The 56463-nt window shown below is 68.8% G+C and carries 54 protein-coding genes, 2 pseudogenes and 1 riboswitch (1 of these 57 only partly in view); of the genes and pseudogenes, 30 read left to right on the top strand and 26 right to left on the bottom strand.

Going from position 1 to position 56463, the window contains the following annotated elements; all coding sequences use genetic code 11:
• A protein-coding gene (gene dnaB, locus JFB92_RS11155) for a replicative DNA helicase (protein ID WP_199038122.1) crosses the window boundary here: on the bottom strand, positions 1-1292 show its 5' portion. 130 nt of this gene lie to the left of the window's left edge; the window shows 1292 of its 1422 coding nt (coding positions 1-1292); it begins with the start codon at positions 1290-1292; its stop codon lies beyond the left edge, outside the window.
• A gap of 323 nt (positions 1293-1615) precedes the next feature.
• Between dnaB and JFB92_RS11150 the strand changes: the two genes are divergently transcribed.
• Complete coding sequence (locus JFB92_RS11150; RefSeq protein ID WP_199038120.1) at positions 1616-2005, top strand: hypothetical protein; 390 nt, start codon at positions 1616-1618, stop codon at positions 2003-2005.
• A 57-nt stretch (positions 2006-2062) separates the two neighbouring features.
• Here JFB92_RS11150 and rplI read toward each other — a convergent pair whose 3' ends face one another.
• Genes rplI through rpsF form a run of 4 tightly spaced genes read right to left on the bottom strand, consistent with a single transcriptional unit; the run spans position 2063 to position 3665 of the window.
• On the bottom strand, positions 2063-2524 hold the full coding sequence (gene rplI, locus JFB92_RS11145; protein ID WP_199038118.1) for a 50S ribosomal protein L9: 462 nt from the start codon (positions 2522-2524) through the stop codon (positions 2063-2065).
• Positions 2525-2538: 14 nt separating this feature from the next.
• Positions 2539-2784 carry a 30S ribosomal protein S18 gene (gene rpsR, locus JFB92_RS11140; protein WP_199038116.1) on the bottom strand — a complete coding sequence of 82 codons (246 nt, stop codon included), beginning with the start codon at positions 2782-2784 and terminating at the stop codon, positions 2539-2541.
• A 47-nt stretch (positions 2785-2831) separates the two neighbouring features.
• A complete protein-coding gene (locus JFB92_RS11135; RefSeq protein ID WP_199038114.1) occupies positions 2832-3335 on the bottom strand; it encodes a single-stranded DNA-binding protein in 504 nt (167 codons plus the stop codon).
• A gap of 39 nt (positions 3336-3374) precedes the next feature.
• Positions 3375-3665: a 30S ribosomal protein S6 gene (gene rpsF / locus JFB92_RS11130; protein WP_199038112.1), complete on the bottom strand. Its 291-nt coding sequence runs from the start codon at positions 3663-3665 to the stop codon at positions 3375-3377.
• A 152-nt stretch (positions 3666-3817) separates the two neighbouring features.
• Between rpsF and JFB92_RS11125 the strand changes: the two genes are divergently transcribed.
• The 3 genes from JFB92_RS11125 to JFB92_RS11115 all read left to right on the top strand — a co-directional run bounded on the left by JFB92_RS11125 (position 3818) and on the right by JFB92_RS11115 (position 8634).
• Positions 3818-5572 carry a fumarate hydratase gene (locus JFB92_RS11125; RefSeq protein ID WP_199038189.1) on the top strand — a complete coding sequence of 585 codons (1755 nt, stop codon included), beginning with the start codon at positions 3818-3820 and terminating at the stop codon, positions 5570-5572.
• Between the two features lie 80 nt (positions 5573-5652).
• Positions 5653-7362, top strand: coding sequence for a DUF262 domain-containing protein (locus JFB92_RS11120; protein WP_199038110.1), 1710 nt, complete (start codon positions 5653-5655; stop codon positions 7360-7362).
• Between the two features lie 6 nt (positions 7363-7368).
• A complete protein-coding gene (locus JFB92_RS11115) occupies positions 7369-8634 on the top strand; it encodes a type II toxin-antitoxin system HipA family toxin (RefSeq protein WP_233162941.1) in 1266 nt (421 codons plus the stop codon).
• 145 nt (positions 8635-8779) lie between these two features.
• On the opposite strand, the gene JFB92_RS11110 is transcribed toward JFB92_RS11115, so the two are convergent.
• Positions 8780-9982, bottom strand: a complete 1203-nt coding sequence (locus JFB92_RS11110; RefSeq protein ID WP_199038106.1) for a DUF418 domain-containing protein — start codon at positions 9980-9982, stop codon at positions 8780-8782.
• A gap of 119 nt (positions 9983-10101) precedes the next feature.
• On the opposite strand from JFB92_RS11110, the gene JFB92_RS11105 reads away from it, so the two are divergent.
• Positions 10102-10866 carry a TetR/AcrR family transcriptional regulator gene (locus JFB92_RS11105; RefSeq protein WP_233162939.1) on the top strand — a complete coding sequence of 255 codons (765 nt, stop codon included), beginning with the start codon at positions 10102-10104 and terminating at the stop codon, positions 10864-10866.
• Positions 10867-10922: 56 nt separating this feature from the next.
• Here JFB92_RS11105 and JFB92_RS11100 read toward each other — a convergent pair whose 3' ends face one another.
• Complete coding sequence (locus JFB92_RS11100; protein WP_307789113.1) at positions 10923-12149, bottom strand: chitinase; 1227 nt, start codon at positions 12147-12149, stop codon at positions 10923-10925.
• A 123-nt stretch (positions 12150-12272) separates the two neighbouring features.
• Positions 12273-13640 (bottom strand): cystathionine beta-synthase, encoded by a 1368-nt coding sequence (locus JFB92_RS11095; protein WP_199038104.1) that lies wholly within the window; start codon positions 13638-13640, stop codon positions 12273-12275.
• Positions 13641-13812: 172 nt separating this feature from the next.
• Here JFB92_RS11095 and gnd point away from each other — a divergent pair, with 172 nt between their 5' ends.
• On the top strand, positions 13813-15243 hold the full coding sequence (gene gnd, locus JFB92_RS11090; RefSeq protein WP_199038102.1) for an NADP-dependent phosphogluconate dehydrogenase: 1431 nt from the start codon (positions 13813-13815) through the stop codon (positions 15241-15243).
• A 58-nt stretch (positions 15244-15301) separates the two neighbouring features.
• Here the strand turns inward: gnd and JFB92_RS11085 are convergent, their stop codons facing one another.
• From JFB92_RS11085 to JFB92_RS11065, 5 genes are all read right to left on the bottom strand, one after another.
• Complete coding sequence (locus JFB92_RS11085; RefSeq protein WP_199038100.1) at positions 15302-16183, bottom strand: hypothetical protein; 882 nt, start codon at positions 16181-16183, stop codon at positions 15302-15304.
• A gap of 65 nt (positions 16184-16248) precedes the next feature.
• Positions 16249-16767 (bottom strand): NUDIX domain-containing protein, encoded by a 519-nt coding sequence (locus JFB92_RS11080; protein WP_199038098.1) that lies wholly within the window; start codon positions 16765-16767, stop codon positions 16249-16251.
• Positions 16764-17330 (bottom strand): NUDIX hydrolase, encoded by a 567-nt coding sequence (locus tag JFB92_RS11075; protein ID WP_307789112.1) that lies wholly within the window; start codon positions 17328-17330, stop codon positions 16764-16766. Before JFB92_RS11075 ends, JFB92_RS11080 begins: the two co-directional genes overlap by 4 nt.
• The gene (locus tag JFB92_RS11070) at positions 17320-17841 is read right to left on the bottom strand and encodes an NUDIX hydrolase (RefSeq protein WP_199038094.1); all 522 of its coding nucleotides are present in this window, start codon (positions 17839-17841) and stop codon (positions 17320-17322) included. Before JFB92_RS11070 ends, JFB92_RS11075 begins: the two co-directional genes overlap by 11 nt.
• A gap of 211 nt (positions 17842-18052) precedes the next feature.
• Positions 18053-20836 (bottom strand): AfsR/SARP family transcriptional regulator, encoded by a 2784-nt coding sequence (locus tag JFB92_RS11065; protein WP_199038092.1) that lies wholly within the window; start codon positions 20834-20836, stop codon positions 18053-18055.
• A gap of 176 nt (positions 20837-21012) precedes the next feature.
• Here JFB92_RS11065 and JFB92_RS11060 point away from each other — a divergent pair, with 176 nt between their 5' ends.
• From JFB92_RS11060 to JFB92_RS11050, 3 genes are all read left to right on the top strand, one after another.
• Positions 21013-21390: a hypothetical protein gene (locus JFB92_RS11060; RefSeq protein WP_199038090.1), complete on the top strand. Its 378-nt coding sequence runs from the start codon at positions 21013-21015 to the stop codon at positions 21388-21390.
• Positions 21380-22291: a hypothetical protein gene (locus tag JFB92_RS11055; protein ID WP_199038088.1), complete on the top strand. Its 912-nt coding sequence runs from the start codon at positions 21380-21382 to the stop codon at positions 22289-22291. The genes JFB92_RS11060 and JFB92_RS11055 overlap by 11 nt, the downstream gene beginning before the upstream one ends.
• 156 nt (positions 22292-22447) lie before the next feature.
• On the top strand, positions 22448-23182 hold the full coding sequence (locus JFB92_RS11050; protein ID WP_199038086.1) for a hypothetical protein: 735 nt from the start codon (positions 22448-22450) through the stop codon (positions 23180-23182).
• 1 nt (position 23183) lies between these two features.
• On the opposite strand, the gene tsaD is transcribed toward JFB92_RS11050, so the two are convergent.
• The 7 genes from tsaD to metE all read right to left on the bottom strand — a co-directional run bounded on the left by tsaD (position 23184) and on the right by metE (position 30492).
• Positions 23184-24245: a tRNA (adenosine(37)-N6)-threonylcarbamoyltransferase complex transferase subunit TsaD gene (gene tsaD, locus JFB92_RS11045; protein WP_372451623.1), complete on the bottom strand. Its 1062-nt coding sequence runs from the start codon at positions 24243-24245 to the stop codon at positions 23184-23186.
• Entirely contained in the window at positions 24242-24691 is a 450-nt protein-coding gene (gene rimI, locus JFB92_RS11040) for a ribosomal protein S18-alanine N-acetyltransferase (protein WP_199038082.1), read from the bottom strand. The genes tsaD and rimI overlap by 4 nt, the downstream gene beginning before the upstream one ends.
• 10 nt (positions 24692-24701) lie before the next feature.
• The gene (gene tsaB, locus JFB92_RS11035; protein WP_199038080.1) at positions 24702-25334 is read right to left on the bottom strand and encodes a tRNA (adenosine(37)-N6)-threonylcarbamoyltransferase complex dimerization subunit type 1 TsaB; all 633 of its coding nucleotides are present in this window, start codon (positions 25332-25334) and stop codon (positions 24702-24704) included.
• Complete coding sequence (tsaE, locus tag JFB92_RS11030; protein WP_199038078.1) at positions 25331-25819, bottom strand: tRNA (adenosine(37)-N6)-threonylcarbamoyltransferase complex ATPase subunit type 1 TsaE; 489 nt, start codon at positions 25817-25819, stop codon at positions 25331-25333. Before tsaE ends, tsaB begins: the two co-directional genes overlap by 4 nt.
• Before the next feature lie 4 nt (positions 25820-25823).
• A complete protein-coding gene (locus JFB92_RS11025; protein ID WP_233162951.1) occupies positions 25824-26978 on the bottom strand; it encodes an alpha/beta fold hydrolase in 1155 nt (384 codons plus the stop codon).
• A 5-nt stretch (positions 26979-26983) separates the two neighbouring features.
• Positions 26984-28111 carry an alanine racemase gene (alr, locus tag JFB92_RS11020; protein ID WP_199038183.1) on the bottom strand — a complete coding sequence of 376 codons (1128 nt, stop codon included), beginning with the start codon at positions 28109-28111 and terminating at the stop codon, positions 26984-26986.
• 152 nt (positions 28112-28263) lie between these two features.
• Positions 28264-30492 (bottom strand): 5-methyltetrahydropteroyltriglutamate--homocysteine S-methyltransferase, encoded by a 2229-nt coding sequence (gene metE / locus JFB92_RS11015; RefSeq protein ID WP_199038069.1) that lies wholly within the window; start codon positions 30490-30492, stop codon positions 28264-28266.
• Positions 30493-30530: 38 nt separating this feature from the next.
• Positions 30531-30767, bottom strand: a riboswitch (cobalamin riboswitch).
• A 39-nt stretch (positions 30768-30806) separates the two neighbouring features.
• On the opposite strand from metE, the gene JFB92_RS11010 reads away from it, so the two are divergent.
• Complete coding sequence (locus tag JFB92_RS11010; protein ID WP_199038067.1) at positions 30807-31652, top strand: SDR family NAD(P)-dependent oxidoreductase; 846 nt, start codon at positions 30807-30809, stop codon at positions 31650-31652.
• A gap of 745 nt (positions 31653-32397) precedes the next feature.
• Here the strand turns inward: JFB92_RS11010 and JFB92_RS27225 are convergent.
• A pseudogene (locus JFB92_RS27225) lies at positions 32398-33720 on the bottom strand (S8 family serine peptidase); the annotation flags it as partial.
• A gap of 524 nt (positions 33721-34244) precedes the next feature.
• Here JFB92_RS27225 and JFB92_RS11005 point away from each other — a divergent pair.
• From JFB92_RS11005 to JFB92_RS10995, 3 genes are read left to right on the top strand one after another with little or no spacing between them, the layout of a single operon-like run.
• A complete protein-coding gene (locus JFB92_RS11005) occupies positions 34245-35429 on the top strand; it encodes an LLM class flavin-dependent oxidoreductase (RefSeq protein WP_199038065.1) in 1185 nt (394 codons plus the stop codon).
• A gap of 9 nt (positions 35430-35438) precedes the next feature.
• Positions 35439-35900, top strand: coding sequence for a MarR family winged helix-turn-helix transcriptional regulator (locus JFB92_RS11000; protein ID WP_199038063.1), 462 nt, complete (start codon positions 35439-35441; stop codon positions 35898-35900).
• Complete coding sequence (locus tag JFB92_RS10995; RefSeq protein WP_199038061.1) at positions 35897-36592, top strand: CE1759 family FMN reductase; 696 nt, start codon at positions 35897-35899, stop codon at positions 36590-36592. Before JFB92_RS11000 ends, JFB92_RS10995 begins: the two co-directional genes overlap by 4 nt.
• A gap of 3 nt (positions 36593-36595) precedes the next feature.
• Here the strand turns inward: JFB92_RS10995 and JFB92_RS10990 are convergent, their stop codons facing one another.
• Positions 36596-38677, bottom strand: a complete 2082-nt coding sequence (locus tag JFB92_RS10990; RefSeq protein ID WP_199038059.1) for a serine/threonine protein kinase — start codon at positions 38675-38677, stop codon at positions 36596-36598.
• 166 nt (positions 38678-38843) lie between these two features.
• Here JFB92_RS10990 and JFB92_RS10985 point away from each other — a divergent pair, with 166 nt between their 5' ends.
• The gene (locus tag JFB92_RS10985) at positions 38844-41444 is read left to right on the top strand and encodes a hypothetical protein (RefSeq protein WP_199038057.1); all 2601 of its coding nucleotides are present in this window, start codon (positions 38844-38846) and stop codon (positions 41442-41444) included.
• 49 nt (positions 41445-41493) lie between these two features.
• Here the strand turns inward: JFB92_RS10985 and JFB92_RS10980 are convergent, their stop codons facing one another.
• Positions 41494-41991: a hypothetical protein gene (locus JFB92_RS10980; RefSeq protein WP_199038055.1), complete on the bottom strand. Its 498-nt coding sequence runs from the start codon at positions 41989-41991 to the stop codon at positions 41494-41496.
• 230 nt (positions 41992-42221) lie between these two features.
• Here JFB92_RS10980 and JFB92_RS10975 point away from each other — a divergent pair, with 230 nt between their 5' ends.
• Positions 42222-42680 (top strand): hypothetical protein, encoded by a 459-nt coding sequence (locus JFB92_RS10975; RefSeq protein WP_199038053.1) that lies wholly within the window; start codon positions 42222-42224, stop codon positions 42678-42680.
• 33 nt (positions 42681-42713) lie between these two features.
• On the opposite strand, the gene JFB92_RS10970 is transcribed toward JFB92_RS10975, so the two are convergent.
• Complete coding sequence (locus JFB92_RS10970) at positions 42714-43325, bottom strand: hypothetical protein (RefSeq protein WP_199038051.1); 612 nt, start codon at positions 43323-43325, stop codon at positions 42714-42716.
• Between the two features lie 308 nt (positions 43326-43633).
• Complete coding sequence (locus JFB92_RS10965; protein WP_199038049.1) at positions 43634-43909, bottom strand: hypothetical protein; 276 nt, start codon at positions 43907-43909, stop codon at positions 43634-43636.
• Between the two features lie 167 nt (positions 43910-44076).
• On the opposite strand from JFB92_RS10965, the gene JFB92_RS10960 reads away from it, so the two are divergent.
• On the top strand, positions 44077-47085 hold the full coding sequence (locus JFB92_RS10960) for an AfsR/SARP family transcriptional regulator (protein ID WP_199038047.1): 3009 nt from the start codon (positions 44077-44079) through the stop codon (positions 47083-47085).
• A 4-nt stretch (positions 47086-47089) separates the two neighbouring features.
• Here the strand turns inward: JFB92_RS10960 and JFB92_RS10955 are convergent, their stop codons facing one another.
• Positions 47090-47455 carry a hypothetical protein gene (locus tag JFB92_RS10955; RefSeq protein ID WP_199038039.1) on the bottom strand — a complete coding sequence of 122 codons (366 nt, stop codon included), beginning with the start codon at positions 47453-47455 and terminating at the stop codon, positions 47090-47092.
• 254 nt (positions 47456-47709) lie between these two features.
• Here JFB92_RS10955 and JFB92_RS10950 point away from each other — a divergent pair, with 254 nt between their 5' ends.
• From JFB92_RS10950 to JFB92_RS10885, 14 genes and pseudogenes are all read left to right on the top strand, one after another.
• Positions 47710-48129, top strand: a complete 420-nt coding sequence (locus tag JFB92_RS10950; RefSeq protein ID WP_199038037.1) for a hypothetical protein — start codon at positions 47710-47712, stop codon at positions 48127-48129.
• A 187-nt stretch (positions 48130-48316) separates the two neighbouring features.
• Positions 48317-48625, top strand: coding sequence for a type VII secretion target (locus JFB92_RS10945; RefSeq protein ID WP_199038035.1), 309 nt, complete (start codon positions 48317-48319; stop codon positions 48623-48625).
• Position 48626: 1 nt separating this feature from the next.
• Complete coding sequence (locus tag JFB92_RS10940) at positions 48627-49346, top strand: hypothetical protein (protein ID WP_199038033.1); 720 nt, start codon at positions 48627-48629, stop codon at positions 49344-49346.
• A gap of 5 nt (positions 49347-49351) precedes the next feature.
• Complete coding sequence (locus JFB92_RS10935) at positions 49352-49960, top strand: hypothetical protein (RefSeq protein WP_199038031.1); 609 nt, start codon at positions 49352-49354, stop codon at positions 49958-49960.
• A 10-nt stretch (positions 49961-49970) separates the two neighbouring features.
• Positions 49971-50417: a hypothetical protein gene (locus JFB92_RS10930; protein ID WP_199038029.1), complete on the top strand. Its 447-nt coding sequence runs from the start codon at positions 49971-49973 to the stop codon at positions 50415-50417.
• Positions 50418-50437: 20 nt separating this feature from the next.
• A complete protein-coding gene (locus JFB92_RS10925; protein WP_199038027.1) occupies positions 50438-51535 on the top strand; it encodes a hypothetical protein in 1098 nt (365 codons plus the stop codon).
• Between the two features lie 120 nt (positions 51536-51655).
• Positions 51656-52105: an SRPBCC domain-containing protein gene (locus JFB92_RS10920; protein WP_199038025.1), complete on the top strand. Its 450-nt coding sequence runs from the start codon at positions 51656-51658 to the stop codon at positions 52103-52105.
• Positions 52102-52434, top strand: coding sequence for an ArsR/SmtB family transcription factor (locus tag JFB92_RS10915; protein ID WP_199038017.1), 333 nt, complete (start codon positions 52102-52104; stop codon positions 52432-52434). Before JFB92_RS10920 ends, JFB92_RS10915 begins: the two co-directional genes overlap by 4 nt.
• A gap of 113 nt (positions 52435-52547) precedes the next feature.
• Positions 52548-53000, top strand: coding sequence for an SRPBCC family protein (locus JFB92_RS10910; RefSeq protein WP_199038015.1), 453 nt, complete (start codon positions 52548-52550; stop codon positions 52998-53000).
• 347 nt (positions 53001-53347) lie between these two features.
• Positions 53348-53704, top strand: a complete 357-nt coding sequence (locus tag JFB92_RS10905; protein ID WP_199038013.1) for a hypothetical protein — start codon at positions 53348-53350, stop codon at positions 53702-53704.
• Between the two features lie 120 nt (positions 53705-53824).
• The gene (locus JFB92_RS10900) at positions 53825-54172 is read left to right on the top strand and encodes a hypothetical protein (RefSeq protein WP_199038011.1); all 348 of its coding nucleotides are present in this window, start codon (positions 53825-53827) and stop codon (positions 54170-54172) included.
• Entirely contained in the window at positions 54169-54723 is a 555-nt protein-coding gene (locus tag JFB92_RS10895; RefSeq protein ID WP_199038009.1) for a hypothetical protein, read from the top strand. Before JFB92_RS10900 ends, JFB92_RS10895 begins: the two co-directional genes overlap by 4 nt.
• 112 nt (positions 54724-54835) lie before the next feature.
• Positions 54836-55417 carry a GNAT family N-acetyltransferase gene (locus JFB92_RS10890; RefSeq protein ID WP_307789110.1) on the top strand — a complete coding sequence of 194 codons (582 nt, stop codon included), beginning with the start codon at positions 54836-54838 and terminating at the stop codon, positions 55415-55417.
• A gap of 351 nt (positions 55418-55768) precedes the next feature.
• Positions 55769-56463, top strand: a pseudogene (locus JFB92_RS10885) (hypothetical protein); the annotation flags it as partial.

Genomic DNA, 56463 nt, shown 5'->3' with positions numbered 1-56463 from the left:
TAGTCGTCGCGGTGCAGCAACAGCACCACGTCCGCATCCTGCTCGAGACTGCCGCTTTCGCGCAGGTCAGAGAGCTGCGGGCGCTTGTCGGTGCGCTGCTCGGGTCCGCGGTTGAGCTGGGCGACCGCGATCACCGGGCACTCGATCTCCTTGGCCAGCAGCTTGAGTCCGCGGCTGATCTCGGAGACCTCCTGCTGCCGCGACTCGACCTTCTTCGGGGAGGTCATCAGCTGGAGGTAGTCGACCACGACCAGTTTGAGGTCGTGGCGCTGCTTCAGCCGCCGGGCCTTGGCGCGGATCTCCATCATCGTCATCGACGCGGTGTCGTCGACGAACAGCGGCGCCTCGGAGATGTCGCCCATGCGCTTGGCCAGGCGGGTCCAGTCGTCGTCGGACAGGTCGCCCGAGCGCAGGACGTGCATCGGCACGCGGGTCTCGGCGCTCAGCAGGCGCATCACGATCTCGAGCTTGCTCATCTCGAGGCTGAACAGCGCCGAGGGGTGCCGGTGGTGCAGGCTCGCGTGCCGCATGAAGTCCATCGCGGCGGTCGACTTGCCCAGGCCGGGGCGGCCGGCGACGATGATCAGCTGCCCGGCCTGGAGTCCCGACAGGAGCCGGTCGAGGTCGGCGAAGCCGGTGGGTATCCCGGTGAGCACGCCCTGGTTGGCGCCGATGGCCTCGATCTCGTCCATGGCCGGCTGGAGCAGGTCGGACAGGATCGCGAAGTCCTCGCTCTGGCGCTTGTCGGTGACCTCGTAGACCGCCTGCTGGGACAGGTCGACCAGGTCGTCGATGTCGCGGCCGCCGTGGCCGCCGCCGTAGCCGTATTGGACGACCTTGGTGCCGGCCTCGATCAGGCGGCGCAGGATCGCCTTGTCCTTGACGATCTTGGCGTAGTAGCCGGCGTTGGCGGCCGTCGGCACCGCGTCGAGCAGGTCGTGCAGGTAGGGGCCGCCGCCGACCTTGGCGAGGTCGCCCGCGTCGGCCAGGGCGGCGGCGACGGTGATCGCGTCGGCCGGCTCGCCATTGGCGAACTTGTCGCAGATGACGTCGAAGACGATGCCGTGGCTGGGCCGGTAGAAGTCGGCCGCGGTGAGGATCTCGATGACGTCGGCGATGGCGTCCTTGCTCATGAGCATGCCGCCCAGGACCGACTTCTCGGCGTCGTTGTCCTGCGGCGGGGTGCGCTCGTAGGTGCGGGCCCCGCCGAACGGGTCTTCGGGGGGAGCCTCCGCGAAGGACGACCCGTTCGGGCCGCGCGAGTAGGCGTTCCCGGCGGACACGTCGGTCATGACACCCACCCCCCTCGGTCACCGTGCGTTCACAGAGAATGTACCGCCCGGGTACGACGTCCCGCGGCCCCAACGACGCTATGTCGCCGGCGCGTCCGAAGCAAACCGCCCTGTGGACAACCTGTGTACAAGCCTGTGGATAACCTGTGGATAAGTGCGGCGATCCTGTGGACAACTTGTGGACAGTGATGAGAGTGGCGCTCATTTCGCGGGTCTGACCTGGTAGGACTTTATCCACCGGCTGTGGACGAGAATTTCTTCGTGCCATCTTTGACGGTAAGGTGAGGACGCCTGGCAACTCACTCCCGGCAGAGGTGGGATCCATGACGTCGAACCAGCGGCCCGAGCGGCGACCGCGCCTGGACCCCGAGGCCGACGACCGGCCCGGCGAGCGCGCGTTCACGCCGACGTTGCTCGTGGCGCTGGCCTGGTACGTGGTGCCGGCGATCGTCTACCTGGCGTGGGTGGTGTGGCAGCCCGCGGTCGAGGGCAAGTGCGCCGACACCGGTTGCGGAGCGGCGGCGCGCATCTCGGAGACGGTCTCGGGCGGCTGGGCGTGGACGGCATCGTCGCTGACCGCGAGCCTGCTGGTGGCGGTACTGCTGCGCCTGCCGCGCGCCGGATGGCGCGCCGGGGTGGCCGGGACGGCCGCGGCGATCCTGGGCGCGGGCCTGGTGACGGTCATACTGCGCACCGCCGGCTGGACTTACTGAGGACGAACAGAGGCCCGCGACCGCCGTGCGGTCGCGGGCCCTCGGTCCTGCCGGGCGCTACTTCTTGCGGCGCCGGGCCGGGGTGACCTGAAGCTTGAACTTCGCGGTCACCTCCTGGTGCAGCTTCACGCTGACGTCGTAGGTGCCGGTCGCCTTGATCGTGCCCGGCAGCTCCACGCGGCGCCGGTCGAGCTTGGGCCCGCCGGCCTCCTCGACCGCCTTGACCACGTCGGCCGGGGTGATCGAGCCGAACAGGCGCCCGGCGTCGCCCACGCGGGCGACGATGTGGGCGTCGGTCTGCTTGAGCTGGTCGGCCACCTGGCGGGCGTGCTCGAAGGTGTGGATCTGGTGCGCCTTGCGGGCGCGCTGGATCGCGTCCACCTCCTTCTGGCCGCCCTTGGTCCAGGCGATCGCCAGGCCCTGGGGCACGAGGTAGTTGCGGCCGTAGCCGGGCTTGACCTCCACCACGTCACCGGCCGAGCCCAGGTTGGGGACCTCATGAGTCAGGATGATCTTCATAAGTCCGCTCCTTCCTATCGGCTCTGGCTGGTGTACGGGAGCAGCGCCATCTCGCGGGCGTTCTTGACCGCCGCCGCGATCTGCCGCTGCTGCTGCGAGGTGACACCGGTGACACGGCGGGCACGGATCTTGCCGCGGTCGGAGATGAACTTCCGCAGCAGCGCGGTGTCCTTGTAGTCGACGTAAGCGATACCCTCCTTCTCCAGAGGGTTGGGCTTCTTCTTCGGCTTCCGCAGGGGAGCCGACTTCGAGTTGGCCATGGTCCTTCTTATGCCTTACTTGAGAACGATCCGGGCGTTCGGCCCGGTCAGAACGGGGGGTCCTCGTCGAAGCCCTGACCGGACGGCGCACCGCCGCCGGCAGGGGCCGCCGAGGCCCAAGGGTCGTCCGGCACGGCTCCACCGCCGCCGCCGCTCCCGAACTGGGAACGGCCGCCGCCTCCGCCGCCGCCGGACTTGTTGATCTTCGCCGTGGCGAACCGCAGCGCGGGGCCGACCTCTTCGACGTCGAGCTCGTACACAGTGCGCTTCTCGCCCTCGCGGGTCTCGAAGCTGCGCTGCTTGAGCTTGCCCTGCACGATCACGCGGGAGCCCCTGGAGAGGGACTCGGCCACGTTCTCGGCGTACTGCCGCCACACGCTGCATGTCAGGAACATCGCCTCGCCGTCCTTCCACTGACCGGACTCCCGGTCGAAGGTTCGGGGCGTGGAGGCGATCCGGAACTTCGCGACGGCGGCACCGGACGGCGTGTAACGCAGTTCGGGGTCGTCGACGAGGTTGCCGATAACCGTGATGACTGTCTCTCCTGCCATGACCTCTTCTCCCTAAGGTCTCGCAGTTGCAATGTCGGGTTACCGAAGCTCCGGCCGCAGCACCTTGGTCCGCAGCACCGACTCGTTGAGCCGCAGCTGCCGGTCCATCTCCGCCACGGGAGCGGGCTCGGACTGCAGGTCGATGACGGCGTAGATGCCTTCGCTGTTCTTCTCGATCTCGTAGGCCAGACGGCGGCGGCCCCAGACGTCGATCTTGTCGACGGCGCCTCCGGCGTCCTTGATGCCCTTCAGGAACTTATCCAGTGTCGGGCTGACCTGGCTCTCCTCGAGATTGGGTTCGAAGATCACCATGATTTCGTAGTGCCGCAAGATCGCTCCACCTCCTTCGGTCTCAACGGCCACGGTCCTTCCGTGGCAGGAGGATCACTTGCGCGTCGCCCGCTCACCGGCGGACAACCTGGCAATCGTACCTGCGATTACGCGGCCCGGCCGAACCGCACCGCGCATCTGTGACGCTACCAATGGCCCCCGACAACCCCGGGCCGCGGACCGGACGCCGTGGCACCGGTGTGCCCGATGTCTCCCGCGCTAAGTTGGATGGCGTGACGGCTGAGTTCCAATACACCGACCTGCTTCCCACCGGGCCCGACGAGACCGAGTACCGGCTGCTCACCGAGGACGGGGTGAACACCGTCGAGGCCGCCGGCCGGCGGTTCCTCACCATCGAGCCCCGGGTGCTCACCGAGCTCGCCGCCGAGGCCATCCACGACATCTCCCACTACCTGCGCCCGGCCCACCTGGCCCAGCTGCGCGGCATCCTCGACGACCCCGAGGCCAGCGGCAACGACCGCTTCGTGGCCATGGACCTGCTCAAGAACGCCAATATCGCCTCCGGCGGGGTCCTGCCGATGTGCCAGGACACCGGCACCGCCATCGTCATGGGCAAGCGCGGCCAGCACGTCCTCACCGACATGCGCGACGCCGAGCACCTCTCCCGCGGCGTGTGGCGGGCCTACCGCGACCTGAACCTGCGCTACAGCCAGATGGCGCCGCTGTCGATGTGGGAGGAGAAGAACACCGGCTCCAACCTGCCGGCCCAGATCGAGCTCTACGCTGAGGGCGACGACGCCTACAAGCTGCTGTTCATGGCCAAGGGCGGCGGCAGCGCCAACAAGTCCTTCCTGTTCCAGGAGACCAAGGCCATCCTCAACCCCGAGGCGATGACGGCCTTCCTCGACGAGAAGCTGCGCCAGATCGGCACCGCCGCCTGCCCGCCGTACCACCTGGCGATCGTCATCGGCGGCACCAGCGCCGAGTACGCGCTCAAGACCGCCAAGTACGCCTCCGCCAAGTACCTGGACGGTATGCCCGCCGAGGGCTCGGCCTCCGGCCACGGCTTCCGCGACGTCGAGCTCGAGCAGCAGGTCCTGGAGCTCACCCGCGGCTTCGGGATCGGCGCCCAGTTCGGCGGCAAGTACTTCTGCCACGACGTGCGCGTCATCCGCCTGCCCCGCCACGGCGCCTCGCTGCCGGTCGCGCTCGCCGTCTCCTGCTCGGCCGACCGCCAGGCCAAGGCCAAGATCACCTCCGAGGGCGTGTTCCTCGAGCGGCTCGAGACCGACCCGGGCAAGTATCTGCCCGAGGCCACCGGGGAGCAGCTCGACGGCGAGGTCGTGCGCATCGACCTCAACCGCCCGATGAGCGAGATCCGCGCCGAGCTGTCCAAGCACCCGTTCAAGACGCGCGTGGCCCTCACCGGGCCGCTCGTGGTCGCCCGCGACATCGCCCACGCCAAGATCCGCGAGCGCCTCGACGCCGGCGAGCCGATGCCCGACTACCTGCGGGACCACGCGGTCTACTACGCCGGTCCGGCCAAGACCCCCGAGGGCTACGCCTCGGGCTCGTTCGGGCCGACCACGGCCGGGCGCATGGACAGCTACGTCGACAGGTTCCAGGAAGCCGGCGGCTCGTTCGTGATGCTGGCCAAGGGGAACCGCTCGCAGCAGGTCACCGACGCCTGCAAGAAGCACGGCGGGTTCTACCTGGGTTCGATCGGCGGCCCGGCCGCCAAGCTCGCCCAGGACAACATCAAGTCCATGGAGGTCCTGGAGTACCCCGAGCTGGGCATGGAGGCGGTCTGGAAGATCGAGGTCGAGGACTTCCCGGCCTTCATCGTCGTCGACGACAAGGGCAACGACTTCTACGAGGAGACCCGCAAGCCGACCCTGTCGATCGGCCGCAAGCCCAAGATCACCGTCGGCCCCACATCTTCATGAGGGTGATGCGATCACTGTCAACGATGATTCGAACGTACCCTCGTTATCAGAGCTAAGAACGATTCGTCCTAGAGGATCCCATGTCGATTAACAGCGGTCTCGAGACTCAACCTAGCGCAGATACCTACTTTCTGGTGGATCTGGTCACGGCCGCCTGGGAGGGAAAGATTCGAGTCCCACATTTCCAGCGGGACTTCCGGTGGACGAACAAGGATGTATCGAGGCTCTTCGATAGCATTGTCAAGGGTTATCCGATCGGCAGTCTCCTCCTGTGGCTTCGGGATTCACCTGCACAGGGCCTCAAACTCGGTGATCTGCACATCGATGCGCCAGCGGGTTCGGAGACGCAATGGGTGGTCGACGGTCAGCAGCGCATCACCAGCCTGGCAAATGCGCTCAAGGACATTGATCACCGCACCGGGCCGTTCGCGCACTACTACGACCTGCGGAAGAATGAGTTCGTCTACGACCCCCAGCAGTGGCAATCCGCTAACCTCATACCGCTTCCCGTGCTTTTCGATCTTGAAGCTATGATCTCGTGGTTTGCCGAGAAAGCCGGGCATGATCCGGCCGACTTCAAGACGGCCCAACGCATCGCCAGGAAGCTGCGTGAATACCGGATCCCCGTCTATCTGGTGAAGCAGGACGACGAGAAGATCCTCACCGACATCTTCGACCGAATGAATAACTCGGGCAAACGACTCAGGCGCTCGGAGATATTTGAGGCGCTGTTCGCATCGGGGGATCACAGCCAAGGTGAGGCACTGACCTTCGGCGGCATCGCCGATCGCATCGATGCGGCGACCGGCTTCGGTCGAATCGAGGACCGGACAGTACTCTCTTCCTTGCTCGCACGACGAGGTCCCGACCCTTCACGGGATATCAGAATAGAGTTCGACGCCGAAGCTAAACGCCAACCGGGCGACTTCCCGAACGAGGATCAGGATGACGCCTACCGAAATGGCGAATCTGCATTGCTCAGAGCAGTCGAATTCCTGCAGGATCGAGCAGGAGTTCCGCACAAGGCATTCCTGGCCTACGAAGCGACGCTAGTGGTGTTGACACGGTTCTTCGCGCATTTCCCCGATCCTTCCGAAAGGACCTTGGACCTGCTGGTCCGCTGGTATTGGAGGACGGCCGCCTCCGGCCCTGTGATCTTCAAAGGGAATTTCACCCTGCTTGGCCGCTCGCTCTCGGCCAAGATCAAGGCCAACGACCTGGACCTGTCGATCCAGCAGCTTGTCTCCTCTGTACGAACATCCTCTCGCGAGATCCCATTTCCAAATCGGTTCCGCACCAATGAAGCTGCCACCAAGATCACGCTCTGTGCCTGGTGGTCGCTGGGTCCGCGATCTTTCGAGCATGGAGAACCATTTACTGCCGATGAACTGAGCTCCGCCATCAATGACCAGAAGACCGCTTACGAAGTGGTAGAACGGCTGTTGAACAAGCGCCTGGCGGTCGAACGCTATCTCTCCCCGGCAAATCATCTGCTGCTGCCTTCCGCAATGGAACCAACCGAAGAAATTAGGTCCCTGGTCGGTCAGTCCAGAACGATGCTCGGGTCCGACTCGGATGCAGATCGGTTTGGCGGTCACGAGGTCTTGCGATCTCATCTCATAAATGAGGAGGCGTTTGCCGCACTCACCGAAGGTGCTGTAACAGAATTTCTTCGCATTCGTGAGCAGTCAATCCGGGAACAACTGCGCAACTTCCTAGAGCGCAAGGCACAGTGGGAACACGAGGATACTCCTCCTCTTGACTCGCTCGATTTGGATACGGTCGAGTAGGCTGAGATGGTGTCAGAGCTCGAGGAATATTACTTTGCAGTACTGCTGTACGGAGACCGTATTGGCACCCTGTGCCAACGAGGAGATTACACCCAGTTCTGGTTCAACGATTCCTATCTGGATGATCCGGATCGGCCTATACTGGGATTGCGATTTGAAGAATCTCTGCGTGGACGATATGCGAAATCACTTCGTCTTCCGCAATGGTTCTCTAATCTTCTTCCAGAGGGTCCGTTGCGGGAATGGGTTGCCCAAGCGCGCGGTGTCTCCCTCGACCGCGAAATGGAGTTGCTTGCTCAAGTCGGGCACGATCTCCCGGGGGCCGTGCAGGTTGTACGCACCGAATATCCGGACGGTGAACTGCATTGGCCAGACACCAATGATGCCGAATCCGGCAAGCCGACATCCGATAGCGGACCATGGCGTTTCTCTCTGGCCGGAGTCGCACTAAAATTTTCGATGCTGCAAGACGGTGACCGTCTCACAGTACCAACGGCACACGAGCGCGGAGATTGGTTGGTGAAATTTCCGGATTATCGGCACAAGGATGTGCCGCGAAATGAATTCGCCATTATGAGCCTCGCGAAAGCAGTTGGTATCGACACTCCTGAAACTCGAATGCTGCACCGCGATCAGCTTCCGGGCCTCCCATCGCGAATGTGGCCGAATGAAGAGGAATGGGCCTATGCTGTTCGAAGATTCGACCGAAGCAGCAAGCGGGGCCTTATTCATGCCGAAGACTTCGCGCAGGTCAGGGACAAGTACCCGCACCAGAAATATGAAGGTACGTTCGAAACTGTGGCAGCCTTGTCTTACCGCGGACATGACGAGCGTGCCTTGGTCGAGGCTATTCGACGTATCTCGTTCAATGTGGTGATCGGTAATGGTGACGCCCACCTGAAGAACTGGACTTTGCTGTACCAGGATCGACACCGCCCTACACTTTCACCTGCGTATGACTTGGTAGCAACCACACCGTATGTTCCCTTCGACAGCGAAGGAGAAGACCTCGGGCTCAAGCTCGACGGTAGCCGTCGCTTCGAATCAGTTACTCTCAACAGCTTTGAACGTTTGGAGCGGCGATTGAGGACTCGTTTTGGTGCGATAGATGCCGATCTGGCGGCTGTCGCTGCGGCGACAGCCGAACAGACGAGGACCCAATGGCCGGATCACCAGGACATATTGGTTGACAACCCCGAGTTGCTATCATGGATCACCTCCTGGATCGATAGGACCACAAACGCTGTATTGGGCCGAGTGTCAAGATCCTAAGTTCAGGAGCATCGAGTCGGTGTCGTGGTAATCGCCTCCACGACCACTTGTGACTCTCCTAGCGACTCGCACGCACAGAGACACACGATGCCACGATCGAGCGGGTGCTACGCCCGAAATGAAACACGACACCCGCCGACCAGCCTCAGCGCCTCCCGTACGTGAGGCGTCGCAGCAGGACCTCGGCGGGGCCGCGGTAGACGCAGCGCCACATGAGGTAGGCGGCGGCGACCGTGGCCAGCCAGACCGCGACCGCGCACAGCAGCGACGTCAGCAGCGGGCTGGCGGTATTCGCCGCGAGGTTCAGCGCGAACGGCGCGGCCAGGACCATCCAGGCGACCGATTGACACAGGTAGCCGGTGAGCGAGCGCCGCCCGAGAGCGGTGATGGCATCGACCGCGAGGTTCGACGTTCCTTGTCGGGTCAGTGCGTGCGCCAGCAGGCCGAACAGGGCCGCGTAGCCGATGCCGCCGAAGAAGCCGGAGGTCTCGTAGAGCATCCGGATCGGCCCGGCGGTTTCGGCGTCGAGAAAGCCCCCGCTGGCCAGGGCCATCGGCATTCCCGCCGCGACGGCGACGGCGATGCCGCCCGCGGCGGTCCAGGCCAGCAGCCGCAGGTGCCGTGCGGGCTCTTCGAGGATGCGGTGCCGTGCGGCCCCGACCCAGACCATGAGGATCATCGGCAGCAGTGTGGCGGTGTGGACGGGCCATTCGGCGGCGCGTTCGACGAGGGACGCGGCGTAGCTGTCCGATTCGGCCGACGGGAACGGCGAGGTCGACACAGTGGCCGAGCCTCCGTAGCCGCCGGCGAGTCCGATTCCGACTATGAGGCCGAGAACGAGCATATAGGCGCCGGCAAGGGCCAGGTACCAGGTCGCGAATCGGTGGACGCGATCGGAGCGCTGGAGCAGCAGCAGCGTGAAGGCGATGCCGATGAGGCCGTAGGCGCCGAGGAAGTCGCCGGAGTAGAGCAGGATGCCGTGGGCGACGCCGAAGGCGAGCAGCCAGACGTTGCGTCGCAGCAGGACGCTCCTGACCTGGGCGGGCGTGGCCCCGGCCCGCTCCTGGCGGGTGGCGAGTTGGACGAGGCCGTAGCCGAACATGATCGCGAACAGCGGGAACGCCCTGGCGTGTACGAATTCGACCATGAAGAGGTTGACGATCCGCTCGGCTCCCCTGGGGTCGGGTTCGATGCCGGGGGCGCTGGCGAGGAAGTAGCCGGCGGCGTTGGCCAGCGCGATGAAGAGCAGCATCGCGCCGCGGGCGAGGTCGGGTGCGAGCGCGCGCTCGGAGGCGAGCACCAGCCCGCGTCTGAGGCGGGGATCGGGGGTGTGCAGTCGGGTGGTCATTGCGCTTCCTTGTCTCGATCCGATTTAGTATCCGATAGATAGTATCCTAGAGACACTAATAGTGTGTGCGATGATGGCCTCCAGCGGATCGATCCGGGGCGCGGAGGTGAGGGGACCTGATGGACGGGGATCGCATGCCCGCCGAGCTGGCGCGGCTGTGGCGGATCCCGGCCGATTCGCGTCGCGGGCGACCGGCCAGGCTCGACGTCGGACGCGTGGTGGACGCGGCGGTGGCACTGGCCGACCGGCAGGGCCTGGCGGCGGTGACGCTGCCGAAGGTCGCCGAGTCCCTCGGGACGACCAAGATGGCCCTATACCGCTACGTCGGTTCCAAGGACGAGCTGCTGACGCTGATGCACGACGCCGCGAACGGCCCGGTCCCGGCCTCGCTGGAGGGCACCGGCCCCTGGCGCGAGCGCCTGCGGCGGTGGTCGGAAGAGCAGGCCGCGGTCTTCGAGCGCCACCCGTGGCTGGCCGACCTCCGCCCATCGGGACCGCCGAGCGGCCCGAACGGGATCGCGTGGTTCGACGCCGGGCTGCGCGCGATGCGCTCGACGCCGCTGGACTGGCAGGCGCGGGTCGGGGTCATCATGCTGGTCAGCGGCTACGTCAAGAGCGCCGCGCAGTTGGCGCGGGGGCTGGCCGCGGGCCGCGAGGGCACCGGCATGGACCAGGCCGCGGCCGAGCGAGAATACGGCATGGCGATGGCGCGGCTGGTCGAGCCCGAGCGGTTCCCGGACGCGGCGGCGCTGTTCGCCTCGGGAGCGCTGGAGGACACCGGTAAGCAGACCGGCGAGGAGGACTTTCGCTTCGGCTTGGAGCTGGTGCTCGACGGAGTGGCCGCGCGGATCGGGGCGGAGGGCGGGCCCGAGCCGGCCTCATGAGTCGGCCCGGGCCCGCCGTTGTCGTTCCGTATCGGCGGATACAGGACAGCGGGAGGTCAGGGCAGTTCGGCGAAGTGTCCGGAGACGGTGCTCGCGAAGTCGTAGCCGTTGGTGGCGTCCCAGTTGATCGACCAGGTCATGGCGCCGCCGATGCCCGGGTATGCCTGGTCGGGGGTGAAGTCGCCGCAGTTGACGAGCTTGGACAGGCAGTCGAGGGCATCGTTGACCATGCCCGGGTCGACGTAGCCGCTGCCGGCCGCGCTTGGGACGGCGGGCAGGCCGAGGCCGACCTGGCTCGGGTCCAGTCCGGCCTCGAGCTGGATGCACGCCTGGGCGGTCAGGAAGTCCACGTCCCCGTGCCCGTATACCTGGTCGTCGCAGCCGAGCATGGTGCCGGAGTTGTAGTACTGCATGTTGACGATGGTCAGGATGTCCCGGGTGTTGACCGCGAGCTGGTAGTACCCGGCGCCTTCGTGCTGGAAGTCGATGGTCTGGGGGGCCATCGTGTAGACCAGGTCCGATCCGGCCCCGGCGTGAATGGCGCGCATGGCCGCCTCCAGGGCGGCGGCGTCGATGCCGTGCTCGAGGTCGATGTCGACGCCGTCGAAGCCGTACTCGTCCATCAGCGACAGCACGGACTGCGCGAAGGCGTTCGCGGTGGCGTCGTCGTTGACGGTGACGTTGCCCTTCTCGCCGCCGACGGAGACGACGACCGATCGGCCCTCCGCCTGGAGGGCGGCGATGTCGTCCTTGAACTCCTGGTCCGTGTAGCCGGTGCCGGTGAGGCTGGAGTCGAGGGCGAAGTCGACCTGGCCGGGAGTGGCGGTCGACTCGGCGAAGGCGATGGCGACGATGTCGTACGCGGCCGGGACCTCGTTCAGCTCCAGGACGGTCGAGCCGTTGTCGAAGTTGTGCCAGTAGCCGGTCAGGCGGGCGTCGCCGTCACCGGCCGGCGGGCCGGTCGGGTCGTCCGTCGGCTCATCGGTGGTGGGGTCGTCGGTGGGGTCCTCTCCGGCGCCGTCGCACGGGCCGAGGGTCTCCCACACGCCCCATTGTCCGGTGGTGCCCGGCTCCTCGCCGGTGGTCCACCATTTGGCGCGGTACTCGTTGTCCTGGTGGCTGACCAGGTCGCCTCCGGTGTAGACGGCTCCGGAGTCCCAGGGGTCGCCCTCGCACTCGGCGGCCGAGGCGGTGGTGGCGAAGGCGATCGGGACGGCGAGCGCCAGCCCGGTCACGAGGGTCGCTGCGGCGATGATCGCCGTTCTTCTGCGAGTGCTTCGCACGAGACCTCCATGATCAGTAAATATTCCTAATAATTACTGTCATGGTTGTCGATACGCGAGCATCTGTCAAGAGCCCGCCGGAGAAAAATCCGACTCGTCCGATTTGCGCGACGGCGCGGCGACTCAGCGTTCGACGTAGGTCAGCAGGTCCTGGCGGGTGAGCACGCCGATCGGCTTGCCCTCGCTGAAGACCATGACCGCGTCGTGGTTCTCCAGCACCTCCACCGCCCGCTCGACCAGGTCGCCCGAGCCGATCGTCGGCAGCGCCTCGCCCACGTGCCGCTCGATCGGGTCGTGCAGGGTCGCCTGCCCCTTGAACAGGGCGTCCATGAGGTCCTTCTCGGCCACGGCACCGCTGACCTCGCCGCTCATCACCGGCGGCTCGGCCCCCAGGACCGGCATCTGGCTGACCCCGAACTGGCGCATGATGTCGATCGCCTCGCGCACGGTGTCGGTGGGATGGACGTGCACCAGCTCGGGAATGGCCCCGTCCTTGCCCGAGAGGACCTCGGCGACGGTGGTGTCCCCGGTCCCCGAGGCCATGAATCCGAACTCGGTCATCCAGCCGTCGTTGAAGATCTTGGACAGGTAGCCGCGGCCGCCGTCGGGCAGCAGCACCACGACCACGTCGTCGGGCCCGGCCCGGCGGGCGACCTCGATCGCGCCGACGACGGCCATCCCGGACGAGCCGCCCACCAGCAGCCCCTCCTCGCGGGCCAGGCGGCGCGTCATCTCGAACGCCTCGGCGTCGGTGACTTCGACGATCTCGTCGGGCAGCCCCGCGTCGTAGTTGGTCGGCCAGAAGTCCTCGCCGACGCCCTCGACCAGGTACGGCCGCCCCGACCCTCCGGAGTAGACCGAGCCCTCGGGGTCGGCGCCGACGATCCTGACCCGACCCTCGGAGACCTCCTTGAGGAACTTGCCGGTCCCGGTGATGGTCCCGCCGGTGCCGATCCCGGCCACGAAGTGGGTGATGTCCCCGCCGGTCTGCTCCCACAGCTCCGGCCCGGTCTGGGCGTAGTGCGACGCCGGGTTCGCCGGGTTGGAGTACTGGTCGGGCTTCCACGAGCCCTCGATCTCGGTCAGGAGCCGGTCGGAGACCTTGTAGTAGGAGCGCGGGTCCTCCGGGTCGACCGCGGTGGGGCACACCACGACCTCGGCGCCGTACGCCTTCAGCACGTTCCGCTTGTCCTCGGAGACCTTGTCGGGGCAGACGAACACGCACCGGTAGCCGCGCTGCTGGGCGACCATGGCCAAGCCCACGCCGGTGTTGCCGCTGGTCGGCTCGACGATGGTGCCGGCGGGCTTCAGCGCGCCCGAGACCTCGGCCTCGTCGATCATGCGCTGGGCGATGCGGTCCTTGACCGAGCCGCCGGGGTTGAGGTACTCGATCTTGGCCAGGACGGTGGCGGAGGCGCCGTCGGTGACCGAGTTGAGCTTGACCAGCGGGGTGTCGCCGATGAGGTCGAGAACGGACTCGTAGTACTGCACGCCCACAGCCTATGCCCCCGCGGGCCCCGCCGGAAGGAGTCACCGGCCGTGTCCTCGGACCCGGGCGGCGGTCCCGCTGCGTGGATACGATGGGCGGCGGCGGCACGGCCGCCGGAGAAATCCGAGAGAATCGCGGAGTACCCGCTCTATACACATGTAGGGAGACAGGTTTATGCGCACCGCCGACATCGGGGTGGTCGGGCTGGCCGTCATGGGCTCGAACCTCGCCCGCAACTTCGCCCGCCACGGCTTCACCGTCGCGGTCTACAACCGGACCTACGCCAAGACCCAGGAGCTGATCGCCGAGCACGGCGGCGACGGCGACTTCGTGCCCTCCGAGGAGCTGGCGGACTTCGTCGCCTCGCTCAAGCGCCCCCGCAAGGCCATGATCATGGTCCAGGCGGGCAAGGCCACCGACGCGGTCATCGAGTCCCTCGCCGAGCTCATGGAGCCCGGCGACATGATCATCGACGGCGGCAACGCCCACTTCGAGAACACGCGCCGCCGCGAGGCCGCCCTGCGCGAGAGGGGCATCCACTTCGTCGGCACCGGCGTCTCCGGCGGCGAGGAGGGCGCGCTCAACGGCCCCTCGATCATGCCCGGCGGCTCGGCCGAGTCCTACGAGAGCCTCGGCCCGATCCTGGAGGCCATCTCCGCCAAGGCCCCCGACGGCACCCCCTGCTGCACCCGCCTGGGCCCCGACGGCGCCGGGCACTTCGTCAAGATGGTGCACAACGGCATCGAATACTCCGACATGCAGCTCATCGGCGAGGCCTACGACCTGCTGCGCCGCGGCGCCGGGATCGAGCCGACCGAGCTGAGCAAGATCTTCTCCGAATGGAACACCGGCGACCTCGACTCCTACCTGATCGAGATCACCGCCGAGGTCCTCGGGCACACCGACGCCGCGACCGGCAAGCCGTTCGTCGACGTCGTCCTCGACCAGGCCGGGCAGAAGGGCACCGGCCGCTGGACCGTCCAGATCGCGCTCGACCTGGGCGTCCCGGTCACCGGCATCGCCGAGGCCACGTTCGCCCGCGCCCTGTCCAGCGGCACCAGGCAGCGCGAGGGCGCCGTGGGCGTCCTCTCCGGCCCCGACGGCGGCGTCGACCTGCCCGAGAGCTTCGTCGACGACGTACGCCAGGCCCTGTACGCCTCGAAGATCGTCGCCTACGCCCAGGGCTTCGACCAGATCGCCGCGGCCAACGCCGAGTTCGGCTGGGACATCGACCTCGGCTCGTGCGCGGCGCTGTGGCGGTCCGGCTGCATCATCCGGGCGGGGTTCCTCGACAAGATCACCGCCGCCTGGCGCGGCAATCCCGGCCTGCCGACCCTGCTGGCCGCACCGGAGTTCACCAAGATCGTCACCGAAGCCCAGGACGCGTGGCGGCGAGTGGTCTCCGCGGCCGTCCAGGCCGGCATCCCGACCCCGGGCTTTTCGGCGGCCCTGGCCTACTACGACGGCCTTCGCTCCAAGCGCCTCCCGGCCGCCCTGATCCAGGGGCAGCGGGACTTCTTCGGCGCCCACACCTACAAGCGGGTCGACCGCGAGGGCACCTTCCACACCGAATGGTCGGGCGACCGCTCGGAGACCGAACTCTGAGCGATGCACCGGTAACGGGGCCGGCCGGGCAAAGCCTGGCCGGCCCGACCGGTTCCGGCTATCCGAGGATGTCCGCGACCGAGGGCACCACGGCTGCCCGCTTCAGCCATGCGTTGAGGCGCACCGCGTCCTCGCAGTCTTCGATGCGGCGGCGCTGGCGCTCGGAGATCGGCAGGCCGCGTGATTCGATCACGGTCAACAGAGCTCGTGCCTCACCGCGGATCAGGCCGCGGGCCTCGCCGCGGGCCTCGCCGCGGGCCTCGCGGTCGGCGAGGAGCTTGCTCTGGTACGGGTAGGTCTCGTTCTGCATCAGGGCCTCCAGAATCCTGCGGGGCCGCTCAGTGAGCTGGCCCAACATGTATTCAGCGTAGCGTGCGGCTCGTTCCACGGGAAGCGCCGCCAGTTCGTGGTTCGCGGCCGCGAAGATCGATTCGGCATCGGGCGCGCGGCCGTGTATCAGTGCTCCGACCACCATCTGCTCGGCGAGTTCGCCGGTGCCGGAAGGTTCGGTCAGTTTCGGGTAGTTGTCCGGCCCGAGAACGAGCGGCTGGAACACGAAGCCGGGATGGCCGGTCTCGACCTCCTTCCTCGCCCAGGCCGCCGTGGCGCGGTCGGGGCAGATCACCACCAGCACTACCGGCGCATTGATCCGGTGCCTGATGTTGACCAGGTAGGCGGGCCAGGAGAACTGCTTGCGGTCGTCCTCGCCGCGCTGGACTTCGACGATGACGCCGAAGCAATTGGTCGTACCGCTGCGGCAGAGCACGACGCTGTCTGCGTTGAGGTCGCGGACCTCTACGTCGGTCGCGGACTCCGAATAGGGCAGCGCCTCGTCGTATTCGGGGATGGGGATCCCGAGGACCTTCCCGGCGAGTTCGAGTGCGAATTCCGGCCGCTCGCGACATAGTTTGAGCGGCGTGTCGTGTGCGTGAGTGGTCACGAATCCGAAGCTATTGGGGCACTACGACAGGTATTTCCTCGTAAATCCCTCGTAAGTGATTGGTCTCATATTCTCGATTCAGGGCGTCCGGTGGGTTCGAGCCGGATCGGCCGGTCGGGGACGTCGCCTCCGAGGAGCCGTTTGACCAGGCCGAGGAGCGGGTCTATGTAGTCGAAGCCCTCGGTGGTGGTGAACTCGTCGACCGGGATCCACTGGAACTCGAGGTCGAGCTCGTACGGGTCGGCGCCGCAGACGCGCGGCTCGAAGCGTTCGACCCTGGTGAAGAACAGGTAGTTCTCCCGGACGAACGGGGCGCCCCTGCGGACCGCCTGGTACCGCTGGGCCGCGACGGGCCCGATGAGCGCGTCGGGTCGGACCAGGAAGCCGGTCTCCTCCTGGAGTTCGCGGCGGGCCGCCTCGGCCGGGGTCTCGCCGGGGTCCAAGCCGCCGCCGGGCAGGAACCACCTCGCCGGGCGGTCGGCGGAGGCGTGGCCGCCGACGAACAAGACGTGGTCGCGCTCGTCGAATACGATGCAGCGGGCCCCGAGCCGGTCGATGCGAGGTGTGTCCTGGTTCGCGCTCACTGACCAAGTATCCCGAAACGGTCGATGACCGTCCAGCCCGATCCGGGGTCGAACGTCCAGGCGCGCCACGGAAGCCTCACGGGCACTTCGGGAACCGTCCCGTCCAGGAGTCCTTTGAGCAGGTCGGCTATGCGGGCGGGAAAGATCACCGGGTCGGCCTCCTCCGCCTGGTCGAGGGTGAGCCAGCGGGCCTCGGTCAGCTCCTGGAGTTCGACCTCCTCCAGGCCGTCCCGCGGCGGGTCGAAGTGCGGGGTGCGGTAGCAGAAGTAGAGGTCTTCCTGGAAGACCAGCTCGGCCGGGTTGTCGGACCACTCCCCGCTGGCGCGCGCCACGACCGGTCCGAGTTCGCCGGGATCGACGCGCAGACCGGTCTCCTCGAGCAGCTCCCGCGCGGCCGCCTCGGCGAGCGTCTCGCCGGGATCGACGCCGCCGCCGACGGTCACGTAGTACTCGACGCCGGGCGCGACGAACCCGGAACTGAAGAACAGCAGCACCCGGTCGTCCTCGTCCACGACGAGCACGCGCGCGCACTTGCGCCGGATGACTCGCCTGTCACGAGGCACCCTGGTCCACCCACTCGAGTTCGATCGGAGCTTCTGGTGTCTCACCGGACAGGAGTCGCTTGAGGACGGCGGCCAGGCCGATCGGGAAGACGATCGCGTCGGTGGCGTCCAAGTCGTCGAGGCCGAGCCATTCGTGGTGGTTGATCTCCTTCTCCTCGCCCGCTTCGAGCCCGTCGAGGCTCACTTCGAAATGCGGGACTCGCAGGAAGAAGAAGTTGTCGTCCGAGTAGAAGCGGACGCCTCCGTGGGTGGTCCAGGCGCCTTCGGTGTGGGCCACGGGCTCGCCCAGGTCCTCCGGCTCGACCCGGAGGCCGGTCTCTTCGAGCACTTCGCGGGCCGCGGCCTCGGCGAGCGTCTCGCCGTCGTCGACGCCGCCGCCGACGGTGAAGTAGTAGTCGGCGTCCTGCCGGACCAGTCCTGCGCCGAAGAACATGAGGGCCCGGTCGCGCTCGTCGACGATCAGGACGCGCGCGGACTCGCGGAAGATGAGGCCGTCGGGGGTTCGATCCATGGCTCGAGCCTAACCGGCAGGCCCGGAAACAGCACTGATGCAATGTGATCGGCGACTCACGGTGGGTGCCGGAGCATTCTCCGGCATCGCCTGGTACCGACGCGACCAGAACCAGCGACTGCTCGACCTGGTCCGCCGCTGAGACTGAACGAGTGAACCGATTAGGCCGCCGAGCCCTCTCCGGAGGGCTCGGCCTTTTCGCGCATCGGATTCACCGGTGCCTGTGAGGGGTGCCGAGTTCGTCGAGCTTGGCGCGCACCCGTGCCGCATGACGATCGCTCGCCACTTCGAAGACGGTGAGCGCTCGCTGCCAGTGGTCTCGCGCCGGACCCGGTTCGCCCATCGCGCGGTATGCGTCGCCGAGATGCTCGTGAGTATGCACCTCGGTAGAACGGAGGCCGATGCTCACGCTGAGCTCCAGCGACTGCAGGTAGTGCTCGACGGCATCGGAATGGCGCCCCTGGCGGTGCCACAGGTATCCGATGGTGTCGAGGACCGACGCTTCGATGCTCACCGCCCCGATCGCCCGGCACAGCGAGAGCGACCTTCCGCAGTATTCGAGAGCCTCCGCGTAGCGCCCCGACTTGGCGTGGAACCAGCCGATACCGTTCAACGCTCTGGCCCGGCCGTCGTCGTCCCCGGACTCGGCGAACAGCCGGAGCGCCGCCAGGCAGTGGCCCAAGGCTTCGTCGATGCGGCCGAGCTCGTCGAGGTGTGCTGCGAATCGATACTCGATCCGGGCCATCAGATTCATGTCGCGTTCGGGGTCGCACAGGTCCAGTCCCTCGACCAGGTGCCGCTCGACCAGGTCGAACTCGCTGCTCGAGAACAGGAACATCGCGATGTGGAGGTGGACAGTGGCCTCATGGCGGTGGTCACCGAGCCGCCGGGCCGCGCGCAGGGCGCAGCGCTGCGTGGCCAGTCCGATGTCCCAGTCGCCGTTGCGATGCAGCGCTCCGGCGATCGACCGGGCCAGCGACACCGCATACTCGTCGAGACCGGTGCGTTCGGCGAACTCGACCATGTTGGCGAGAACCCGCACCTCGGCGAGCACCCATTCGAGAGCCGCTTCGGCCTCGTCGAACGCCTCGACGACCGCGCCGTGCTCCGCTCCCGGGGTCGGCTCGACCTCGCGGCGAGAGTCGATCCTGGACGAGGCCTCGGACGCGGATCCCGTGTAATGGCCGAGCAGGCGGCGACGCGCCTTCGCCTGGTCGGACTCGCTCACGTCAGTGGCCAGCCGCTCTCTCGCGTAGGCCGCCAGGAGATCGTGGCTGCGGTACCGCCCCGGTTCGTTCTCGGTCAGCAGATGGACTCCGGTCAGCTCCTGCAACAGCTCCCGTGCTCGACGCGGTGTCACCCCCAGCAGGCTGGCGACCGCCGCGGCGCTGAAGTCCGGGCCGGGATGCAGGCCGGAGAGGCCGAACAGTCGCGCGGCCTCCGGGCTCAGCGCCCGGTACGACCATGAGAACACCGCACGTATGTCGCCGAGGGGGTCAACGGAGTCCAGGGCCGCCAAGGCGCTATCGGCTTCCTGCAACCGCTCGGTGATGGCCCGCAATGGAAACTCCGGCTCTGTGACCGCTCTGGCCGCAACAATCGCCAGCGCCAGCGGCAGGCCCGCGCACACGCGCAGGATGCTCTCGAGAGCCTCCGGTTCGGCCGTGGCGCGAGACTCGCCCAGCCTTCGCCCCAGCAGAGTCCGGGCTTCGAGGTTGCCGAGCACGTTGAGGCGCACGTGACTCGCGCCGTGCCGGACCGTCAGGCTCGGCATGATGCGGCGACTGGTCACCAGGACTCGACAACTCGCCGCGCCTGGAAGGAGCGGTTCCACCTGTTCAGCGTCGTGAGCGTTGTCGAGTACCACAAGCAGGCGCCGGTCGGCGGTGCAGGACCTGTACATTTCCATGCGCGCCTTCACCCCGGACGGCATTTCGGCGGAACCGACACCGAGCGCCGTCAGGAAGCCTCGCAGTGCCTCGGCGGCTCCGAGGACGGAACCGCTCGGGTCGAATCCGCGGAGATCCACGTACAGCTGGCCGTCGGGAAAGCTGTCGCGGGCCCGCTGCGCCCATTCGATCGCGAGCGCGGTCTTGCCGACCCCGCCGGGTCCGCAGACCACTGCGATGGGCAGCGTGTCCGCCGGTGGTCCGAACAGGTCGTCGAGCTTCCCGAGGTCGGTGTCGCGGCCGCAGAACCCGCTGACTCCGGCCGGGAGCTGCGCCGGAACCGGCACGCTCGGCGCGTTCGGCGCGGAAGCCGGGGAGGTCGGCTCGGCGCGCAGGACCATGCGCTGGGCCTCGCGAAGGTCGGAGTCCGGGTCGAGCCCGAGTTCGTCGGACAGTCGGGTGCGGATCTCGCTGTAGACCTCCAGGGCCTCGACCCCGCGTCCTCGGGCGCGGAGCGCGAGCATCAGTTGAGCGGCCGCGCGTTGGTGGAACGGGTCGATTTCGAGCAGCTCTCGTGCCCGGGTCGCTACCGATTCGTCGCGGGCCAAGGCGAGTTCGGCATCGTTGAGCGCCTCCATCGCCGCGATGCGCTTGCGTTCCAGTCGCGCGGCGGCGGCCTGGATCCGGTCGCCGCCCAGGTCGGCGAAGGCCGGGCCGCGCCAGAGTCCGAGCGCCGACTCCAGCAGTGCCGCGGCCTCCTCGTCGTCGCCCGCCGGCCCGGCTTCACGGGCTCGCGCGACGTCGCGTTCGAAGCGGGCCAGGTCGACCTCGTCCGAACGCAACCGGTAACCCCGACCGGAGCGCTCGACAGGGTCGCCGCCGTGCTCGGCCAAGACCCGCCGCAGCGCGGCCAGTGTGTTCTGGACCTGCCTCGTGGCGGTGGAGGGCGGCTCATCGTCCCACAGGACGTCCGCGAAGCGGTGCGCCGGAACCCAGAGTCCGCATTCGAGCAGCAGCAGTGCCAGTGCCTTCGACTTGATGCGCGACAGCGGGATTCGTTCGCCGTCGTGGAGCACTTCGAGCGGCCCCAGCACCCGAAACCGCATCGTCCCCCTCAGACGGTCGTATCGCCGTATCCCGGTACATCGTATCGATCGGGACCCGTTCGCGCCGTTCAGACGAAGTGCGTGCCGAATCTGTGCCGTTCGAGTGCAGGTGAACGGCATGATGGGCCGACGTTTCCGGGCGAGCGCCCGGCGGCGACTCATGGAGGTGAGAGCGAATGCCCGACAACGGCTTCGAGATCGACATCGACCCAGTTAGAGACGCCTGCGTCCGAATCGGTTCGCTGCGCGCCGACTTCGACGAGATCCACCGGTACGCCTCCGAGGCCGACCCGGAGCCGTGGATGTGGGGCGCTCCCGGTTTGGCGTTCGGGCTCCAATACGAGGTCTGCGCGGAGTATCTCAGAGTCCTGATGGCGATGCTCGGTTCCGCATCCGAAGGCATTGCCGCCCGAATCGTGCTCGCCTGCGACGACTACGAAGACGCAGACGAGCGCGCCGCCAAGGACATCGAGGGGAAGGCGAACGAGCTGCTCGGCGGTGGAGGCGGGGGACACGAACTGCCCGGCGGCGATTGGAGCGACGGTGTCGGATGAAGGCGTGATCGACCTGTCCGACGCCCCCCGGCACACCGGTTTCGGCGAAGACACCGGCGACGGGACCTCCGGATCGTTCACAGGCTCGCGCGGGTACGCCGCGAGCAAGGGGATGCCCGTGTCGGGGGCCGCCAACATCATCGGCGCCTACGACGAGACCGCCGCCCTTGTGGACAAGATCTTCGACGGCGAGGTCACCATCGACGACCTGCTGTCCCACGCGCAGCAGCTCGTCGCGCTGCTCAACTCGATTACCGAGTTCGGGGATTTCGTCGTCGCCGCCATCGGCGAGGACCCGTCATATGTGGCGGGGACGCTGACCAAGGCCGGACTCGACTTCCTCATCGCCTTTTTCCAGCCGCTCGAGGACTTCTTCGGCATCTTCACCGGCAACCCCGACCGCATCGGCGTCTCCGCTCAGATGTGGGGCACCGCCTCGAGTTCACTGATCACGCTGGCAGAGCACTTGGGTGCGACCACGATCGAGGGCGTGCTGCCGTCCTGGACCGGCGGGGCCTCCGCTTCGGCGGCGCTGCGCTTGGGCGAGTTCCAGCAAGCCGTCCAGTCCACGGCCATCGTCTGCGACCTCGTCAAGACGATGATGGAGCACACCTCCGGTTTCGCGGGCTCCTTGATGAACCAGTGCAACCAGATCACGGCCGACATAGTCGAGTCGGTGGCCGCTGGGGCCTGGATGTTCTTCTACCCGAACCCCGTGACCGTCGCCGACGCCGTCACCTCGCTGGTCATCAAGATCAACAAGGCCGTGTACTTCCTGGCCGATCTCGCGATCAGGGCCGCGCGCGTCTACTTGGCACTGGCACAGGCGATGGTCGCGCTCCAGAGCACATTCGAGAGCGCCTTGCCGCTGCTGACGCGGATGTCCGAAGCCCCTCGCTGAAGCCGGCACGGCAGAAAGGAACCGATTCCCTTGTCCTACCCTCCCCAGCCACCTCGGAATCCCCACGGTCCCGACGGGACGCCCCCGCACCAATACCACCACGAGCAGCAGCAGCCGTACCAGCAGTTTCCTCCTGGGAGCCCGCGAGGAGCGCCGATGCCCTCCGGCGGGTGGGGGCCGCACCCGGTCCCCGCGATGCTCCCGCCCTCTCCGCGGCCTTCGCGGGGGCCGCTCCTGTTCGGGTCGGTGGCGGGCGCCATCATGGTCGCCGTGACGGCTGCGGTGCTCATCGTGAGCACCGGGTCCGACGACGAACCGACCGCGATCGCGACCGAGTCGTCCGAGCCGTCAGAGGACCCCGAATCCGAACCGGCCTCGTCCGAGACCGGGGCCGAGCCCACTGAGGAGGCCACCGTCGAAGGAGGGACCTACACTGCGGTGCCCGACCTCTGCGCGATCATGGAACCGCTCGTGGCCGAGTACATGGAGATCGACTCAGCCCAGACCGAGGTCACTGAGATGGGCAGCGCGGTCTCCTGCTCCATGGCCGGAGAGTTCATCGACTCGTTCGAGCGCCCGTTCGTCACCGTCACACAGGACATCGATTCATCCGATCCCGAATCCGGGACGCAGCAGTACGGCTACAACGACGGCGTGCGAGAAGGCTGCACCATCGAGGAGGACGTCCTGCCGGCGTTCGCGGAGTCGGCATACTTCCACGGGGACGCCAGCACCGGCTGCGTCATCCTGGGCCAGGCGTATTCCGCGCACGCCGCCGACGGCGACATGTTCCTCTCCGCCCTCATCTCCTTCGGCGGCGAAGGAGTGCGGACCGGAGGCGAGGAGCAGCTCACGATCGACCTCATCGAGGCGGTCGCCGCGGCTTCGTGAGTCAGGCGAGCTTGTCGGCCAGGCTGACCACTTCCACGTCCATCGAGGAGTTGGCCGGGAAGGTCATCTGCGAGGGGGCGACCTTGGCCGAGACCAGGTGGGAGCCCAGGGCGGCCACCATCGCGCCGTTGTCGGTGCACAGCTTCGGCCTCGGGTAGCGCAGGATCAGGCCCGCCTTCTCGGCGCGTTCCTCCGCCAAACCGCGGAGCCTGGAGTTGGCGGCGACGCCGCCTCCCAGCAGGAGGGTCTCGACGCCGTGCTCCTTCGCGGCCAGGATCGCCTTGCGGGTCAGCACGTCGCACACCGCTTCCTGGAAGGCCGCCGCCACGTCGTCGACCGGGATGTCGCGGCCCTCGGCCTTCTGGGTCTCGATCCAGCGGGCCACTGCGGTCTTGAGCCCCGAGAAGGAGAAGTCGTAGCGGTGCCGCTCCATGTCCTTGGGCGCGGTCAGGCCGCGCGGGAACTCGACGAACGCCCGGTCGCCGTCGCGGGCGTGCCGGTCGATGTGCGGGCCGCCCGGGAACGGCAGGCCCAGCAGGCGCGCGACCTTGTCGAACGCCTCGCCCGCGGCGTCGTCGATGCTCGCGCCGAGCTGGGTCACCTTACCGGCCAGGTCCTCGACCATCATGATCGTCGAGTGGCCGCCCGAGACGAGCAGGCCGATCGCCGGCTCGGGGATCGGTCCGTTCTCCAGCGTGTCGACCGCGATGTGGGCCGAGAGGTGGTTCACCCCGTAGAGCGGGACGTCGGTCGCCAGCGAGTACGCCTTCGCGGCGGCGACGCCGACCATCAGCGCCCCGGCCAGGCCCGGTCCCGCGGTCACGGCGATGCCGTCGAGGTCGTCGAGCGCCACGCCCGCCTCGTCCAGGGCCCGCTGCACCGTCGGCACCATCGCCTCGAGGTGCGCGCGCGAGGCGACCTCGGGGACCACGCCGCCGAATCTGGCCTGCTCCTCGACCGAGGAGGCTATGGCGTCGGCCAGCAGATCGTGGCCGCGCACGATCCCCACGCCGGTTTCGTCGCACGAGGTCTCGATGCCCATCACCAACGGTTCGCTCATCACAGGTCCATCCTCATCACCGCCGCATCGGTGCCGGTGTTCTGGTAGTAGTTCTTGCGCACGCCGATACCGTAGAAGCCGTACCGGTCGTACAGTCGCTGGGCCGGTTCGTTGTCGACCGCGACCTCCAGGAACATCGCCTTCGCTCCGGCCGCTCGGGCGCGGGCGAGCAGGTCGTCCATCAGCAGCGTGGCCACGCCGCGCCGCCGCGCTCGGGGATCGACGGCGATGTTGTTGATCCACGCCTCGCCCGGTCCCAGCGCCATCCCGGCGTAGCCGAGGACGGTCTCGCCGTCGAAGGCGGCCCGGTAGTCGTGTCCGGCGGACAGCTCGGTCCACAGCAGGGCCTCGCTCCATGCCTCGGGGCCGAAGATCTCCTTCTCCATCTCGGCCACCGCCGCCAGGTGCCACCACCGCAGGCGGCCCAGCCGCACCCGTCCGTCGACCATGGCCGCCACGCTAGGCGCGCACCGGCTTCGCGTCCGGACGGCGCAGGTACAGCGGGGTCAGGTGCTCGCTCGGAGCGCCGGAGCGGATGCGCGGGGCGGCCAGCTCGGCGAGCTTGACCAGGTCCGGGTAGACCGGCGTGGTCTCGGCCTCGACCGGCAGCAGGTCGGCGTACATGGCCGCGCCCTCCCCGATCGCGTAGTCGGCGCCGGTCTCGGGCAGCTCGGCGGGCTTGCACACCTGCGGGTCGCCTTCGCGCGCGCCGCTGTCGTAGACGGCCCAGTAGATCTCCTTGCGCCGCGCGTCGGTCGCTACCAGGGCCCGGCCGAGCGTGTTGCCGCCGATGCCGTCGAGCGAGCAGACCCCGTAGACCGGGACGCCCGCGCCGTCGGCGAACGCGGCGGCGGTGACCATGCCGACCCGCAGGCCGGTGTACGGCCCCGGGCCGGTCCCGGCGACCACGGCGTCGACCTCGCCTCGGCCGGACTCGGCCAGGCACGCCTCGATGAAGGGGGTCAGGCGCTCGACGTGGCCCCTCGGGTCGATCTCGCGCCGGAACGCCTGGAGGAACAGCTCGTCCCCGTCGACCTCGACGATCGCGGCCTGGACTGCGCTGGTGGCGGTGTCAACGACGAGTACCTTCATGCGGGCGCGCCCACCGGCAGGTCGAGCTGCTCGCAGCGGGCGGCCCAGTCGCCGCCCCTCGGGTGGAGCGCGATGCGGCGGGTCTCGTCGGCGTCCCGCTCGATCGCGATCTCCAGGTGGGACTCGGCCAGGCGCTCGGCGAGGCCGGCGCCCCATTCGACGACGGTGACCGAGTCGGCCACGTCGGTGTCCAGGTCGAGGTCGTCGAGCTCGTCGAGGTTCTCGAGCCGGTAGGCGTCGACGTGGACCAGGGGGAGGCCGGCGCCGCCGGCCCGGTGGGTGCGCGCGATGACGAAGGTGGGGCTGGTGATGCGCCCTCCGACGTCGAGTCCCGCGCCGATGCCCTGGGTGAGGGCGGTCTTGCCGGCCCCGAGCGGGCCGGTGAGGATCACGAGGTCGCCCGCGCGCAGGATCGCGGCCAGGCGCGTCCCGAAGTCGTGGGTGTCCGCGGCGGTGGGCAGGGACTTTATCTGGTCCGGCCTCACGTTGTCACTCCTCTGCGTGCGTGTGACGGGAGAACGGGGACCAGCGCAGGCGGCGCTGGGGCCCGGCGGTGTTCGTCTCGCCGATCGGGTCGATGTCGACGGCGGACTTGTCGATCATCTCCAACAAAAGTTGTGAGATCTCACCAGGGTACTCGAGCTGTGGCGAGTGCGCCGCCTCGGCTATGAGCGCGAAGCGCGACCCGGGAATGGCATCGGCCAGGCGCCGCGAGTGCTGCGGCGGGGTCAGGATGTCGCTGTCGCCGACGGCTACGAGCACCGGCACACTCCCGAACTCCTTCAGCGTCGCCGTCTCCTCGTGGTCGAGGATAGCGCGCAGATAGCCGACGACGCTCTGGACGGGAGTGTGGCGGTTCATGCGCTCGACCAGCTTGACCAGCGAATGCGGCGGGTCCTCGTGGGCGAAGGCGTTGCGGCGGGTGACGAGGTAGCCGATGTCGCCCGACAGCAGCCGGGCCCGGTCGATCAGCTGCGGCGTCCACCCGGTGCCGGTGATCTGCTTGAGCAGCGGCAGCACGGTGCGCCGCAGTCGGCGCAGCGCCCGCATCGGCTTGGTCTCGACGGTGTCGAGCCCGCCGGGGCTGGTCGAGAGGAACCCCACGCCCTTGACGCGCGGGCCGAACAGGTCGGGCCGCACCCGCGGGAACGCCTGGATCGTCATGCCGCCCATCGAGTGGCCGACCAGGACGAGCGGTCCGGTCGGGACGACCGCGTCGATGACGTCGCCGAGGGTCAGGGCCAGGTCGTCGATGCCGTACTCGGCGCGCGGCAGCGGCCCGGAGCGCCCGTGGCCGGGCTGGTCGTAGAAGACCGCCCGGACCGAATAACCGCGCCCGGCGGCCTCGGCCACGGCCTTGCGCTGGAAGTAGAAGGTGGAGGCGTCGTGGAGGTAGCCGTGGGCGAACACGACGGTGAGGTCGGCGTCCTCGGGGCCGACGGTCTCGACGTGCACGTCGACGCCGTCGCCGGTGGTGACGGTGCGCATCGAGTTGGTCGGCGGCAGCTCGAACGGTTCGGTGGCGTACGGGTCGCCGGCGTCGGCGCGGGTGCGCCGGGCCAGGTAGCGCGGCACGCCGACCGCGATGGCGGCCCCGGCGGCGACGCCTCCGGCGATCCCGCCCGCGATGGCCAGGCGGCGCATTCGGCTCACTTGCGTTCCTCCAGTCCGCGGTTCCAGAGCCGCGGGACGCGGCCGCCGATGCCGGTGAGGATGTCGTTGGGGATGGTCCCGGCCCATTCGGACCAGTCGTCGGCGTCGGGATGGTGGTCGCCGGCGCCGATGAGGATCGCCGGCTCGCCGGGCCGGACGGTCTCGTCGCCGAGGTCGACGACGAACTGGTCCATGCAGATGCGGCCGAGGACCCGGCGGCGCTTCCCGGCGAGGTAGACCTCGGCGCGGCCGGAGGCGGCGCGGGGGACGCCGTCGGCGTAGCCCAGGGGCACGAGCGCGACGTTGGAGTCGCGTTCGAGGTGGTAGGTGTGGCCGTAGGAGATGCCGGTCCCGGCCGGGAGGCGCTTGACGGCCATGACGGCGCCGCGCAGTTCCATCACCGGTTTGAGGTCCACCGGCAGGCGCGGGACGGGGTTGTAGCCGTAGAGGGCGATCCCGGGGCGCACCAGGTCGTAGTGGGTCTCCGGATCGGCGATGAGGGCCGCCGAGTTCGCCAGGTGCCTGAGTTCCGGTTCGATTCCGGCGGCGGCGACGGTGCCGAGGAACCGCTCGAACGCGGCCTTCTGCATCGCGTTGGCCGGGTGGTCGGCCTCGTCGGCGCAGGCCAGGTGGCTCCAGGCGCCGACGATCTCGATGCGCCCGGCGGACTGGTGCTTGGCGGCGGCCTCGCAGTAGGCCTCCCATTCGTGCTCGGCGACGCCGCCGCGGGAGATCCCGGTGTCCGCCTTGAGGTGGACGCGGGCGGGGCCGCGGCCGACCGCGACCGCGACCGCATCGAGCTGCGCCAGGGAGGTGATGCCGATCTCGGCGCCGGCGCCGATGGTCTCGGCCAGGCCGGGCTGGTCGGGGGCGTACACGAACCCCAGGACCGGGACCTCGGCCAGTTCCGGCATGCGGGCCAGCCGCCAGGCCTCGCGGAGCGTCGCGACCCCGAGCCGGGCGGCCCCGGCCTCGACGGCGACGCGGGCGGTCGGGACGACGCCGTGACCGTAGGCGTCGGCCTTGACCATGGCCATCAGCGGGGCTGAGGTGAGTCCTGCGAGCGTCTCGACGTTGCTCGCCAGGCGTCTCCAGTCCATGCTGGCCTTCGCCAGCCCCGACATGTCGGCCGAAACCGGCTCAGACACGGTGCGGTAGTTGTCAATCGCCACGGTTCAAGACTACGTGCCCGAGCGGCTCTGCTCTTTCAAGGCTCCGCCCGCTTTCCTCGCCGAAATTCGCGAGGCGGGGGCGGTCGCCGCTCGGGCACACGGCCCTATTCGAGCTCGGCGCGGACGATCCGGGCGGCCTCGACCAGGTTGGCCAGGGCCGGGCGGACCTCCTCGTATCGGCGGGTCTTGAGTCCGCAGTCGGGGTTGGCCCACACCCGCCGGGCGTCCACGGCCCGGACGGCGAGTCGCAGCGATTCGGCCATCTCCCCGACGGCCGGGACGCGCGGGGAGTGGATGTCCCACACGCCCGGTCCGATGCCGCGCCGGTAGTCGGCGCGGTCGAGGTCGGCCAAGACCTCCATCTTGGAGCGGGAGGCCTCGATCGAGGTCACGTCGGCGTCGAGGTCGGCGATGGCGTCGATGACCTCGCCGAACTCGGAGTAGCACAGGTGGGTGTGGATCTGCGTCTCGGCGCCCACGCCCGAGGTGGCCAGGCGGAAGGCCCGCGTGGCCCACCGCTTGTAGTCGCCGCGGCGGTCGGCCCGCAGCGGCAGCAGCTCGCGCAGCGCCGGCTCGTCGACCTGGATGATCGCCGTCCCGGCGCCCTCGAGGTCGGCGACCTCCTCGCGCAGGGCGAGCGCGACCTGGTCGGCGGTCTCGGACAGCTGCTGGTCGTCGCGGACGAACGACCAGGCCAGGATCGTGACCGGCCCGGTGAGCATCCCTTTGACGGGCTTGTCGGTCAGGGACTGGGCGTAGCCGGTCCACTCGACGGTCATCGGCTCGGTCCTGGCGACGTCGCCGTAGAGGATCGGCGGGCGCACGCACCGCGATCCGTAGGACTGGACCCAGCCCGAGGCGGTCACGGCGAAGCCGGTGAGCTGCTCGGCGAAGTACTGGACCATGTCGTTGCGCTCGGGCTCGCCGTGGACGAGCACGTCGAGTCCGGCCTTCTCCTGTTCGGCGACGACGGCGGCGACCTCGGCGCGCATCCGGGACCGGTAGTCGCCGTCGATCATCAGGCCCTTGCGGTGGGCGGCGCGGGCGCGGCGGATCTCGGCGGTCTGCGGGAACGACCCGATGGTGGTCGTCGGCAGCGGCGGCAGCTCGATCTGCGCGGCCTCGCGCTCGGCGTAGGGGACGCGGCGGTCGGCGCCGTCGCCGAGGGCGGCGAGGCGGGAGCGGACGGCCTGGTCGCGCCAGTGGTCCGGGGCGTCCGGGCGGGTCGGCCGCGGCGCGGCCGGGTCGGCCAGGGCGACGACTTCGCGGAGTTTCTGGCGGGCGAACGACAGGCGCTCGACCAGGGCGTCCGGCAGGTCGCCCTCCGCTTCGAGGTCGACCGGGACGTGCAGGAGCGAGCAGGAGGTCGACACGCCGGGCCGGTCGGTGAGCGCGGCGACCCGTTCGAGGTCGGCGGCGGCACCGGCGGCGTCGGTGCGCCAGATGTTGCGGCCGTCGACCACCCCGGCCAGCAAGAATGTTTCACGTGAAACATTCAGTGACGCAAGCAGATCCAGGTCGTCACGGCCGCGCACCAGGTCGAGGGCGATTCCGGCGGCGCCGGCCTCCAGCAGGACCGGCAGCGCGGAGCCGAAGGGGCCGTAGCCGCCGGTGACGATCAGCTCGGCGAGGCCGGCGAGCCGGTCGTAGGCGCGGCGGACCGCGTCGAGTTCGGCCGGGGTCCGGTCGGCGCACAGGGCGGGCTCGTCGATCTGGATCCGCTCGGCGCCGGCCTCGGTCAGGGCCGCGATGATCTCGGCGTAGGCCTCCACGAGGTCGTCGAGCCGGTCGAGCGGGGCGAAGCCCTCGGGCGCGTCGGCGTCGGGCTTGGCCAGCAGCAGGAACGTCACCGGGCCGACCAGGACCGGGCGGGCGTCCAGGCCGCGTCCGGCCGCCTCGGCGTATTCGGCGACGGCCTTGCCGGGCCTGGCCGCGAAGGCGGTGCCGGGGCCGATCTCGGGCACCAGGTAGTGGTAGTTGGTGTCGAACCACTTGGTCATCTCGAGCGGCACGGCGCGCTCGTCGCCGCGGGCGGCGGCGAAGTAGGAGTCGAGCTCGTTCTCGCGGCGGTGCCTGGGCGCGACGGCGTCGACGGCGAAGGCGGTGTCGAGCATGTGGTCGTAGAGCGAGAAGACGCCGGTGGGCAGCGAGTCGAGGCCGGCCTCGGCCAGGTCGTCGAGCATCTGGGCGCGGATCGCGGCGGCCGATTCCTCCAGGGCGGCATGGTCGATCCGTCCCGACCAGTAGGACTCGACGGCGCGTTTGAGTTCGCGGTGGGCGCCGATGCGCGGGTATCCGGGCACGGTCGCGTGCACGGTGTGCTGAATGTTCATGTGTCAGTTCCCTCGAACTTGGACAGCGCGGACCGCGCGCAGGGCGCGGTACGCCGGCAGGTATTCGGACTCGAGGGCGCCTTTCCCGCTCCTACCGGCCGTCGCTTCCCAGGCCTCCATCCGCCCGGCCTCCTTTCGGCCGGGACCTGAGCCAAGTGCTGTGTGACGGCTTCCGTTCCCTCTCACCGCTGCGGGGCAGTCCTGGAATCGCACCAGGTTCCCTCTTAGCCGAGGCAGCCGACGGCTGTCTCGGAACCGGCGTCGTCTCCGATGGTACGGTCACGCCCGGACACGCACCGCTACGGAGGACACTGATGAGCGATCGACCTCTCGCCGTCGTCACCGGGGCCAGCAGCGGGATCGGCGCCGCCAGCGCCCGCGAGCTCGCCAAGGCCGGGTTCGAGGTGGTGCTCGGCGCCCGCCGGGCCGACCGCCTGGCCGAGGTCGCCGCCGACTGCGGCGGGACCGCGGTGCCGCTCGATGTGACCGACTCCGCTTCGGTGGCCTCGTTCGTCGACCGGCTCGACCGGTGCGACCTGCTGGTCAACAACGCCGGCGGCGCGTTCGGGCTCGAGGAGGTCGCCGAGGCCGACCTGGAGGCGTGGCGGCGGATGTACGAGGTCAACGTGCTCGGCTGGGCGCGCGTGGCCAAGGCGCTGCTGCCGCTGCTGATCGCCTCCGGCGACGGCCAGGTCGTCACGATCGGCTCGATCGCGGGCCACGAGGCATACCCGGGCGGTGCCGGGTACAACGCCGCCAAGTTCGGCGAGGCGGCGATCACCCGGGCGCTCCGCCTGGAGCTGCTGGGCCGGCCGGTGCGGGTGTGCGAGATCGACCCGGGCATGGTCGAGACCGAGTTCAGCCTGGTCCGCTTCTCCGGCGACGGCGAGCGCGCCGACGCGGTGTACGAGGGCATGACCCCCTTGACCGCCGAGGACGTGGCCGAGGCGGTCGCGTGGGTCGCGACCCGCCCGGCCCGCGTCAACATCGACCAGATCACGATGATGCCGCGCGACCAGGCAGGCGCCAGGATCGTCCACCGTGCCGATTTACGGCTCCGCAGGCGTCGCCGAGAGCCGGGGATAACTCGACGATCCGGATCACCGGGGAGCGCCACTGCTCCCAGTGGTCCGGGTTCGCCTCGTCGCCGAGGGCCTTGAGGACGCGTATCTCCAGGCGCCACCGGCCCGGTTCGAGCACGTCGGGCCGGTCGGCCTCGAAGTCGGCCAGGTCGATCACGGCCGTGTCGTCGGGTCCGGGCGAGCGTTGCAGGTACTCCTCGCGGTCCCATTCGAAGACCTCGCCGGTGTCGGCGTTCTCGACCGTCGCCTCCAGGGCCCGGGGCATGTGTCCCAGGTAGACGAGGGCTGCCGGGAGCCGGTCGTCGGAGAGGCTGAACTCCTCGTCCTCGCGCAGGTCCCGGAACTCGGCCTCGCCGGTCTCGGGGTCCTCGTCGACCACGGCCGCCAGCTTCGGGTAGTCGGGGTGTTCGAGGACCGGGATGTCCAGGTAGTTCCCGAAGTAGCCGGAGTAGGCCGCGGCCAGGGGCCGTCCTTGTTCGGGCCTGGCGAGGACGCGGCCGCCGAAGACGCTGCCTTCGGGCAGTTCGGCGTTCGGGGCGATGGTGACGGTCACTTTCGCGGTCTCGCCGGGGCCGAGTTCGACCGTCTTCGGTTCGAAGTCGACCTCGGGTGCGGCCACGTGGTAGCCGGTGTCGCGGATGTCGCCGGTGGTGGCGATCGCGGTCTGGTGGCCCATCCGGTAGGACTCGGTGCGGTTCGAGGCAGAGGCCAGTTCGACCTCGAAGGTGCGCGCCTCCACGCCGTCGCCGACGTTGATCCCGGTCGGGGTGAGCGCGCCGGGGGCGTCGAGGGCGGCGGTGACGTCGATGACGCCGGTGCCCTGCCGGTGGACGGCCTCCAGGTATCCCAGTTCGGGGTTCTCGCCCCACATGACGGGCCGGGCCGAGTTGGCCAGGCGGTCGCGCACGGCGGCCGGGTCGAGGCCGGGTTCGGCCTGGAGCAGCAGCGCGGCGGCCCCGGCGACGTGCGGGGCGGCCATGGAGGTGCCCGACAGGGAGCGATAGGAGCCCTCGTCGACCGGGTAGGTCGACCAGATGCCGCCGCCGGGTGCGGACAGGTCGGGCTTGAATCCCAGGTCGGGGGCCGGGCCCCAGGAGGTGAACATCGAGGCCTGCCCGCCGCGCGGCAGGTCGACGGTGGCGGTGCCGGCCTTCCACTCCAGGACCGGCTCAGCGCCGATCTCGGCCAGGTCGCGCAGGTCGCGGCCGTCGGTGTCGGTGACGGCGACCAGCGGGACCTCGAGGTTCTCGGCGCCGGAGCCGCCGAAGGGGCCGGGCCGGTCGTTGTGGACGACCACGGCCGTCGCGCCCTCGGAGACGGCGCGCTCGTACTTCTCGGCGAAGGTGCAGCCGCCGCGGACCATCAGCGCGGTCCCGCCCTCGACGTCCCCGGCGGATTCGTCGTCGTCGCAGCCGCGGCCGAGCCACACGAGCGGGTCGGAGGTGGTGCCGGGCTCGGGCTCGGGGGCCTGGTCGATGGTGCGGTGGCCGATGCGGCGGTCGAGGTCCGGCGCGTAGGCGGCGCTCATGCGCATGACGGGGTTGTCGGTGGAGGCGACGCCGATGACGTCGGTTCCGACGCCGGGGGCCGAGGCCGACCAGATCCCGGCCTCGCCGGAGTTGCCGATGGAGGCGGTGACGACGACGCCTTCGTCGGCGAGCGAGTCGGCGGCTTCGGCGGTGGGGTAGCCGGGCCACTGGAAGGACTGGCCCAGGGACAGGTTGACCACGTCCATGCCGTCGTCGAGGGCGGCCTCCAGGGCCTGCATGATGACTTCGGCGCTGGTCGAGCCCTCGCAGCCGAAGACCTTGTAGGCGCCGAAGGTGACGCCGGGGGCCGCGCCGGTGACGCCTTCGGCGGCCTGTCGGTCGGCTCCGACGATCCCGGCGACGTGGGTGCCGTGGCCGGCGCAGTCGGCGGGGTCGTCGTCGGGGACCGGCTCGGCGTTGTCGGGGTCGTCGGCGTCGTAGTCATCGCCGACGAGGTCGGTGCCGAGTTCGACGCGGCAGCCGGGGCCGAAGCAGCCGCCGAGATCGGGGTGGGTGTAGTCGATGCCGGTGTCGATGATGCCGACTTTGAGGCCGGTGCCGTCGACACCGCGGGCGTGGGCGTCGGCGGCGTTGGTGGTCTCGGTGGCGCGGGCCATCTCGGTCGGCTCCGACTCGGGCAGGGAGGGGCTGTTGAAGGTGACGTCGGCCCAGACGCGTTCGACCCGGTCGAGCGATTCGAGGCCGTGGGCGGTGGCCGCGTCGGCTTCGAGCGAGACGCCGTTCCAGATGCGGTCGAAGTCGTGGCGCAGTTCGACGCCGGGGGTCGTCTCCAGGTCCGCGGCCTCGGCTCCGGCGGCGAGTTCGACCAGCCAGACATGCTTGGAATCGTCGGCCCGGGCGGGGGCGGCCGAGAGCATCGGCGCGACGAGCAAGGGGAGTGCGGCGGCGAGCGACAGGTGGCGGCGTGCCTGCATCGGGGTCCTCTCGGTGTGTCCGGTTGGAACCCGATCTTGGGCGACACTCTGCTCGGCCCGGCGGATATCGGGCGGCGTGTCGCCCAGCGCACGGGAGGTGAGCGGTCTCACCGGTAGTGGACGGGAATGGGTTAGGCCGTGGCACCGTTGAGGTAGATGCAAACGCATGAATTTTTGATCCGCTGCGGCGGGGAACTGGAGCCACGATGCAGTTCGGAGTCTTCTCGGTCAGCGACATCACGCGCGACCCGGTCTCGGGGCACACCCCGAGCGAGGCCGAGCGGATCAAGGCGGTCGTCGAGATCGCCGTCAAGGCCGAAGAGGTCGGCCTCGACGTGTTCGCCATCGGCGAGCACCACAACCCGCCGTTCTTCTCCTCCTCGCCGACCACGCTCCTGGCAGGCATCGCCGCCCGCACCGAGCGGCTGATCCTGACCACCGCGACCACCCTGATCACCACCAACGACCCGGTGCGCATCGCCGAGGAGTACGCGATGCTCCAGCACCTGGCCGGCGGCCGCGTGGACCTCATGCTCGGCCGCGGCAACACCGCGCCGGTCTACCCCTGGTTCGGGCAGGACATCCGCAAGGGCCTGGAGCTGGCCCTGGAGAACTACAACCTGCTGCACCGGCTCTGGCGGGAGGACGTGGTCGACTGGGAGGGGAACTTCCGCACCCCGCTCCAGGGCTTCACCTCCACGCCGCGCCCGCTGGACGACGTGCCGCCGTTCGTGTGGCACGGCTCGATCCGCACCCCCGAGATCGCCGAGCAGGCCGCGTTCTACGGCAACGGCTTCTTCGCCAACCACATCTTCTGGCCCTCGGCGCACTCGCTGCGGCTGATCGAGTTCTACCGGACCCGGTTCGAGCACTACGGCCACGGCACCAAGAAGCAGGCCGTCGTCGGACTCGGCGGCCAGGCGTACATCGCCAAGCGGTCCCAGGACGCGGTCAAGGAGTTCCGGCCCTACTTCGACGAGGCCCCGGTCTACGGCCACGGGCCCAGCCTGGAGGACTTCAGCCAGATGACGCCCCTGACCGTCGGCAGCCCGCAGGAGGTCATCGACAAGACGCTCACGTTCCAGGAGACCTTCGGCGACTACCAGCGCCAGCTGTTCCTGATCGACCACGCCGGGATGCCGCTGAAGATGGTCCTCGACCAGCTTGAACTGCTCGGCGGAGAGGTCGTGCCGGTGCTGCGCAAGGAACTGGCCGCGCGCCGCGACGCCGAGGCCGCCCCGGCCCCGACCCACGCCGGCCTGGTCGAGGCCAAGTACGGCGACGGCCCGGTCCGGCAGCCGCGCCCGAACGCCAACCGCGGCGACAACGTCACCGGCGGCTCGCCATACCAGGACAGCCAGGACAGCGCGACCTACCCGACCATCGGCTAGGAGGAGGAGATGACCCGTTCGAGCGGCCGCCTGGCCAACGACGCGTGGGAGTCGCTCCTGGTCGCGCACGCGGTCCTGATGAAGCGGTTCGCCGCCGAGGACATCTGGGTCGAGGTGTCGATGCGCGAGTACGACGTGCTCTACACCCTGTCCAAATGCGACGAGCCGACGCGCCTGGGCGAGTTGGGCCGCAACGTGCTGCTGAGCCAGCCCGCGCTCTCGCGGCTGGTCGAGCGCCTGGTCGAGCGCGGCCTGGTCGCCCGGAGCGCCGACCCGGCCGACGGTCGCGGCGTCCTGCTCGACCTGACCGAGACCGGGCGGCACGTGCAGCGGCGCGTAGGCGGGCGGCACGGCGCGAGCGTCGCCCGCTCGGTGCGCGCCGAACTGACCGAAGAGGACATGCTCAAGCTGGAGGAGATCTGCCGCAGACTGGCGGGTCAGGACGGTTCTGAAAGGGAGAACGAGGAATGAGCGAGCCGAAGAGGGAGTTCCGGCTGGCCGTGGTCAGCGGCGGCACCAGCGACCCGTCCTCGACCAGGCTGCTGGCCGACCGGGTCGCCGGGCGCGCGGCAGCCCTGGCCTCGGATCGCGGCGAGAGCGTGGCCGTGGACGTGGTCGACCTGCGCGGCCTGTCCGGCGAGATCGCGACGGCCCTGACCTCGCAGCTGATGGGGCCGGGCATGGAGCGCGCGATCGAGGTCCTCGGCCGCGCCGACGGGATCGTCGCCAGCGCCCCGGTCTACAAGGCCGCCCCGAGCGGGCTGTTCAGCTCGTTCTTCCACGTGCTGGACAACGATCTCCTGATCGCCAAGCCGGTGGTGCTGGCCGCGACGGCGGGCACGGCGCGGCACGCGCTGGTCGTCGACGACCAGATGCGCCCGCTGTTCGCCTACCTGCGGACGATGACGGTCCCGACCTCGGTCTTCGCCGCCAGCGAGGACTGGAACGACGCCGAACTGGGCAAGCGGGTCGACCGGGCGGCGATCGAGTTGCTGCTGCTGATGGAGAGCGGCTTCGCCGACCGGGTCCGGGACGAGTCCTGGAAGAGCTACCAGCACTCCTACGGCAGTGCCGGGGGCACCGAGGTGGAGATCGACCTCGACACCGACCTGATGCGCCTGGCGACCGGCGGCGCGCCGCGCCAGAAGCCCAGGTCGGACTGAGCCTCAGAATCTGCGCCAGCAGACCGTGTACGAGTGGCTCGGGAAGTCGTCGCTGGCCCAGGTCGACCAGCCGTCGTTCCCGCACCAGCTCTCGCCCACGTCGTAGTCGCCGGTCCGGCCGGTGACATAGGCGTTCGCGTAGTCGCAGTCCGTGGCGAACTCGTAGTATTCGATGTCATCGGAGACGATCAGGCAGTGGTCCAGCTCCGCGTATCCGATATCGCCGTACGGGTAGATCATGCTGAGGCAGAGCGTCGCGTGCAGGTAGGTGTCGCCCGTCCCGTAGGTCCGCCAATGATTGAAGTAGGTCGAATCGGAGCAGGCGTCGCCGTCCGCGACTTCTTCGATCCGCTCCAGGACCTCGAACACGCCCGTCCCGCAGTCGGTGGTGTACCAGGGCTCGCCTCCGTCGGGCCCGTAGACGCATTCGCCGGGCTGGGCATGGTAGGCGCTGTCGCCTTCTGAGGGGATGAAGCGGAGGCACAGCGCGCGGGAGCCGGAGGTGACCACCTTGTCGGCGTCGTCGACGTAGTCGCACGAGTTCAGGTCGCCGCCCTCGACGATGTCGACCACCTCGAACGTGTTGGCTCCGCAGGTGGTCGGCTCGATGTCGGTGCTGTACTCGTCGCCGTAGTTCGAGAAGCAGTCGCCGATCCGGGCGCCGTCCACCTCATCGGGGCTCTGGCTCTCGGTCGGCTCCTCGTACTCGAACTCGGTGTCCTCATCGGACCAGTCGTCGGACGTGTCGTCGGTGTCCTCGGCTTCGGTGGTCCCGCCCTGAGAGGAGGGCTCGTCTCCGTCGCCTCCGCTCTCGACGAGCGCGGCGATGAGGAGCACCGCCAGGAGGACGGCGAAAACGATCCATCCCTTGTGGGTCGGAGTGGACGAGGATCCCGAGGTCGGTTTCGGGCTGCGCGGGGCGCCGCCGTCGCCGGGACCGTCGTCTGTCGTGCCGCCGCCCGCGGAGCCGGGGCCGACCGTGTCCCCGCCCGGGGAGGGGCCGCCGGTCCGCGTGCCGAACTTCCGGGTGCTGCCGTCCGAGTTCGGGCCGAACCAGACGGTCTCGTCGTCCCCGCCGGCGGCCTCCTCGGCGTGGACATGACCGGCCTGGTACTCCGGTCCCGTCCCGTCCGCGCCGACGACCGCCACCTGCCCGTCGACCTGCTCGTCCGCCGCCAGTCCGCGAGCGCGCAGCAGCTCGGCTACCTCGCGGCGCTGAGCGGCGTCGAGTTCAGCGGTCGAGTCCGGCCACCGGATCGCCTCGTCCGCATAGGGACCGAGCATCGCGATCAGCTCGTCCGGTGAGGGCCGGGCGGCCGGGTCCTTGGCCGTGCAGGCGGCGGCCACGCTCCGCAGCCGGTCCGGCAGGCCGGAGAGGTCGGGCTCGGACTCGACCACGTTCCGCATGGTGGCGAACGGATTGCCGAGGTCGAAGGGATTGGTCCCGGTGGCGGCGGTGACGAGGGTGGTGCCGAGCGAGAAGACGTCGCTGGGCGTTCCGATGTCACCCCCTTCGATCTGCTCGGGCGACATGTAGGGCGGGGCGCCGAGGAACACGCCGGTGTGGGTCAGGGTCGCGTCGCCGCGACCGTCGGTGGCGCGCGCGATGCCGAAGTCGATGATCCGCAGGCCGTTCCCGGTGAGGATCACGTTGGAGGGCTTGACGTCACGATGGACCAGCCCCAAATCGTGGATGTACTGGAGCGCGCGGGCGAACCCGGCCGCGAGGCGCAGGACGGCGTCCTCGCCGAGCGGAGCGGCATCGAGGGCGTCGGCCAGGGTGGGCCCGAAATAGAACTCGGAGGCCAGCCAGGGCCGGTCGGCCTCCTCGTCGGCGTCGACCACGGCGGCGGTCCAGGCCCCGCCGACCGTGCCGCGGGAGTTGAAGACCTCGTGGCGGAACCGGTACCGGAACTCCTCCTCCCGCAGGAGGTGACCGTGGACCAGCTTGAGCGCCACCAGGGTCCGGTCGGGGCCGACCGCGAGGTACACCGACCCCATGCCGCCGCGCCCGAGCTCGGCCATGAGGTCGTATCCGGGAATGTCGGGCAGATCGGCGCGGTCCCGGGGACTGAGAGGTTCCATGCGGCGAGTCTGCGAGACGCGGTCCCGAATCCGTCCCGCGTAGCCAAGGCGGCCAGCCGAATTCCGCGCTCTGGCCCGCTCGGGGCCCCGGGACGGATCGGTGACGGATACGGGACCGGTCCGCCCATATTGGGGTGGTTCTCACCCCGATGCAGGAGGCCCCCCGTTGCACCAGCCCCAAGACGGCCGATGGCGGCAGCCGCCCTATCCGTACGCGCCCCGGTTCCGGCCGCCGCACAGGCCCCGGAGCCGGATCTGGATCGCCTATCTCGCCGCAGGTGTCTTCGCCGTCACGGCGACGGTGTTCGCCCTGGCGCCGAGGAGCGCAGACGTGGGGCAGATCGACTCCGACCCGGCCGCCGCGTTCGACGGGGCCTCCGCGATCGACTTGGCCTACACCTACATCGCCCCCGACGGCTCCGAGATCAACGGCTGGTTCTCGGTCACCGATGACGGATACGCCGTCGGCACGGTCGACGACCGGCTCGGCGGGAGCGCGGAGCTCCACGTGACACCGGAGTCGTCCGCGGTCCTCGGCGACCAGGACTGGTGGGCGCGGCGGTCCCCGGCCCAGGCCGGAGAGCTGGAGGGGACCTGGGTGCGGCCCGACGAGGGCACGGCCTTCCCGCTCGACGTCTCAGGCGGCCTCGCCCCCGAAGCGGTGGCGGACTTGATCCGCGCCATCGACGCCGAAGGGACCGAAGTCGATACCCCCGCTGCCGGGACGATCACGACCACTTGGCAGGACTGGACCCTCGTGCGCACCGACACCGTTCCCAGCGAGGTGCTGTCGTTGGCCGGGCCGCTCGATTCCGATCTCATCGGGCGCCCGGCCGCGACGTCCGGCTCCTACGGGACCGAGACGGCCGATTGGGAAGGCGGCGAGGACGTGACCGTCACGCCGGCGCTGGCCGGGGCTCCCGGTTGGATGCGGCTCGTACCGGGTCCGGCGGGCCCGCAGACCGGGGAACTGGTCCGGTCCACCGCGCAGGAGACGAACAGCGGCGAGACGACTGCCGACACCGGGGGCGAGGAGCCCGAACCGCCCCCGGCCCAGTCCAACGTCGAACCCGTATGGCCCGCTTTCCAGGCGACGATCAACGCCACCGACTGCTGGAGCTCGACCTGTTCATGGTCGGCGACGGTCGAGAACGTCGGGACCGGCCCCGGCGAGGCGCTGGTGACCGCGAGTGTCACTCCCGGCACGTCGCCCGTGAACCAGGATCTCGGCACCATCCAGCCGGGAAGCTCGGCGTCGACCACCACGATGAGCTTCGGCAACCCGGCCCCGACACCCGCGCCGGGCCAGACCACCGAGATCACGGTCGCGTACGCGGTCATCGTGTACTCGCCCCAACTCGGCGGCGGCGACCAGGGCAAGTACATGGATCTGCTCGACAAGCTGGGCGGCCAGGCCAAGCAGCCCGCGCTCGACCGGATTCTGGGGAAGGTCGCCCCCGTCCTGGCGTCCGGCCTGGTCGACACGCTCTCCCGGATGATCGACTCCGGCATCGACCCGGACGCGGCCCTCGACGCGGCGGACGCGGCGACCGAGGCGGCCCCCGCCGAGGGCGAGTACGCCGACCTGCCCACGCTCAACCGCCTGGCCCAGGCCGGCGACCGCTTCCGGGGATGGGATGCGCTCGCCGACGTGTTGGCCGCTTCGGATCCGGCTCTACTGGCCGCCTACCAGCCGGCTCTGGAGGCCGCCGCAGCCGCGCTCGCCGATCCCGCCGCACCGACGGTCACGCTCCTGCCGAACGAGCAGGGCACCGTCTCGGACGCCGTCCTTCTCAGCGACTTCCCCGAGCCCGAACCGACCCGCTGCACGGGCATCGTCTCCGTACCCGACGCGGATCTGGCCGCCGCAGCGGAACGGGCCGCCGCCAACGCAAGCGGCACCGGCGAGGACTGCACCGTCTACACGCGATTGATCGTCCCCAACACGAACCGGCACCTGTGGAACGCGGCCGCACCCGCGCTCCAGCCCGAACTGCAATCGATCGCAGAACAGTCCTGCACCGGCGGTGATCCCCAGATCGCGAACGTCACCGTCGCCACCGGACGCGGCACCTACGAGTGGCCGGGGGCGTCGCTGTGCAATTCACTGATCCGGCCGACCATGGACGAGATCATCGAGCATCTCAACGGCTTCGGCCTCCCCGAGGAGTACCTTGCCGACATGGAGGCGAAGGGACTCATCACCACTGACGCCACCGGCGCCATCACCGCCGTCAACTGGAAAGACCCCGACAAGCCTTGCAGCCCCTGGGTCACCCACGGAGGCGCCACCGAGATGACCGCGAGCAGCCCCGGCTATTCGGACGGCCCCAGGGCCCACTACGGCGCCGCCTACCTGTGCGCGCCGCTGAACAAGGGCACCGCCGCCGGAAACCAGGTCTTGTGGGACTGGCCCACCGCGGCGAGCAACGCGCACGCCAAGGACAACCAGTCCCTGTTCCACCGGTGCCACCTGGTCGCCAACGACCTCGACGGGCTCGGCGCGACCGACGCCGACGTTGGAAACCTCGTCACCTGCTGGCGCAACACCAACTTCACGATGAAGGAATCCGAGCAGGCCGCCAAACGCGCGGTCAAAACCCGGGCCAAGGAGCACCTGTTCTACCTGGCAGTGCCGCAGTACAACGGCCCCGACGGCGAACTCAGCGGCATCCGCATCACCGTCGTCGGAGACCAGGGCTATTGGGACGACACCTGCTACTCCAACGAGCCACTCGCGACCACAGTGCTCTTCGCGGCCTGCTGAGGGTCGACGGCGTCATCACCGTCTTCGGAATTCAAGGCCGACCGGACCGTCAGCCCAAGGCCGCCTTGATGGTCGCGTCCTCCCCGTTCAACTCCGCCAAGTGCACGACGGCCCCGCCGGGCTCGGGTTCCGGCGGGGCTTCGCCGTTCTCGGCGCATGAGAGGCTTCCGCCGCCGTCGGCGCGGACGACCAGGGTGCAATCGGCGTGGTGAAGCAGGCCGCCGCCACCGCCCATGCCGGTCGGTTCGGTCAGGTCCACCATGACGCCGTTCTCTTCGACTGCGGCCGCGACCGTCCATTCGCCGTCGGCGCCGGTGATGGGGAACTCGACCGAACCGGCGAAAGAAACCTCGCATGCGCCGTCGCCGCATGGCTCGTGGCCGCTGGCGTCCGACCCCTCCGAAGCTTCCGAGGTCGTGGGAGCGGGGTCGGGAGAGGGCGTAGGGGAGGCGGCGGTGGTGACGACGACGTCGGAAGGCTGCGCCGAGGTCTCGGCATCCGGCTCCGCGTCGGCGCCGCAACCGGCCACGGCAACGACCGTGAGCATCGCACCGGTTACCATGTGCCACTTACGGAATGCTCGGGAAGTCATCACGCGCTGATTCTAGACGGGCCCGAATGGCCGCAGTCGGTTCGGCGACTGAAATTGTCGGTGGTCGTCACTACGCTTGGGACACAAGTGGTGCCGAGCGTTTGGTAGGGCCCATGACAAGACCAACGGACGCAGAACCCGCAAGAGCCGAGCGATCCCCGGCATATCGCAAGGGCTTCAGTGACATGCCGCCCGAAGGCAAGGCGGCCGTGGTGATCCTGCGGGCGCAGGCGCTGCTCGGACTGCTCTGCTGCACGGGCCTGGGTTACGAGTCGCTGGCGGGATTGAGCAGTGCCCGGGACTCGTGGATCCAGATCCAGGCGAACCTCTCCGAGCATGTAGAAGTTCAAGCGCTCGTGGTGTCGTTCTTCGTGGGGCTGATGGGGGCGACGTTCTTCCGGACGCTGCTGTCCTACGAGATCGCCGCCGGTAGGCCGTGGGCGAGAAGGGCTTTGGTCGTGTTCGAGGTCGTCGGCATGGCCTTCGGCGTCGCGACCTGGCTCGTCGTGGCCACGACGACGGCCAATCCCGTCCTGACCAATGCGGTCATCATCGGTTCGAGTCCCGGGATGCTGACAGCCGCGACGCTGATCGGGCTGGTCCGCACCCGGGAGATGCGGCACTGGTGCCGAAACAGGCGGTAGTGTCCGGGGGTGCCGTTGCGGGCGAAGCCGTCCTCAGACGTGGTCCTCGAGTAGGGGCACCGTTTGCTCGCTGATGTCGGTGAGTATCGCCGCCGCGTCCTCGGCGGAGAGGTCCTCCTTTGGGACGCTGGTCGAAGCCTTGACTTCGAGGGCGCCTCGGACGAAATGGTATTCGACCTGGACGGAATAAGTGGATTCGTAGACGGTTCGGTATCCGGCGTCGCCGAATCCCACCAGATCGGTGACCGCGAAATCCGGGCTGTCCTCGAATCCTTCGCGTGAGACTTCCAGCGCACTCGCGGGTGTCTCCGAATCCTGCCAACCGTATGCGTAGACGCTCACTTCATCGGCGTCTTCAGTCGCGAACTCGCAACTCAAGGACGAGTATCCTTCGCCGGAGCTGGCAGCGGTGTAGTCGGCCGCCGGATCGTGCGCGGAGCCGAACGTCTCCTCGAACACCGTGAGGTCGAATGCCGCGCAGGTCTCCTCGGAGAACCCCGCCGATTCGCCGGACCCGCTCCCGGATTCCGAGGTGTCCTCGCTCTGAGCGTCGTCTGGCCCGCTCTCGCCTCCCCCGGCGACGTCGTCGGTGCCGCCCGCGGTCAGATGGGTGATGACCAGGATCGTCGTCAATACGATCGCCACCGATGCCACGGTCGCGCCACCGACGAGCCACAGATTCCGGCTCGGCGGTCGGAGCCGGGTGTTCGGGTCCTGCCCCGGGGCGGGCGGAAGGTACGACATTCGGAGGACTCCAGGCTTCGGCGACCGGTCCCGGTCAATATAGGAACTCGGCGCAATCTCAGGCGCAGAGACTGGAAGGGGCGGGCCGCGACTGCGCCACGGGGGACTGCGGCACTCGTTGCGGGCCTATCGGTAGCACCGTCCAGGTCCCACCGCCCCCGGGCGTCGCTCATCGCATCGGACGCCCGGGGACCCGTGCCCGCCGTCCGCTAGACGGGGTAGACCCAGTAGTACAACTCGTAGACCCAGCGGCCGTCCCGGTAGTCCTCCACGCACACGAAATCGGACCAGCCGTGGCTGGCGCCTACGTTGTAGCAGCGCGACAGGCTGGAATAGGCGCCGTAGTACTTCCAGCCGAGGGCCGATACCTCCGATGCCTCCGCCGAGGTCTGCGTCTCGGGACCGGCCTGGGCGGTTGCGGGGGCGGCGGCGAGCGTCACGGCGGCGGCCGCCATGACCGCCGCGGCTGCCAGTTGCTTTCTCATGGGAATCCGTCCTTTCCGGGTCTTCGATGTGCTCTTCGCTCATACTTTGGCGGGCCCGACTCCCGGTTCGCTCCCGTTCGGCTCCCCGTTCGATGGACCCCCCGTGTCGGCGGCACGTGCGAGACTGAGCGCGAGCGCAACTGTCAGGCCCCACCTTCGGAGCGGTGATGGAATTCCGATTGCTCGGCCCCGTCGAAGTGCTGCACGATGGTGCCCGCCTGCCGCTTCCCGGGCGCCACCTTCCGCGGGTCCTGACCGTCCTGCTCGATCAGGCCGACACCGTGGTCCCCTCGGAGCGTCTGGCCGCGGCGATGTGGGACGACCCTCCTCCGGAGACCGCGCGGCATCAGGTCCACAAGGCGGTCAGCGCGCTGCGTCGAACGCTCGGACCGGCCGGGGACCGGCTCGTCACCGTCGGCGAAGGGTACCGGCTCTGTATCTCGCCCGACGAGCTCGACCTGTCCCGCTGCCGGGTGCACGAGGACGCCGCCCGGCAGCACCGCCGGGAGGGCCGGCTCCGGGAGGCGCTTGACGAAATCGAGTCGGGCATCGCGTTGTGGCGCGGTGCGCCGCTCGCGGGACTGTCGGGCCGCCTGGTCGAGTCGATCGCCAGTCGATTGAAGGAACATCGGGTGTCGCTGTCCGAGCGTCGAGCCGATCTCAAGTTGGCACTCGGCGAGCACGGCGAGACCGTGCCGGAACTTCAGCAGCGGTGCGCCGAGCATCCTTTCCGGCAGCGATCGGTGGCGCAGCTGATGACGGCGCTGCACCGGTCCGGGCGCACCGCCGAAGCCCTTGAGACCTACGGCGAGCTCCGCGCTCGCCTGGCGGACGAGCTGGGTCTGGACCCGGACGACGAGCTGCAGTCGCTGCACCGGCGGATCCTGGGCAACGACCTTCCCGCACCGGACGCCGCCTCCGCTTCGCCGAATCCGCCGCCTCCCGCACAGCTGCCGGCCGACACCGGCCCGCTGACTGGCCGCCGAGTCGAGATCGAGACCCTCGACGAGATCCTGACGTCCTCTGATGTTCCGGTCGCCCTGTTGTCGGGACCGGGCGGGATCGGCAAGACCGCCTTGGCAATCCACTGGGGACGCCTCAACCGACGCCGGTTCGCCGACGGGCAGCTGTACCTCAACTTGCGGGGCTTCGACACCGCAACCCCACTCGAACCGCTCGCCGCCCTGCAAGCGATGCTCCGAACGCTCGGCCACCGGCCCGAATCGATCCCGTCCGATCCCGCCGAGGCCGCGGCACTGTATCGGTCGCTCCTGGCCGACCGCTCGATGCTCGTGGTACTCGACAACGCCCGCAACGAGGCCCAGGTCCGCCCACTGGTCCCGAGCGGCCCTGGCAGTGCCGCCATCGTCACCAGCCGGAACCAGCTGACCGGGCTCTGCGCCCTCGACGGGGCCCGGATGGTCCGGATCGGGCCCCTGGATCGGGACGCCTCGGTCCGGATTCTCTCCTCCCTGGTCGGCGACGATCGCCTCCGAGGCGATCGCGAAGACACCTCGCGCCTCGCCGAACTATGCGGCTACATACCGCTGGCGCTGCGGTTGGCCGGGACCAACCTCGCCTCGAACCCGCATCACTCCCCCGGCGATTTCATCGAGTTGCTCGAGGCCGAGGAGCACCGGATCGGCCTGCTGTCGATCGAGGGCGACCCGCAGGCCGCCGTCGCTGCCGCGTTCGAGCACTCCCTCACCGCGCTCGGGCCCGAGGCTCACCGCACGTGCCTCAGACTGGCGCTCGTTCCCGGGGAGGATTTCCCCGACGGACTGGCGCGAGCGATCATGGCGACCTCAGCCGCCGAGACGGATCGAGCGATGTCGACTCTCGTCCGCGGCCACCTGCTCGAGTGCCACCGGCCCGGACGGTTCCGATTCCACGATCTGATGAAGCTCTATGCCCGACAACGCGCGAAGGCCGAGCTCTCCGAGGAGCAGCGAACACACCTGGTCGATCGCTGCATCGACTGGTACATCGATAACCGGGACGGCGAGGAGTTCGGCAACGTTCTCGACGCCTGCCGGGCCTGGAGCGACGCTCCCGGGATCTGGAGGCTGGCGAACACACTGCGATTCTCTCTCATGGATGGATTTCGTATATTCGAGATCGGTGCGGCGGCGCAATTGGCGCTCGCGAACGCTGAGCGGCACCTGGACATCGAGGGCCAGGCACAGATGCACAGTTTGGCGGGCGCCTGCGCGAGCATCACCGGCGACCGTGAGACCGGCGCCCGTCATGGCAAGGCCGCAATCGACCTGATCGCCGAGCACGGCACCGGGGACGACTCGGGAAGGATCAGACTCAATTACGGAGCCAACCTCTGCCACGCCGGCAAAATGCGAGAGGCCGAACCGTACACCCGTGAAGCACTCATGGCCGCGACCGCTCAAGGCGACAAGCTCCTGCAGATGTTGTGCACGTCGAACCTAGGGGAGATTCAGCAGTGGCTCGGCCGGTTCGATGAGGCCGAGACTTCGCTGCTGGGAGCACTGGAGCTGGCAGCCGAGCTCGGCGAGCCGAGCGTCGCCTGGGGCCAATTGATCGATTTGTACGGCCAGACCGGGCAGTTCGACCAGGCTGAGCGAGTACTCGATGACGCGGAGAAGGCTCTCGAAGTCCTCGGCGAGTCACATTACGGCGCCAACCTGCGGCTGTCGGCCGGAGAGATGCTGCTCGCCGCGGGGAAGCCCGAGCGGGCGAAGGAAGCGCTCGAGTCGAGCATCGCACTCAGCAATCAGCTCGGTCAGAAATCGGAAGTGCTCCTGGCCCGATGTCGCCTCGCGCAGGTCGAGAGTGAACTCGGACGCCCCGAGGAGGGCATGGACGCGATCCGGAGTCTGCTGGAGGAGATCAACCGGGGAGACGACCCGGAACTCCAACTGGAGGCGTTCGACAACGCCTCCAGGGTCGCGCTGCGCCTGCCCGATCACGTCGCGGCGCGCGAGTTCGCGCTGCAGGCGTACCGAGGCTTCGAGTCCTTCGGATACCCGCACCGGCAAGCTCGTAGCCTTCTCGCCATGGCTCGCGCCGAAGCCGGGCTCGGGGCCGTCTCGACCGCACGCGAGCATGTCGACCAGGCTCTGCAGGTCCTGGTGGATGTGCGGGAGCTGCCCGAGCATGCCGAGGCCCGGGCGCTCTCCCGCGAACTGGATGCCGAGGCGTGAACGGCTACCAGTAGTACTCGGCCCGGTAGCAGGCCTCTTGCCGGTGTACGGAACTGACGCCGGATTCCTGAAGATGCCCTTCACAGGCGAGCCTGTTCCAGAATCCCCCTCGGGCTCCGGCCTCGCATCCGGCCCATGCCTGCGGCCCCGTGGTGTACCCCACCGAGTTCAGGTACACGATGCAATAGTCGGCATGCGCCGCGCCGAACTCGCCCTCGTCGACTTGTTGGGCTGAGGCGGGGGAGCCGAGAAGGACCCCGGCGCCGAGGGCGGCGCCCGCGAGGATCGCGCCCGCCGTCCGCTTCAGGCGCCCAGCAGCCGGGACCTGTTCCGAGTGCTCCTTGAAGCGGGTTCGATGGAAGAGTTTCATTCGGCCTCCTTCGTGTTCGTGGTGAATACAGATCCTGGACGAGGCCACTACCGGTTCACTCCCGATCCGCTCCCGACTCCCCTGAAGGGTCTCGAGGTCTCGGTCGGTGACCACTTAGGAGGCGACGCTCGGCCCGCGCAATCGAAGCAGTCGTGCGGTATCCGTGCGTGATTCGTGCGCGTTCCGTGCGCCGGTCCCACAGCATCAGAAGCAGTATCGGATTGGAGCAGCGAGTGAATCCTGATCCTTCTGCAGTGGAAGAGGCACGCGGATTTCGGGACATGCCCGGCGCGGGGAAGGGCGCCGTGGCCCTGATCTGGGTGCAGACCGGGCTGGTGGCCATTCTGCTGTGCCTGGGGCTGTCGGGGTCTCCCCCGGAGGAGATGCAGGTGCCGGAGAGCATGGGCGAGCTGATGCTCGTCGCCGCGGTGACGGTGGGGCTCGGCGGGTTCATCTTCGCGCTGTCGTTCCCGCTGATCTGGGGCAAGAACTGGGCGCGAATCGTGCTGATCCTCTACTACGCGATCCTGGCCGCCGCGGCGCTGGCCTCGATGGTCTCCCAGGGTACGAGCGGATCGGACTGGCGGAACCTCCTGCTCGGTTCGCTGGCGGTGCTGCTGCTGCTGAACCGGCGGCTCAAGACCTGGTGCACTCCCGGCGGCGCCGAGCGGTGAGCCGAACGGTCGGCGGCCGAATTCCCCGATGGCAAAGAGCCCAAGGGCTGTTCGCCGACTCGTGCATGAACCGTGCAGAAACCATGCCGGCTTGCCGCACACTCGTCCGGCAGAGGCGTCCGCCCGGAGAACCGCCGATTCTCCGGGCGGGCGGCTCGTCTTCTGAGAACTGATCGGAGAGCACGGCGTGAACGGCTTCGACGTCGACCCGGAGATGCTGCGCGGGCATGCGAACCACATCGACGACCTGGTCGACGAGTTCATACTCGCCGGCGATGCGATGAAGGAGGTCGCGCACGCCGACAACGCCTACGGCACGTTCTGCGAATGGATGCCGCCGATCCTGGCGGCCCGGGCCACCGAGCAGGACCGCATCCTCGGCAAGCTCGCGACGAACCTCCGCGAGATCGCCGGTGCCGTGCGCGACGCCGCCGACGACTACGAAGGGTCCGACGAGGACTCCAAGCTCATGTTCGACGACTTCGAGGAGCGCTGAGGTGGGCGAGGACTCACTGATCGCCCCGGTCGAGGACTCCCACACCTGGTTGACCGGCAACTACCTGTGGGACGACACGAAGGCGCTGATCGACGCGATCGAATCCGGCGACTGGAAGGACCAGGCCCTGACCGGGACCGTCGCGGCGCTGGACTTGATCTCAGTGGTCCTGGACCCGCTCGGCAGCGTCATCGAGCTGGGCATCTCCTGGCTGATGGAGCAGATCGAACCGGTTCGCCAGTGGCTCGACGAGCTCACCGGCGACGCCGACGTCATCGCCTCCCATGTGGAGACCTGGAAGAACATCGCCGAGCAGAAGCTGGAATGGGCCGAACGCCTCCGCTCGGCGGTCGAGGACGACCTGGGCGAGTGGCGGGGCGCGGCGGCCGACGCCTACCGCGAGAAGATCCAGCACGGCGTCAACGCCGCGGCCGGGCTGGCCGGGACCGCGTACGCCATCGCCGCGGCCACCGAGGCCGCCGGTGTCCTGGTCGCCACCACGCGAGACATCGTGCGCGACCTCATCGCCAACCTGGCGGCGACCCTCATGGCGCGGCTGCCCTCGTGGATCGCCCAGGAGGCGGTCACGATGGGCGGGGCCACACCGGCAGTGGCCGCACAGATCATCGGATGGATCGCCGGAACCCTCGGCCGCATCATCTCCTATTCGACGGCGCTGTACGAGAGCCTCACGGCCCTCAAGCGGCTCATGGAGTGGTGACTCCGATGGTTCGCACCCGCAAACCCGGTGGCGGAGACGGCGATTCCGGCGGCGGCAGGAAGGGCGGGCACGGCGGTGTGCTGTCCAACACGGCCGAGGCCCAGGCGCGCGCCGAGGCCGAGGTGGACGCCTTGTCGGTGGGCCGCGGGAATTCCGGCGGCCGCGCCATATCGCGGGCCCCGAAGGGGCCGGCGGCGCACCGCGAACTGCTGCCTCCGAACATGAAGCGCCACGACCTGAACCGGATCACGCCGAAGACCCACGCGCAGAAGTCGAACTCGGTGGTCCAACCCGATGTGGACATGGACGCCGACATCGAGGCGATCCGGCGCGGGGAGGCGAATTGGAATCCGGACAAGCACGAGTACGAGGTCAACGGCCGGACGTACAAGGTGGAGAACACCGGCTCCGACAGTCTGCGGACCTACCCGACCGGGGGGCTCGGCGTGCACAACCTCAACCAGCTCGAATACCGGCTGCTGCAATCTATGATCAAGAACGGCGGCGACACCGACGCGGCCTGGGAGCAGAACCGCCGCAATCCGAACGTGACGACGGAGCGGTGGAACGCCGCGCTCAATGCGTTCAGCCACCACAAGAGCTACAAGGGATAGCGGGGCCGAGATGGAGTCGATGATCTACTTCTACGAGCAGCCGGACCCGCGCCGGCTCGCCGACACCGTGGCGGCCGTGTACTCGATACCCAGGGACCTGATCGGCGTGGTCGTGAACGGGAACCCGCTTCCCGGGACCGTCGACCGCCCGATCGCGCAGGTCACGTTCAATCCGGAGACCGAGGTCGAGTCGGCGATCCTGGAGACCGGCGACCGCTTCTCCGAGACCACCGGGGTCCGGTCGGAACTGGAACTCGCCCTGGAACTGTGCCGGGCCATGGAGACCGCTGCGGTCTACAGCGCGCCGGGGCTGCCCGAGGACCACTGGATGCTCGTCACCGCGGCCGGGGGCCACGGCGAAGTCGCGGTGGACCCCGACGAGAGTGACGAGGGCAGAATCCGAATCGTCGGGCTGCGCCATCCGATCGAGGGCGCCCCGGACGTCCCCGTCCTCTGACCGAACCGGGAGTCACCGCCATGCCGATGCTCTATCCTCGCCGCTCGGGCAAGGTCAACAGCCCTCTGGCCCTGATGCTGCTGGGCCTGCCTCTGGTGGTGCTCGGGATCGGCGTTCTTCCGCTGACGCTGCCGTCGGCGCTGGCCGAGGAGCGCGCCTACCTGGAGGCTCCGCCGTGCCCGGATTCGGTCGCCGACTTGAGCGAGGCCGACGAGTGCCGCGAACGCGCGGAGGCGGCCGTCGTCGACAAGGAGGTGCGGGGCAGCGGCGACGACAAGCGCTACTTCGTGGCGTTCGACGTCGACGGCGACCACTACCGGGTGCGGCTCGCCAGCGGCCAGTCCGACATCGACGAATTCGAAGTGGGCGACCAGGTCACCCTCACCGCCTGGCGCGGTCGGATCCGGGAGGTCGTCACCGCCGGCGGCGAGTCGGTGCGGCTCTCCGACACTCCGGTCGGCGCCTACAAGGTGCCGCTGATGGGCGCGGTCGGCCTGCTGTCGTTGGGTTTCTCCCTGCTCTGGATGGCCCGCTTCGAGTGGCGGCTGAAGCGCTTCGGCCGCAGCATCGAATCCTTGGGGAACTGGACCGGAACGGTCCCGGCGATGACGGCCATCGTCTATGCGATCGTCGCCATGATCCCGATCGCCGCCCCGCCTGTCCTCACGGCTTCGCTCATCGCCTTGGCCTGCACGACCGCGGGCATGGTGCTGGTGGGCGCGCTGCTGTGGCGGCGGCAGCGCCGCAAGGCCGAGCGCCGGTCGGCGCGGCTGCTGTCCCAGACGTGGGTGAGCCCTCCGGAGGCCGAGACGATGCTGCCGGCGCGGGTCCTGGGCGAGGTGCCATACAGCCGGGAGGGCGACGGCTACCTGGTCGTCGGCCCGGCGGGCCTGGCGGCGGCCTCCGATCCCGGAGGCGTGGCCCGTCGGACCCGGCCCTTTCCACCCCTGACCTTCGTCCGCCTCCACCCCGCGCGGCGAGGGGACCGACGCTGCGGCGGGCTCCACGACCCGCTGCTGGTGGAGTGCCGGGACGGCGCCAGGGAGGTCCTGATCGCCGCGAACCGGGAGCACGTCCCGTGGGTCCTGGGAGGATTGCGGTTCCAACCGCGGCCCTGACCCCGCCGAGGCGCGTGCCGCTCCGGCCGGTTCGAGATTTTTAGCAACTTCTGGTTGCACATTGCCCCGAAGGACGCTAAGCTAATACGCAACCAAAGGTTGCATTAGCGAGGAGGACTCATGGAGTACGCGAGCATCGAGCGCGAGATTCACATCGACGCTTCACCGGAGGTCGTGTTCGACGTCGTCAGCCGGCCCGAGCACATCCGCGAGTGGTGGGACGCCGAGACCGCGATCGAACCCGAGCCCGGCTCGACCGGTCAACTGGTGTGGGAGGACGGCATGACCGTCCCCATCACCGTCGTGGCCGCCGACCCGCCGCGGAACTTCACGTTCCGTTGGACCCAGCCCGAAGGCGAATCCGCGACCGAGGGCAACTCGCTGCTGGTCACCTTCGAGCTCGTCCCGTCCGGTTCCGGCACGACCCTCAAGATGACCGAGACCGGCTTCCGCGAACGCGGCTGGGAGATCGCCGCCCTGGAAGAGCAGTACCGGGAGCACGTGACCGGCTGGGACCTCTTCGTGCCCCGCATCAAGGAGCGCGCCGAACAGGTGGGAACCGGGCGATGACCACCGCGACCGACGACGAACTCTGGTCGGCGATCGGAGACCCGACCCGCCGACGACTGCTCGACCTGCTGCTGGAGTCCCCGGCACGCACCGCCACCGCGCTCAGCGACCGCCTGCCGGTGACCCGGCAGGCGGTGTCCAAGCACCTCGGCGTCCTCGACCGCGTCGGACTCGTCGAAGCCACCGAGGTCGGACGGGAGAAGCGCTACCGGGTCGACCAGGCCCAACTCGAACGCGCCGCGGCACAGCTCCAAGCGGCCGGCGAAGCCTGGGACGCCCGCCTTCGGCGCATCAAGAAAATCGCCGAGGCCATCGAGCGACAACCGTGACGGCGATTCGGCCGATCCCGGGTCGAGTCGAGAACGAACAGCGAAAATGTCAGCCACATCCGCTCCGCGAGGAGCACGAGCCGACATCCGTACTACAAGATTAGGAAGAGATCATGGTCGACATCCTGCACCGAGTGGGCATCACCGAACCGCAAGCGGCGGTCTACCGCGCGCTGACCGACATCGACGGCCTGTCCGGCTGGTGGACGAGGGACACCACCGGCGACGGCGCGCCCGGCGGCGTCATCAAGTTCCGCTTCGAGGGCGCGCCCGAACCCGGCGGCTTCGACATGCGGGTCCTGGAAGCCACGCCCGACGAGCGCGTCCGCTGGGAGGTGATCGACGGACCCGAGGAGTGGATCGGCACCACGATCGAATGGGACCTGAGCACCGACGGCGAGTACACGATCGTCATGTTCGCCCACCGCGGCTGGCGTGAACCGGTGGAGTTCATGCACCACTGCAGCACCAAGTGGGCACTGTTCCTGATGAGCCTCAAGCAGCTCTTGGAGTCCGGCAAGGGCGCCCCGGCCCCGAACGACGTCAAGATCGACAACTTCAACTGACCGACGTGGTCAAAACGTGAAGCAGCCGCTCTGCGTACTTTGCCCGATGAGGGAGCAAAGGTACCGAGCGGCTGCTTCACGCTGCGGCACGCCTCAGACCTGGGAGCACGCGGCGGGGCCTTTGGGAACCGACGAATCGTCGTGCCGCACTAGAGGCGTGCGTCACTCGTGCGGCATCCGTGCGACGGTCCGGGAAGATCAAAGAGCCTCGAATTCGAGCGAGGTCCGATTCCCCCACACCGCGGACACGGCACTCGAAGGGACGACTATGGCGGCTCTTCGTTTCTCGGCGGACATTCGACCGGGACCGGCGACTGCGTCGTGTCCGACGAGAGAAAGGTAATCGCATGACAAGACGATCTACCAAGAGCCCCGGTCTTCGGCGCCGGCTGGCCGTCCGAGGCGTCGTCATCACCTCGGCACTGGCGGCATCCCTGGCCCTCGCCGCTCCGGCCCAGGCCAGGACCTACGAAGGCTGGCCCGCGACCTGCTCCTCAGACCGCAAGGTCGTGACCGTCAGCCAAAACACGGTAGGGAACTACGCCCACACACACTTTCCCACCAGCGGATCGGCGAAGACCAGTTCCGGACTGGCCATGTCGCCGACAACGATCAAAGTGACCTTCGGATGGTCGAAACTTCGCAAATTCACGATCACCGCAGCCGATTTCAGGGGCATCAACGTGGAGTGCTGGAAGAAGTAGTTCTTCGGCCCTCTCGGTGATCGAGCCGAGATCGCATGACCCAGTTGCGAAGGTGTGCCTACTGGGAGGTCCCGGCAACCCTGACATCCACACCGATCTCTGTCAAAGGAAGGAAATCGCATGTCAAATCGAACTCCCAAGAAATCCAATGCACTGCGGCGCTTCACCGTCGGAGCGACCTCGATCGGGGCGGCCGTCGCTCTGAGCCTGGCCGCGGCGGCCCCCGCCCAAGCCAAGGACGACGGGGGCGGCCCGGTCACCTGCGGAATCGGCCAGACCGTGACCGTCTACAGCACCGGCACCGTCGGCAACTGGAACCACCTGGCGGCGGACGGGTACGACCACGTGCGTCGCTCGGGCACGACCTCCACCCCGACGACCGTCTACACGCGTACGACCTTCAACTCGATCTCGAACTGGCGGGTCTCGGCGGACGACTTCACCAGAGCGGGAGCACGCTGTCAGTGAGGTCCGGTAGTTCCAAGCCGCTGAGCACGGCCGTTCCGGCCGTGCTCAGCGGACTCCTGCTGCTGCCGGCCTGCTCCGATGGCGAATCGGAGTCGCCCGGCGAGAACGCGTCGGATTACATGCCGCTCATGTCGAACCTGGAGGCCGGGGAGATCATGCAGGATTGCATGACCGAGCACGGTTGGGAGGTCGAACTCAACGAGTTCAACGAGATCGAATCGAGTCACGAAGAGGCGCAGGCCGACCAGTACCAGGCCGACCTGGAGTCCTGCTGGGCCGAGCATGGGTTCGACAAACCTCCGCCGCCGATGGACCGCGACACCGCCGGGGAGTTCTTCGACCTCGTGGTGGAGTCGGCCGGATGCCTCGAAGACCTCGGCTACTCGATATCAGAACCGCCGGGCCGCGAGGACTACATCGAAGCCCTGGTCTCCACCAACGGTGCGATCTGGGACCCCTACGCCGACATCGTCGAGTCGACAACACCCGAGGAATGGGACGAGGCCAGGCGATCGTGTCCACAGCCCGAACGCCCCGACCTCGACGAGTAACAAGCCCGCAATTCCCACGCGGCCTCGGCCTGGGGATCGGCCCGATTGCGCCCGGCGCGACCGACTTCACTGTCGAACATCGTTTCGGGCAACGGCCGGTGAGACCGTTCGCATGGATAATGAGGCCATGGTGTCGACCTCGCCTCTCCCGCCGTGGCCGTCCACGCCGCCTGGGCACGGTGGAGTCGTGCTCCGCAGGCCGCGTGAGGACGACGTCGCCATGGCCCGGGAACTCGCGACCGACGCCTACGTTCCCACGATCGGCACGCTGCCGCTGCATGCCGATGACGAGGAGGCCCTGGCGTGGCTACGTCGGCAGTTCGTGCGTTATGACGAGGGTGTTGGATTCTCCTTTGCGATCGCTGAAGCCGGAACCGATGCGGCGGTCGGCCAATGCGGGCTCTGGCTCAGGGAACTCGAGGCCGGTCGGGCGACGGCCGGGTACTCGATCATGCCTTCCGCCCGCGGGCGCGGATTCGCCGCCGACGCGCTTTCCGCGCTCAGCGCCTTCGGATGGACGGTGCCGGGACTGTTCCGGATCGCGCTGTACATCGAGCCTTGGAACGTCGGTTCGATAAGGACTGCCGAGCGTGCCGGCTACGATCGCGAGGGTCTCTTGCGAAGCCATCAGGCAATAGGCAAGGTCCGTCGAGACATGCTGCTGTACGCGGCCATCCGCCCCACCGAAGTTTGACAGGCAACGGCTTGGGACGCTTGGCTTGCTGCCGGTGGCCGCCTATTGTCAGACCAACCTCACGCCTCGCCGCCCCACACCGCTGTCTGGGAAATCGCAATCAGCGACCTCGAGGCCGTCGTACGGGTAGTGCTCGCCGGCGAGGGCTTTGACGGCGCCCGTGGCAAAAGGGGACCCCCGGCTGCGGGAAAGCGGCTCCGCCGCCTGGCACGCCGACGGACGTCGAGTCGGCCGACCATCCCGAATGTCACCGGCCGGGTTCATGATCGACCGATGAGTGATCTTCCGCCGTACTGGCCGGCGACCGAGGACCGTCGGTTCCCGTGGCCGCGCGACCCGTTCGATGCGCCCATGCGCGATCGGCTCGGGCGCATCGCGGCCTCGGCTCCAGGCCGATTGACAGCGGTGTCCCGATCGGCCGCGCTGCTCCACGGTGTCGAAACGCTGCCTCCGGGTATCGAGGCCACTGCCTGGCCGATCGAGTTCGCCGTCACCGATCACGCTGCCGCCTGCGCTCTCCCGGCGGAGGTCAGAGTGCACCGGTGGCGCCTGCCCGAGGACCAGTGCGTCCGCATCGACGGTATCCGGGTCACCGACCTGGACCGGACCCTGATCGACTGCGCTCGGATGCTGCCGCGTCTGGAGGCCCAAGCGGCAGTCGATCAGCTCATCCGCCGCGGCGCCCGCCTCGGGGCGGCCCGAACGGTCGCCGATGGATCGCGATGGCATTCGACCCAAGTACGGTCGCTCCGTTCGATCCTCGACGATGCCGATGGACGCGCCGAATCGCCGATGGAGTCGTGGTGCCGCCGGCTGATCCTCGATGCCGGGCTGCCGACCCCGCGCCCGCAGACGCCGGTGCGGCTGGGCGATGGCCGCCTGGTCCGTTTGGACCTGGGTTCGAGGAGTTCAGGGTCGGCGCTGAGTATGACGGCATGCGTCACCACTCGGCCCCGGCCGACATCGCTCACGATCGTCGACGACGCGCGTGTATCGCCCAGGCGGGATGGCGGTTGGTCGTGTTCGGTTCCGGTCGTGTCATCGCC

Source organism: Glycomyces salinus (genome assembly GCF_016428645.1).
Taxonomy (GTDB): Bacteria; Actinomycetota; Actinomycetes; order Mycobacteriales; family Micromonosporaceae; genus Glycomyces; species Glycomyces salinus.
The sequence above is the reverse complement of the archived record's forward strand: the minus strand, read 5'-3'. Positions and strand labels throughout refer to the sequence as shown.

Coding starts and splice junctions, on each gene's coding strand:
- JFB92_RS11150 (WP_199038120.1), top strand. CDS start 1,616: ATGACGTCGAACCAGCGGCCCGAGCGGCGACCGCGCCTGGACCCCGAG.
- rplI (WP_199038118.1), bottom strand. CDS start 2,524: ATGAAGATCATCCTGACTCATGAGGTCCCCAACCTGGGCTCGGCCGGT.
- rpsR (WP_199038116.1), bottom strand. CDS start 2,784: ATGGCCAACTCGAAGTCGGCTCCCCTGCGGAAGCCGAAGAAGAAGCCC.
- JFB92_RS11135 (WP_199038114.1), bottom strand. CDS start 3,335: ATGGCAGGAGAGACAGTCATCACGGTTATCGGCAACCTCGTCGACGAC.
- JFB92_RS11125 (WP_199038189.1), top strand. CDS start 3,818: ATGGCCCCCGACAACCCCGGGCCGCGGACCGGACGCCGTGGCACCGGT.
- JFB92_RS11120 (WP_199038110.1), top strand. CDS start 5,653: ATGTCGATTAACAGCGGTCTCGAGACTCAACCTAGCGCAGATACCTAC.
- JFB92_RS11115 (WP_233162941.1), top strand. CDS start 7,369: ATGGTGTCAGAGCTCGAGGAATATTACTTTGCAGTACTGCTGTACGGA.
- JFB92_RS11110 (WP_199038106.1), bottom strand. CDS start 9,982: ATGACCACCCGACTGCACACCCCCGATCCCCGCCTCAGACGCGGGCTG.
- JFB92_RS11105 (WP_233162939.1), top strand. CDS start 10,102: ATGGACGGGGATCGCATGCCCGCCGAGCTGGCGCGGCTGTGGCGGATC.
- gnd (WP_199038102.1), top strand. CDS start 13,813: ATGCGCACCGCCGACATCGGGGTGGTCGGGCTGGCCGTCATGGGCTCG.
- JFB92_RS11070 (WP_199038094.1), bottom strand. CDS start 17,841: ATGGATCGAACCCCCGACGGCCTCATCTTCCGCGAGTCCGCGCGCGTC.
- JFB92_RS11065 (WP_199038092.1), bottom strand. CDS start 20,836: ATGCGGTTTCGGGTGCTGGGGCCGCTCGAAGTGCTCCACGACGGCGAA.
- JFB92_RS11060 (WP_199038090.1), top strand. CDS start 21,013: ATGCCCGACAACGGCTTCGAGATCGACATCGACCCAGTTAGAGACGCC.
- JFB92_RS11050 (WP_199038086.1), top strand. CDS start 22,448: ATGCCCTCCGGCGGGTGGGGGCCGCACCCGGTCCCCGCGATGCTCCCG.
- rimI (WP_199038082.1), bottom strand. CDS start 24,691: ATGGTCGACGGACGGGTGCGGCTGGGCCGCCTGCGGTGGTGGCACCTG.
- tsaB (WP_199038080.1), bottom strand. CDS start 25,334: ATGAAGGTACTCGTCGTTGACACCGCCACCAGCGCAGTCCAGGCCGCG.
- JFB92_RS11025 (WP_233162951.1), bottom strand. CDS start 26,978: ATGCGCCGCCTGGCCATCGCGGGCGGGATCGCCGGAGGCGTCGCCGCC.
- alr (WP_199038183.1), bottom strand. CDS start 28,111: ATGTCGGGGCTGGCGAAGGCCAGCATGGACTGGAGACGCCTGGCGAGC.
- metE (WP_199038069.1), bottom strand. CDS start 30,492: ATGAACATTCAGCACACCGTGCACGCGACCGTGCCCGGATACCCGCGC.
- JFB92_RS11010 (WP_199038067.1), top strand. CDS start 30,807: ATGAGCGATCGACCTCTCGCCGTCGTCACCGGGGCCAGCAGCGGGATC.
- JFB92_RS11005 (WP_199038065.1), top strand. CDS start 34,245: ATGCAGTTCGGAGTCTTCTCGGTCAGCGACATCACGCGCGACCCGGTC.
- JFB92_RS11000 (WP_199038063.1), top strand. CDS start 35,439: ATGACCCGTTCGAGCGGCCGCCTGGCCAACGACGCGTGGGAGTCGCTC.
- JFB92_RS10995 (WP_199038061.1), top strand. CDS start 35,897: ATGAGCGAGCCGAAGAGGGAGTTCCGGCTGGCCGTGGTCAGCGGCGGC.
- JFB92_RS10990 (WP_199038059.1), bottom strand. CDS start 38,677: ATGGAACCTCTCAGTCCCCGGGACCGCGCCGATCTGCCCGACATTCCC.
- JFB92_RS10980 (WP_199038055.1), bottom strand. CDS start 41,991: ATGCTCACGGTCGTTGCCGTGGCCGGTTGCGGCGCCGACGCGGAGCCG.
- JFB92_RS10975 (WP_199038053.1), top strand. CDS start 42,222: ATGCCGCCCGAAGGCAAGGCGGCCGTGGTGATCCTGCGGGCGCAGGCG.
- JFB92_RS10965 (WP_199038049.1), bottom strand. CDS start 43,909: ATGAGAAAGCAACTGGCAGCCGCGGCGGTCATGGCGGCCGCCGCCGTG.
- JFB92_RS10960 (WP_199038047.1), top strand. CDS start 44,077: ATGGAATTCCGATTGCTCGGCCCCGTCGAAGTGCTGCACGATGGTGCC.
- JFB92_RS10955 (WP_199038039.1), bottom strand. CDS start 47,455: ATGAAACTCTTCCATCGAACCCGCTTCAAGGAGCACTCGGAACAGGTC.
- JFB92_RS10935 (WP_199038031.1), top strand. CDS start 49,352: ATGGTTCGCACCCGCAAACCCGGTGGCGGAGACGGCGATTCCGGCGGC.
- JFB92_RS10930 (WP_199038029.1), top strand. CDS start 49,971: ATGGAGTCGATGATCTACTTCTACGAGCAGCCGGACCCGCGCCGGCTC.
- JFB92_RS10925 (WP_199038027.1), top strand. CDS start 50,438: ATGCCGATGCTCTATCCTCGCCGCTCGGGCAAGGTCAACAGCCCTCTG.
- JFB92_RS10920 (WP_199038025.1), top strand. CDS start 51,656: ATGGAGTACGCGAGCATCGAGCGCGAGATTCACATCGACGCTTCACCG.
- JFB92_RS10915 (WP_199038017.1), top strand. CDS start 52,102: ATGACCACCGCGACCGACGACGAACTCTGGTCGGCGATCGGAGACCCG.
- JFB92_RS10910 (WP_199038015.1), top strand. CDS start 52,548: ATGGTCGACATCCTGCACCGAGTGGGCATCACCGAACCGCAAGCGGCG.
- JFB92_RS10905 (WP_199038013.1), top strand. CDS start 53,348: ATGACAAGACGATCTACCAAGAGCCCCGGTCTTCGGCGCCGGCTGGCC.
- JFB92_RS10900 (WP_199038011.1), top strand. CDS start 53,825: ATGTCAAATCGAACTCCCAAGAAATCCAATGCACTGCGGCGCTTCACC.
- JFB92_RS10890 (WP_307789110.1), top strand. CDS start 54,836: ATGGATAATGAGGCCATGGTGTCGACCTCGCCTCTCCCGCCGTGGCCG.